Here is a 57,671-nt window from a genome sequence, read left to right on the forward strand (position 1 = left end):
GCCATGTGTTCCAGCTCGCGATGATAAATGATGTCTTTGGGCGACCGGGCGCTGTGGATAAACACCATGTCGACGTTGCCGTTGGTGTCGTAGAACCAGCGAGCCATCGACATAACGGGCGTGATGCCAACGCCACCGCTGAGGTAGAGCACTTTCGGCGCGGTGAAATCCATGGCGTTGAACAGCCCGACCGGCCCGTGTACCGCCAGTTCCTGGCCTTCATGCAGGGTGTCGTGCAACCAGTTGGACACCTTGCCACCCGGCACGCGCTTGATGGTCACCGAAAAGCTGTACGGCACCGACGGCGAGCTGGAAATGGTGTAGGAGCGCATAATCGGCACGCCGTCGATTTCCAGCTCCAGGGTGACGAACTGCCCGGGCTTGAAAAAGAACAGGATTGGCTGGTCGGCCATAAAGCAGAAGGTGCGCACATCCCAGGTTTCCTGGATGACTTTGACGCAACGGACAATATGTCGACCATTGGCCCAGGTCTGGGTGGTTACCGGGTTCAGGAAGCTGTTGGACATGCTGATCTCCACGGCCGACTGCCGGCCTTCATGTTGGCGATTCTGCGTATAGCGCAGCCCCTCCATTTACCTATCTGCGACATTCACATACTTATCGCGACCAGCCCCCAATTACCGGGGGTTGCGCGTCGGGAACAGATTGGGCCATGTCGCCCATGGATAAGGTTCTGGCGAGCGCCGGCCCCACACTCGCCCCATACCAAGACACAACCTTTACACCTTGCGTAGCAAACCTGATCAGCCACTTTCGCGGCCACGCAGATGGCCTTGAGGAAACACACGATGGACGTCACCACTACCCTGAGCCTGGGCGATCCACTGGAACCCGCACGCAAGGCCACCGCGCAGATGCTGCAAGAGCGCGAGCGCACTTTCTCGCTGCCGCAGCCGTTTTACTCTGACGAGCGGCTGTTTGATATCGACATGCAGGAAATCTTTCAGAAAGAGTGGCTGATCGCCGGCATGACCTGCGAAATCCCGACCAAGGGCAACTACCTGACCCTGCAAGTCGGCAAGAACCCGATCATCGTGATTCGTGGCGCCGACGGCGTGGTCCATGCGTTCCACAACGTATGCCGTCACCGCGGTTCGCGGCTGTGCACCAGTGAAAAAGGCAAAGTCGCCAAACTGGTCTGCCACTACCACCAGTGGACGTATGAGCTGGACGGTCGCCTGCTGTTCGCCGGCACCGAAATGGGCGCCGACTTCGACATGAAGCAGTACGGCTTGAAGCCTGTGAATGTGAAAACCGCTGGCGGTTACATCTTCATCAGCCTGTCGGAGAACCCGCCGGCCATTGATGACTTCCTGTCGACGCTGAACCATTACATGGAACCGTACGACATGGAGAACACCAAGGTGGCGATCCAGACCACCTTGTTCGAAAAGGCCAACTGGAAACTGGTGCTGGAAAACAACCGCGAGTGCTACCACTGCAACGCGTCGCACCCGGAACTGTTGAAAACCCTGCTGGAATGGGACGACGTCACCGACCCGCGTGCCGACCAGGCCTTCAAGGACCACGTCGCTGCTTCGGCCGCTGCCTGGGAAGCCGAGAAGATCCCTTACGCCCACGCCAGTTTCGGCCTGCGTAACCGTATCGTGCGCATGCCGCTGCTCAAGGGCACCGTGTCGATGACGATCGACGGCAAGCAGGGCTGCAAAAAACTCATGGGCCGGATCCAGAACCCGGACCTGGGCTCGATGCGCATCCTGCACCTGCCGCACTCGTGGAACCACTGCATGGGCGACCACATCATCGTGTTCACCGTGTGGCCGATCAGTGCTCAGGAAACCATGGTCACCACCAAGTGGATCGTCCACAAGGACGCGGTCGAAGGCGTGGACTACGACGTGGAGCGCATGCGCCAGGTCTGGGATGCGACCAACGACCAGGACCGTCGCCTGGCCGAAGAAAACCAGCGCGGGATCAACTCCACCGCGTACCAGCCAGGGCCTTACTCCAAGACCTATGAGTTTGGCGTGGTGAACTTCGTGGATTGGTACAGCGAGCGTCTGCTGAACAACCTGGGGGCCGAGCCTGCGCCGTACCTCAAAGGTGTTCCGGTTCAAGGCTAAGAGCAAAAGCATCGCGGGCAAGCCCGCTCCCACAAGGATCGGCGGCGTACACAGATTTTGTGAACACCCCCATCACTGTGGGAGCGGGCTTGCCCGCGATGAGGCCAACACGGTCACCCCGTTAACTCGAAGACCACCGCACCGACCCATCCTCCCCAATAAACGTTTCTTCGATGTTCTCCCCCACCAGCCGCACCTTCACATAACCGTTCAACACCCGATCCGGGTACGCCTCATCCCGCGCATTTTCCGTTTCCGACCACAGCACCCGCGCATGCCCGTTCAGCTCGCTGGCATTGCCGTAGGGAATCGCCCCGTGCCCGGCGCAGCGCGCATGCAACCCGCCTTGAGCGGCGTAGCAGATGCCGTTGTGCAAATGCCCCCAATACCAGTAATCCGGCTCACGGCCCAAGGCATCGCACACCGGTTGATACAGCGCCGTCTTGTTGTGCCCGGAAATGTCGAAGCCCTGGTGATGACTGAGCACCATGATCTTCTTGCGCTGAGGCAGGTCTTTCATCCAGTCGATCTGCTCCTTGTTCAGTGCACCGTCCATGTACAGGTTGATCGCATCCGAGGCGTAAGCCGTGTCGAGCCCGATCACCAGCCAGTCATCGTTGTACAACGCAAAATAACTGGTGCCCTGCTGCGCCGGGAAACGCTTGGCCAGTTCCTTGAAATAGCCATGGGCACCGCTGTACATCTCGTGATTGGAGTTGAGGGTGAACGAGCCGTGCTTGCCCATGGGCCAGCCGACCATGTCGACGTCTTCCTGGGAGCGGGTGCCGGCGTAATACACATCCCCCAGATGAATGGTGAAGTCAGCCTGGGCCAGTTGCATCTGGTTGGCCACCGACACCGCCGGAGCATGGCTGTCGAACGGCCCGGTGCCCCAGTCGCCGGCGATGGCCAGGGTCACGTCACTGTCCATGCGCATCAGCGCCGGGTTGGTGGCGAACGGCGCGTGATGCCGCAGGTTCTCGATCCATTTGAGCAACGCCTCGCTCCACAACAGATCCAGCAGCTCCCATTTGCGACAACCGAGCAGGCTGCCGTCCTTGAGCACTCGGGTTTGCAGCTCGTCTACCGATTGCGGCAAGGGGCTGGCGTTGCCGATGTGCAGGATCGACAAGCCGTGGGACAACTCCCACGGCACACTCGGCTGATCGTCTGGCATATCGCCGTGCTTGAGCACGTATTGCGCCTGATCGTGACCCCGTTGCAGCAGCGCGACGATGGCTTCGAACTCCTCCGGTTCAAGCTCGCTGACGAGCTTCTTCCAGGCCATTTCCAGGCGAGTGAACAAGCCGTGAAAGCGTAGCTTGACCTTGTCGTACTCGTGTTCCCAATGACTGACCAATGACATGTCGTTTTCCTCCATCCGTAGTGGAATTACAGGGTTTTCATGAACTCGATGAGCGCCCGCTTATCGAGTTCCGACAGCTGCGTGCCGTACAGGTGGCCGCCGTTGTGGTTGCCCTCCAGACGGGTGTCGTATTTGAAGTCCGCCGAGGCTTTCATCTGCGCGCCACTGGTGACGAAGCCGACCTTGTCCGGGTCGTACACATCGGAGCCGGTGAAGAACACCAGCGGCCTCTTTTCCGGTGGTTGCAGCAAGTCCCACAGGGTCGGTACCGAACCGTTATGCAGATACGGCGCGCGTAACCAGACGCCGTCGGTGGGCGTGTTGCTGTAGCTCTGGGTTTTGCGATAGGCGCCAAAGTCGAACGGTGATTTCTTGAAGCCATGGAAAGCCGTCACTAAACCATTGGTGAACGAGTTGAGCCGATGGGGATCGGTGCCCAGTTCCTCAATGTTGGTGGTGACCTGACCGGTGCCGGTGCGACCGAAATCGTGGCAACCGGCGCAGTTGTTTTCCCAGACCGGTTTGCCCTGTGCGACCTTGGCCTTATCCAGCGCAAACGGCCATGTTGGTGCTTTGTGGCCCAGCAACCAGTTGGTCACCCGGTTGAAACTGGCCGGCAGCACCGACTCCGGCGTTGCGCCCACGGCCATGGCCGCCGCGTAGTTGCGCTCATGGATGTCGTTGTTGTTGCCGTCCCAGTGCAGGTACAGCGACTCCCGAGGCTTCTGGTTCCAGACTTGCGGCAAGTCGACCGTGCCGATGGTCGAGTCATCCGGGAAGCCGAACACCACCATTTTTGTCGGGTTGAAAGTGTCGGTGCGCCCCGGCCCTTGCGGCGCGCGCAGGCGTTGCCAGGCATAGGCCTGCTTCTGCTTGACCAGCGCGCTCGTGGCCATCGGAATGATCACGTAGCGGTTGTACAACCGCTCGAAGAACCCGAGCTGGAACTTGCTGTTGATCGCCGTCATCACCGCGTCTGGGGTGAATTTCGGATCGCTGGCGCAATTGTAGGCGAACCACTGGAAGGCCTGCAGTTGCAGGGTATTGGCCGGCGCGGTGGCCACCGGGATGGCGACGTCGCTGGTATTGGCCCGGTAGGAACCGGTGTGACACAGGGCGCAGTTGGGCTCTACGGTCGGGTAGCCGATCTGCCGCTTGGCCATGCCGATCGGCAGGTCCTTGCCATTCTCGTAGAGGAAACCGAAGACTTCATAGCCGCCGGGTTTCGGCAGTTTATCCGGGCACATTTGCGGCAATACGGCGAACAGGTAATAGGGAATCCGCGCTTCGATGCCTAGGCCGATGGCGCCGTATTTGTAGTGATCCTCATCGGAGGCGTATTGCTCTTCCGGTACCACCCGCAGCATCTGGTACCAGGTCTCATAGCCGATAAACCCCAACGCCAGCACCACGACCAGTGTGGCAACCTTGAAGCTGTGCCGCTGCCAGCGTCGCGCCCACGCTGCGCGCCACTCATGCCAGCCGTCGCGAAGCAACGCCAAGGGCCGATTGGCCGGCGCGCTGCCCCGGTACAACAGAATCCCGAGGATCAGGAACATGCTCAGATCACCCAGTAGCATCGGCACAAATACCTGTGCCTGGTTGCTGGTGTTGATCAGGTAGATCCAGAACGCAACGGCGACCAATCGCGACAGCACGCATAGCCATGAATGCACGACGTATCTTGGTGCGTTGAAGCCAGACGGTATGTAGAACAGGCTGATCCCCACCAACAGCATGCCGGCGTTTTCCAGCCACGGATCGGAGAGCTGCGGCGGCATCCCGAGCATTGAGGTCAGCAACGCCGGCGCAAACAGCGCCGGAATCGCGAAAACCATGTTCATCACAATGCCTAGCCAGATGAAGCGTTGAAACCAGCGGATGTAACTGTCCATGGCATCCATTTCCTTTTGTCCATTTCGAGCGCGACACCACTCCCGTAGGAGCTGCCGCAGGCTGCGATCTTTTGATCTTGTTTTTTAAAGCAAAGTCAAAAGATCGCAGCCTGCGGCAGCTCCTACAGGGGTTGCGTCAACCCTGAGCGGTTTTCTCCAGGTGTTGCAGGATGATCGGGTACACATCGAGCACCGCATTCTTTCCGAACATGCAGTCGATATGCCCGTAACCCGGCACCACATGGCGGCTGTAGCGCTCCGGCCCATGGACTTTGCACACGCGCTCATAGGTCTTGAGCGTGCTTTCCGGCAGGTAGCACTGGTTGTCTTCGCCGCTGATGAAGCAGATCGGCATGGTCAGCCGGTCGAAGTGCGGCATGTAGACGTCCTGGCCCTTGAAGTCCACCAGATGACCTTTGCGCAGGATCAACGCCAAGTGCTCGAAGGTCTGCATGTTCGATTCGCCGAACAGCTCATGCAGGTTGTCATGCAGGGTCTCGTTGAGCGTGTCGTGGCGGTACAACGACGCGTACATGAAGGTGATGCGATGGCACACCGGGTTGGTGCAGTAGCCCTGAGCCTCGATGCGGGCATACCCGTTGAGAGCCTTGTCGTAGAGCTTGTTGAACCAGCTCTCCTTGTTGTCGGCATACGCGGTGAGGGATTTGATGCCGATGGCGTCAAGCATCCCCGGAAGGTGCAGACCTGCCTTGAGCCCGGTTGCCGTGGCGACCACCGTATCCGCGGCGATCTGCGAACACACCACCGAACGCACGCCCTGCAATCCGGCCAGCAGCGACATGAAGAAAGTCGTCGCGCCGTAGCAATGCACCACGCATTGCACGTCCGCGGCCTTGGTTGCTTGCTGGATCTGCGCGATGGCGGCCTTGAAGTCGTACTGCGCAATCTGGTCGCCATTCCATTCCTTCTTGCTCGCGGGCAACAGAATGCTCACTCGCAAATCCAGCAACCAGACGTCGTACTCGTGCTTGCACAGGTACTCCAGCAGGTTGGTCTGGATGGTGTCGGTGGAGAAAATATTCGAACCCACGCCCAAGCCATGCACCAGCATCACCGGCCCTTTGCTGCCACCCTGATAGCGGGTCAGGCGTAGCTGTACGTTGTCTTCAGTCTGGAAGAAATGCACGCTCGGGGTCGGCGCATCCAGCGGGCGCTTCTGCCGAGGCGGCGCATCGGGGTTGAAGTAGATGTCACCCGCGAACACCCCGCCGTAGCTCTCCCACAAGATGCCGGCGAAGAACTTGCCGAACCGCGCCAGCCCGTCGATGCGCTCGCGTTCGTTGCGGGCATTGAGCACCTTCATGGTGGTCATCTGCTTGGCGAAATCGACTGGATGGATGTGCATTACACCCGAACCAATCACTTCACCGGTCTTGTCCGATCCGCGATACAGCGTCACATAGAGGGTGCTGGTGTCGTGCCAGACGTTCAGCACGCCGTTGTCTTCGGGCACCGTTTTGAACGCACTGAAGTAATAATCGCTGCCGTCCTCGGCGGTCAGTTTCATGTCGTATTTCATGTGCCGCACGCCGACCTGTTCCTGATATTCCTCGAACAGATTGAATACGCCATTGCTGGCGGTCAGCGGTTCCGGCGACAGGCCCGGCGCATTGAGCGTGCCGACCAGCGTCGCGGCGTGTTGCGGCTCCTTGATCATGCGGTTGAGGTCGTTGGCGGTGATGGTCAGGGTGAACTCGATCGGCGAGTTCTCTGACTCGCCGCGTTTGGCCGCCGCCTCGTAGAGTTTGAGATCAGTGCCTTGAGGCTGGGTGAAGTCCTTGGAGAAATAGCCCTTCATGGTTTCGGTGAACTGCACGCCGAGGGTTGGCGGCGCCACCTGTTTGCGCGGCGCCGAGGGCAGCGTGTAGTCGATGTGCCAACCGCGATCGGCCGCCAGCAGGCCCATGTTGCGCTCGCTCACGGCGGAAATGGTCAGCAGCGGATTGACCGCCAGGGAGGTCGGAATCACCGCGCCGTCGGTCACGTACAACCCGGCATAGACATTGGTGCCACTGGTACTGCTGAACACCTGGCCCTTGTGGTTGACCACGCCTTGCTCCGCGTCCTCGCCCATGACGCAACCGCCCAACGGGTGGACGGAAACGATGCTGTGTTTGAGCAGCTCGGTCCAGATCGGATTCTCGACCCAGATCCCGCCTAATGCCTTGGTGCTCTGGTGCAGACGCTCGTTACCGAGTTTGACGTTTTCCTGCTCGCCAACACCCGGCCAATCGATGCGCAGCTGATCCTTGCTGTCGAGCACCATGCGACCCTTGCCGTCGTCGTGGCTCATGATCAGGTAGGTCTGCATGTTATGCAGGGCGCCGTGATACGGGCCGCGCAGGAAGCTTTCGGTTTCTCGCTCGGCGTACTTGAGCTTGCCGCTGAAGCTGTCATCGGTGGGCTTGCCGATCAACCCGGCGAACGCGGCCATGCTCGGCACCATGGGCCGGCCGAGCGCGCCGGGGATCGAGCCTTCTTCGATGACCATGCGGCTGCGCCAGTCGCCTTCGGTGCGCATGTCGATGATCGAGGTGATGCACGGGCCGACCGGTTTCATTTCACTGGCCGGGTGCGCGCCGAAACCGATGCCGTTGATCGCTTGGTCGCAGTTGTGGCCGAAACCGAGAATGTCACCGTTGCCGCTCATGTTCTCGCCGAGCTGATCGGACGTCGCCAGACCTTTGTCCCGAGAACGCAGGAGGATTTCGGTGGAACCCAAGGTGCCCGCCGAAACCACGACGACGTCAGCCTTGACGAATAGCGTCGGTGCCGAGAACTTCTCGCGGCCGCTGTCCAGGTATTGGAAATGCACGATCCAGCCGTCGCCGTCGCCGTCGCGCTCCAGGTGCCGCACCTCGGCCTGGCAGAAAATCTCCGCGCCGTGGTTCCAGGCGTCCGGCAGGTAATTCATCAGCGTGGTGTTCTTGGCCTTGTTGTTACAGCCCGACACGCAGTCGCCGCAGTGGTTGCACGGTAATTGCTCGACGCCGACATGGTTGAGGTTGTTCGGCAGCTTGTCGAAGGTCACGTTGATCGGCGGCTTGTAGAAATGCGCACCTTGCTTGAGGTAGTCCGCAGACTTTTTGTTGGCGTCTAGTTTGGGCAGGTTCGGTGCGGTACTCGGGTATGGATTGGGCTTGAGCATCTCCCGAGCCCGGGCGTACCCATCCTTAAGCAGCGTGTCGCGGTGTTCACGCACCGCCAGCGGCCAGCGCGGATCGTCGAACACGCCGGGCTCCGGTTCCAGAGCGACGTTAGCGTTGATCAGCGACGTGCCGCCCAAGCCGCAACCGACCACCACGTTCTGCTGGGCATTGACGTGCAGGTCGAACAACCCGGTGCGCGAACCGATATGCCCGTCCGGGTCATGGACTTGCAGTTCTTCAGTGGCCGCCAGCATCGTATTAGGGTATTCGCCGGGCTGGATTTCCCGGCCTCGCTCCAGCAGACACACCCGCTTGCCGGCCCGGGACAGGCGCGACGCCGCGATCCCGCCGCCGTAGCCGGAGCCGATGACGATCACGTCGTAATGTTCCTTGATATCACTGATGGGCGTGGCGATCCGTGTCATGGGTCATTTCCTCTCAGGCAGATGGGCAACTCTGTGGTTGCCTGCAATCGATAGACGAACAAACGCCTGGTCACCGGGCACGGTCGGGCCTCAATGGCAGCAGCGTCAGGGGATGGGGAAAGGCTTCAGGCGCTATAGACGAGCGCGCTGATTGGTGGCGCGACGATGAATCCGTTTACGCAGCAAGGTGGCGGGTGTCGGTACACAGGTCATGCAGGGGCTGGGGTGCGAATGTGGCTGCGAGCGATGTGGCTGGCTATCCATCACGCGTTCTCCCTGAACCAATGTGGATAAGTGACGGCTGTCCTTGTGCCATGAGAGTGAAGACAGACGACAGATTGAAGTCAAGGTAGTGCCTTAGAACTGTATGAAATCTGATCTATCGCGTTGTGGCCTATATGGGCCGTGGCTTGCAGGGTTTAGCGAACAAGTTATCCACATCTCCACCCACAGCTATTGGGGACAACTGTGGATGACGGGCTAAATTCATTCACAAAAAACCAAGAAAAACCGTGACTTATCCAGAAGCAGGGTTTTACGCAAGCATTGATCGTTTTTTGATCAGAAGTCTGCAGGCCACGGTTTATATGGCGTGTAGAGGATGGCGAACACCTTATCCACAGAAGCGCCAACAGACTTTGGGGGCAACTTTGCAGGTTCTGTGGAAAACCGCTGAAAGCCGCGAAAATTCAGGGTTTGCGGAAGGATCAGGGGGAGAAAAGGGTCAATTGAACATTATTTGATCAACCCACTAAAAGCCACGTTTTATATAGCCTGTAGCGGACAGCGAACATCTTATCCACAGAAGCGCCAACAGAGATTGGGGGCAAGTATCGGCTCACGAGCGAAGTTGTTCTGTGGAAAAAGCTCGAAAAAACCGTGGCTTACATTGGTTGTTTTTTGTACGGAAGGCTGGAGGACTTGATGGGCATGGGGTGTAGCGAGGGGCGAACATGTTATCCACAGAAGCACTAACAGGGATTGTGGGTAACGTGGGTGTGCACATAATCAGTGTTCGACACTGAACCCATGTGGGAGCGGCGGTGCGGCGATCCCACACGAACAGGGCTCAGCCTTAAGGCCGATACATCAAATAGGCTTCCCCCGTGACCCGAATCATTGGGTGGGGCGTGATCTGGCAGGTATCGACGATCCGGAAGCCATGGCGCTCATAAAACCGCCGGGCGCCGGTGTTCACCGCGTAGTCGATCAGGCTCAAGCCGTTGAGCTCCAACCGGTTGGCACGGTCGTAGGCGTAAGCGAGGAATTGTTTGCCCAAACCCTGATTGCGCCAGCCCTCATGCAGGGCCAGGCTCGAAATATACAGGGTGTCGGGGATTTCCATCGTGGCATACGGCGCCAGGACCGGATCGGTCACGGGAGCGGCCTGAGGGTCATGGCGCATCGCGTAGCTGTGCAGCATGCCGATGACCTTTCCCTCGGCCTGCGCGATCAGGCAGTTCTGATAGGAGAAATCAACGTCTTCACGTGCGTAACGACTGGCACCGACCTCCAGCAGGTCCTGGCCAGGCTGCGCCAGTTGGCTCCAGATGTAATCCGCCGCACCTTCTGATGAAATCTGAAACAAGCGAGCAATCTCCCGCGCATCCGCGCGCAGGGCCGAACGAAACTCAACTGCCATTTACCGGGCTCCACAGGACCGTTAGCGAACCACGCCTTCTTCAATCAGTAACTTGAGAATGGCTTCAGCGCCCGCCTGCGCGGTCACGCCCTTGAGCACCTGCCCGCCTCCGCCACTGGCCTTGGCCGTCGCGGCCTTCATGCGATCTGCACCGCTCTTGGCCTTGATCACTTTCAAGCGTTTGGGCCGTGGTTTGGCCGGTTGCAGCGTGGCCACCGCCAGCAGTTCATCGTCAATCACCTCGACTTCATCCGCCTGCAATACCCCGCGACGGGCCGGACCGTAGGCGCTCTGCCGAGGCTTGGGCGCTGCGTTATCCACAGTCGCCAGAAACGGCAGGCGCACTTTCAAGCGCCGACGCTGCCCACGAGGCAAGGCCTGCAGCACCAGCGCCGAACCACCGTCGATGGATTCGACCTGCGCCAACCCCACCACCAGCGGCCAGCCAAGACTTTCCGCCAACAGGAACGGCAACATGCCCGAGCCTTCACCGGTTTCCGCCTGACTGCCGGTCAGCACCACTTGCGCCCCGGCATCGCGCAAATACGCGGTCAATGCTGGCAGCGCGTCCGCACCTTCCGGTTGCTCCAGCACATGCAGCTGTTCCAGGCCCATGCCCAGATAAGCGCGCAGTGCCGGTTCCGCGACGTCGCCGGCATGCAGCACTTGCAGGTTATCCCCAGCCAGTTGCAAACCCAGTTCAACCGCCCGCGCATCCTGCTCGGCGCGGCGTGGCCGGCCGGAGGTCGGGTGGGCGCCGATGGACACCAGGCTGATGATTTTCGTGCTCATAACCCTTTCCTTTCCTTAAGCCGCATCGCGCTTGGCTTCATTGCGGTAAGCCTCTACCGCATCGATCAAGGCTTGAAGAATCTCGGCGCTCTCGCCGATCACCGACAGGTCGGCCCGTTTGATCATGTCGCAGCCAGGATCGAGGTTGATCGCCACCACCTTGTCGCAGGCACCGATGCCTTGCAGGTGCTGGATCGCCCCGGAAATGCCCACCGCCACGTAAACCCGTGCTGTGACCCAAGTGCCGGACGCACCGACCTGACGGTCGCGGGCCATGAAGCCGTCGTCCACCGCCACTCGTGACGCACCTTCGGTCGCGCCCAACGCCTCGGCCGTCCTGTGGAAAAGTCCCCAGTCCTTGACCCCGTTGCCGCCGGAGAAGATGAATTCGGCTTCGGCCATCGGAATCGCCGCCGGGTCCACCGCCACCGCGCCCAGATCTTCGATCCGCGACAGGCTGCGTGCGACCGCTGTGGATAACTCCACTGGCAAGGCCTCGTGACGGGTTTCGCTGACCGGTTCAGCGCATTCGGCAGCAGCCAGAATCAAGCGTGCGACTGGACGCGCCAGGTCTTGCAACCCAGCACCGGCGCGGCCGATGCACTCCTGATCCTTGACCTGCCAGACCCGCGTGGCCGGGCGCTCGCCCAGTGCGGCGGCAAAGCGTCGACCAAGTTCGCCACCACCGCTGCGGCTGTCCGGCAGCAACCAGTGACGTGGGCTGAACTGGTTATCCACAGCCCGCAGGCCCTGGACGCGTTGTTCCGGTGCATAACCGCTGAATTCGTCGCCCTCAAGCACCAGCAAGCGATCCACGCCAGCCGTGGCGAAGGCGTTTTCCTTGTGCTCACCGAAGACCACGGCCAATACCGCGCCGTCCTTGCCGGCCAACTGATGGGCCAGGCCGAGCAAGTCGCGGTCGTGGCTGCTCAAGCGGCCGCCGACCATGTCCGGCACCACGCTGATGTAGAACGCAGGTGCAGCCACTTGATGCAGCGGCAATTGCACTTCAACCCCGGCCGAGCGTTTAGTCGCCCCGCCCTGCTGAGCGCCGCTGCGGTCAATCCGTTTGATGCCGTTGGGGCCGATAAAACCGATCCCGTGAGGATTTTTGCGGATGAGGCCGTTAGGCCCCATCCAGCTGTGTTGCGCCGGTTGCATGGCCGCGTGCAGCGGGTGCAGACGGTTGCGGGCGATCCATTCGGCGCGTGGGTCGCGGCGGATAATGTCGCTCATCAATGCACCTCCGCAGGTTCACGTTTGGCCGGTGCCGATGGCTTTCCCGGCGTTGCGTCTTCGAGCAACGCATCGGCCACCAGTTCGGCAATGTCCTTGATCATTGGACGCGGTTCGACCACGCCTTCGAGCATCGCAGTGCATTGTGGACAACCCACGGCCACCAGTTCGGCGCCGGTTTCGCGGATGTCTTCCATGCGCATGTCGGGGATCCGCTGCTTGCCCGGAATGTCGGTGATTGGCGCACCGCCACCGCCGCCGCAGCAGCGAGAACGGAAACCGGAGCGTTGCATTTCCTTGATCTCGATGCCCAGGGCGCGCAGTACTTCACGCGGCGCCTCGTATTCGCCGTTGTAGCGACCGAGGTAGCACGGGTCGTGATAGGTCACGCTGCTGCCTTTGTGCTGGCCGAGGTTCAGGGCGCCTTCGCCAATGATCTCCGCCATGTAAGTGCTGTGGTGCTGTACGAGGTAGTTGCCGTCGAAGGCGCCGTACTCGTTTTTCAGCACGTGGAAACTGTGCGGGTCGCAGGTGACGATGCGGTTGAAGCTGTACTTGGCCAGGGTCTGGATGTTGCGCTTGGCCAACAGCTGGAAGGTCGCTTCGTCGCCCAAGCGTCGTGCCACGTCACCACTGTCACGCTCTTCAAGACCCAGCACTGCGAAGTCGACCTTGGCCGCTTTCAGCACTTTGACGAAGGCGCGCAGGGTGCGCTGGTTGCGCATGTCGAAAGCACCGTCGCCGACCCAGAACAGCACGTCGGTGGATTTCTTCTCGCTGAGCAGGTTCAGGTTCAAATCCGCCGCCCAGTTCATCCGCCCGCCTGGCGCGAAGCCGCCCGGGTTATCGGTGGCGATCAGGTTTTCCAGAACTTCGGCGCCCTTGTTCGGGGTCGCGCCTTTTTCCAGAGTCAGATGGCGACGCATGTCGACGATGGCGTCGACGTGCTCGATCATCATCGGGCATTCCTCGACGCAGGCACGGCAAGTGGTGCAGGACCACAGGGTTTCAGCATCCACCAGACCGTTGACGATTGGTTGATGCGGATTGCCACTGTGTTCGCCAATGGCTTTGCCCGGATACGGACTGCCAGCGAATTTGGCGTCAGTACCGCCAGCCAAACCAACGACCATGTCCTGAATCAGTTTTTTCGGGTTCAGCGGCTGGCCAGCGGCGAACGCCGGGCACGCCGCTTCGCATTTACCGCACTGCACGCAGGCGTCGAAGCCGAGCAGTTGGTTCCAGGTGAAATCCTTGGGTTTTTCCACGCCCAGTGGCGCGTTTGGATCGTTTAGGTCCAGCGGCTTCAAACCGGTGGAACGACCGCCACCAAAACGTTCGGCGCGACGGTGCCAGGCCAGGTGCAAGGCACCGGCGAAGGCGTGCTTCATCGGCCCGCCCCAGGTCATGCCGAAGAACAGTTCGCTAACGCCCCACAGCACACCGACGCCGAGGATCGCAGCCACCACCCAACCACCGAAGTTTTCCGGAAGGATGCCAGCGACCGGCAGGGTCAGCAGGAAGAACGATGCCGAGAACGCCATCAGGCTTTTCGGCAAGCGCATCCACGGGCCTTTGGACAAGCGGGCCGGTGGGTTGCGACGGCGCAGGAACATAAAGATCGCGCCGACAAACATCACCGCCGACATCAGCAGCAGTGCATAACCGAGGATGCGGTTATGCAGGCCAAAGCCATGAACCAGAATCGCCAGCACAATGGACGCCACTGCACCACCAGCCGTGGCGACGTGGGTGTTGGCAATGTATTTGTCCCGCGCGACGACGTGGTGCAAATCGACCATGTAGCGTTTGGGCATGGCGAACAGACCGCCGATCAGGTCGACTTTCGAAGCCCGGCCCTGACGCCACATAGCCACCCGCCGCAACGCGCCCAGGACAGCCAGGCCCAAGGCAGCGAACAACAGGATTGGAAGAAGGGTGTTCAACATGTGGAGCTCCCAAAGACCTCGGGGTCTTGCAGGTCGAGATGCCTTACTCGGTTCCTGTGGGAGCGGGCTTGCCCGCGATTGCATTTTGTCAGTCACATTTGCATTGACTGACCCACCGCTATCGCGGGCAAGCCCGCTCCCACAGGGTCATGTGCAAGCCGTTAGAAGTCTTTGCACAACCGCAACGCGTCATAGATCGCCGCGTGGGTGTTGCGCTGGGCCACGCAGTCGCCGATGCGGAACAGCAAGTAGCCGTCACCTGCTTGGCTCAGCGAAGGTTGAGGCTTGATCGCGAACAGGGCTTCGATGTCCATCTGGCCTTTGTTGCGCGAGCCTTCCTTCAGCGCGTAGTAGATTTCTTCGTCCGGACGCACGCCGTTCTCGACGACCACCTGGTCGACCACCCGCTCCTCTTTGGCGCCGGTGTATTCGTTTTCCAGTACCGCCACCAGCTTGTCGCCTTCGCGGTAGACCTTCTCCAGCATCATGTCGCCGGTCATGATCACTTCTTTCGGGTACATGCTGCGGTAGTACGTCGGGAACGACGTACCGCCGATGGCCACGCCCGGCTTGATGTCGTCGGTGACGATCTCGACCTGGCTGCCCTTGTCGGCGAGGAAGTCGGCCGTCGACATCCCGGTAAACTCGCAAATGGTGTCGTAGACCAGCACGTTCTTGCCCGGTGCAACCTTGCCGTCGAGGATGTCCCAGCTGCTGACCACCAGGCCTTCAGCCGCGCCCCAATGCTCGTTCTGCTCCAGGAATGGATGACCGCCGACAGCGAGCACCACCACGTCCGGACGCAGGTCGAGAATGGTCGCCGCATCCGCCGCCACGCCCAGGCGCAGGTCGACTTTCAAGCGCGCCAGTTCCAGTTGGAACCAACGAGTGATACCGGCAATCTGGTCCCGTTGTGGAGCTTTCGACGCGGTAGTGATCTGCCCGCCGATAAATTCTTTCTTCTCGAACAGGGTCACGTCGTGGCCACGTTCGGCCGACACGCGAGCCGCTTCCATCCCGGCAGGACCGGCACCGACCACCACGACTTTGCGCTTCACACCGGTCGATTTCTCGATGATGTGCGGCACGCCCATGTATTCACGGGAAGTCGCGGCGTTCTGGATGCACAAGACGTCCAGACCCTGGTACTGACGGTCGATGCAGTAGTTGGCGCCGACGCACTGTTTGATCTGGTCGACCTGGCCCATCTTGATCTTGGCGATCAAATGCGGGTCAGCGATGTGGGCGCGGGTCATGCCGACCATGTCGACGTAGCCGCCCTCCAGAATACGGGTTGCCTGGTTCGGATCCTTGATGTTCTGCGCGTGCAAAACCGGAGCCTTCACCACTTCCTTGATACCGGCGGCCAAGTGCAGGAATGGCTCCGGTGGATAACTCATGTTCGGAATAACGTTGGCCAGGGTGTTGTGGGTGTCGCAACCCGAGCCCACGACGCCGATGAAGTCGATCATGCCGGTGTCGTCGTAGTACTTGGCGATCTGCTTCATGTCCTCATGGGACAAGCCATCCGGGTGGAATTCATCACCGCACAGACGAATGCCAACGCAGAAGTCAGGACCGACTTCCTTGCGCACAGCCTTGATCACTTCCAGGCCGAAACGCATGCGGTTTTCAAAGCTGCCACCCCATTCGTCGGTACGCTTGTTGACCCGAGGGCTCCAGAACTGGTCGATCATGTGCTGGTGCACAGCGGACAGTTCGACGCCGTCCAGGCCACCGGCCTTGGCCCGCGCGGCTGCGCTTGCGTAGTTGCCGATCACCCGCCAGATTTCTTCCGGCTCGATGGTTTTGCAGGTCGCGCGGTGCACCGGTTCACGAATGCCCGACGGCGACAGCAGGGTTGGCCAATGCTCGCCGTCCCAGCGGGAACGACGGCCCATGTGGGTAATCTGGATCATGATCTTGGCGCCATGCTTGTGCATGGCGTCGGCCAGGTTCTGGAAGTGCGGAATAATCCGGTCGTCGGCCAGGTTGACCGACTTCCACCAGCCTTGCGGGCTGTCGATGGCCACGCTGGAGGAACCGCCGCAAATCGCCAGGCCGATCCCGCCCTTGGCTTTCTCTTCGTAATACTTGACGTACCGGTCGGTGGTCATGCCGCCGTCGGTGGCGTAGACCTCGGCGTGCGCGGTGCTGAGCACGCGGTTGCGGATGGTCAGTTTGCCGATCTGGATCGGCTGGAACATTGCTTCGAAAGCCATGGCGGGGTCCTCGACTTACAACGGCTTGACGGTGAACAAACCGTCGTCGTGGCCTTCTTCGGAGCCACCGTAGACTTGTTCGGCGACAGTGCGGATCTTGCTGCCGCGAGCGGCCAGGATCTGGTCCATGGCACCGGCAAACCAGCCAGTGAACATGTAGTCGACCTTGCGCCCGACCTTGCCGTACACATAGACAAATGCGGAGTGTTCGAGCTTGACGCTGGCGGTGCCTTTGTCGAGGTCGATGTCCTGAATCTTGAACAGGCCCCAGCCGCGTTGCGACAGACGCTTCATGTAGTGCTCGAACACCGCGACGCCTTCCAGGCCGTGGCATTCAGCTTCTTTTTCACACCAGTGCCAGGCGGACTTGTAGCCGGCCTTGTAGAGGATTTCGGCGTAGGCTTCGGCGCCCAGCACTTCCTCGATGCCCATGTGGTTGTTGACGAAGAAGTGACGCGGTACGTACAGCATCGGCAGGGCGTCGGAAGTCCAGATACCGGTTTCGCTGTCGACTTCGATTGGCAATTGCGGGGCGATCTTGGCCATGGAAACTTAACTCCAGAAAATTCGTTGTGTGTTTTGCGTAGCAGCTGCCGAGGTACGAGGCTGCGTTGCGTGTCCGTAGGACCGCCCTCGGGGGCCGCTTCGCAGCCCGACGCAGCCTCGTACCTCGGCAGCTGCTACAAGGGATCGTTATTCAAAGTGGGCTTATTCGCCCCAAACGTCTTTCAAGACGTTCACCCAGTTCTCGCCCATGATCTTGCGCACCACCCGCTCGGAATGGCCGCGTTTGAGCAGGGTCTCGGTCAGGTTCGGGAACTCGCCCACGGTGCGGATGCCCAGCGGGTTGATGATCTTGCCGAAGCTGGTCAGACGGCGGGCGTAGCCCTTGTCATGGGTCAGGTATTCGAAGAAGTCCTGTCCATGGCCCTGGGTGAAGTCGGTGCCGATACCGATGGCGTCTTCGCCGACGATGTTCATGGTGTATTCGATGGCTTCGGCGTAGTCGTCGATGGTCGAATCGATGCCCTTTGCCAGGAACGGCGCGAACATGGTCACACCAACGAAACCGCCGTGATCGGCGATGAACTTCAGCTCTTCGTCGGATTTGTTGCGCGGGTGAATCTTCAGACCCGACGGCAGGCAGTGGGAGTAGCAGACCGGCTTCTTGGATTCGAGGATGACTTCTTCGGACGTTTTCGAGCCGACGTGGGACAGGTCGCACATGACGCCGACGCGGTTCATCTCGGCGACGATTTCACGACCGAAACCCGACAGGCCGCCATCGCGCTCGTAGCAACCGGTACCGACCAGGTTTTGGGTGTTGTAGCACATCTGCACGATACCGACGCCGAGCTGCTTGAAGACCTCGACGTAGCCGATCTGGTCTTCAAACGCATGAGCATTCTGGAAGCCAAAGAGGATACCGGTCTTGCCCTGCTCCTTGGCCTTGCGGATATCGGCGGTGGTGCGCACCGGAATCACCAGGTCGCTGTTCTCGCGGATCAGCTTCTGGCTGGCGGCGATGTTGTTGACAGTGGCCTGGAAGCCCTCCCACACCGACACGGTGCAGTTGGCCGCGGTCAGACCGCCCTTGCGCATGTCTTCAAACAGCTCGCGGTTCCACTTGGCAATAATCAGCCCGTCGATAACGATGCTGTCGGCGTGCAATTCGGCTGGGCTCATCAGGCTGTCCCCTATTAGCGATTCATGCGCCGAATCGTGTGCCGGCGCTTTGGGGCCAGCATATGCCTGAGGGCCGGGGCAGCCGGGTGCAAAAACGACAGAGGAATTGCCGAAAGCGTCAATCCGCGACAAAGGGTCATCAACAGGCGTCATTGCCTACCTATCCAACGCCGCCCGCTTGGGCCAGAATTCGCCGCATCACTGGATGTTTTACTGAATGCATGACTGGATTAAGGGGCGGCGACGCAATGAAATCGATCTTCCTGGCTTTGGCACTGATTGCGACTGGCGTACAAGCAGCTGAAGAGGCCGACGACAACCCTTGCGATGCTGTCGAAAACGAAATCCAGACCCTGGAATGCTCGGCCTACAGCAGAACCACCGCCGAACAGCTACTGAGCGACAACTATCAGAGCCTGACCGAGCGCATGCAAACGCTTTACGGCAACAACAAGGCGCAACTGACCGACATCACCGCCAAAATCAAAACCGCGCAACAGCAATGGCTGAAAACCCGGGATGCCGATTGCGCAGTGGACGCATTTCCGGCGACCAGTGGTAGCAAAGCGTTCACCATTGCGCAAAATGATTGCGTGGCGCGCATGAGTGACGAGCGGTCGGAGTTTTTGGAGTCGATTGGGCAGGAGTGATCCTGAATCGTCCGTCGAAAGCTGGTAGCCCTCCCAGCTTTTACCTTCAATCAAGACCTTTCCCACAGGCTTCACCGAGCAAGCCTACAAGTCCCGCGGGGTAAGGGTTAAAGCAGTTTTTTCGAGCAACATCCCGATAAATTTCGTTTGTTGGCCACCTGAAAAATATAAGCAAAGATTAGCAAATCTTATAAAAGACTTATATTCTTCCATGAACAGCATTCACTGGACTCGAAAGGCCGTTAAGCAGCTCTTGAAATTGCATTCCGTTCATCAGATCCAGGTTCGTGATGCCATCACGGCGCTAGCTGGCATGCCTGATGTAGGCAACGTCAAAGCACTGGTTGGTCATGACTACGCCTATCGACTGCGAGTCGGTAGTTATCGGGTCATGTTCGACTGGGATGGCGCGATCAAAGTGGTCAGTATTCAAGAGGTCAAAAAACGCGATGAACGCACCTACTGAGATTCAAATCATCAACGACGCGGAGGGAAAACCGGCGTTCGTGGTCATTCCGTACGCGCAGTATGTGGCGCAGAAGATCGAGCCCGATCTGATCCCCCACGAAGTGGTCAGTCGCATCGTCGATGGCGCGACGCCCATTCGCGCCTGGCGCGAACACCTGAACCTTACGCAGGATGAAGTTGCCAAGCGCATGAGCATTTCCCAACCGGCTTTCGCCCAGCAGGAAACGGTCGCCAAGCCCCGCAAGGCAACCCGTGAAAAAATTGCCGCAGCTTTTGGCATCACCGCCAACCAACTAGAGTTGTAAGCTGAACGCCAGCATCAGGAAAAGGGATTGAAATGAAAATCTGCGGCATCGAAATCAAAGGCAGTGAAGCGATCATCGCCGTGGCCTCCCTCGACGGTCAGGCGCTCAGTCACGTCGCCCTCGCCACCAAGAAAATCGCCCTCGACGAGGACGACGAAGCCGCTAACGTTAAAGTCTTTGCCGCTCAGGTGGCGTCGTTTGTTCGCGAGAATTCAATCGACCGGATCGCGATCAAGAAGCGCAGCAAGAAAGGCGAATTCGCCGGTGGGCCGACTACGTTCAAGATTGAGGGGATTTTCCAGCTGCTGGAAAATTGCGAGGTGACGCTGCTGTCGCCGCAGACCATCAATGCGCAGAACAAGAAGTTCGATTTTGCACTGCCGGAGACGCTGAACAAGTATCAGCATGAGGCTTACAAGGCGGCGTGCTCGGTCTTGATGAAGAAGTAACATTTTCTCTCATCAACACAGATCATTGTGGGAGCGGGCTTGCCCGCGATGGCGGCGTGTCAGTCAACATCAACATTGAATGTGCAGGCCTCATCGCGGGCAAGCCCGCTCCCACAGGTTTCTCGGGTGTCGTCAGAATTACGCTTTAGCCGTACGTCGGTCTTCACGCGGGCACCGCTCAAACCGTGCCCGATAACTGCGGGTGAAATACGACGGCGATTCAAACCCGCACGCGATGCTCACTTCCAACACACTCATGTTCGTCTGACGCAGCAACTGCCGCGCCTTCTCCAGCCTTAACCGCAGATAGAAATTGCTCGGCGTGTCGTTCAGGTGCAGGCGAAACAGGCGTTCCAGCTGACGCCGGGTCACTTTGATCGATTCCGCCAGCTCCAGGGTACTCAGCGGCGGTTCGCTGTGCTGTTCCATCTCCCCGATCACCTGCACCAGTTTCTTGTTGCTGATGCCATACCGCGTGGCGACTTCCATGCGCTGGTGGTCTTTGCGCGGACGGATGCGCCCGAGTACGAATTGTTCGCTGACCTGGATCGCCAGTTCCGGGCCGTGGGCCTGGCCGATGAGGTCGAGCATCAGGTCGATGGAAGCCGTGCCGCCAGCAGAGGTGATACGCCGACGGTCGATCTCGAACAGCTCCTGAGTGACGCTGAGCTGTGGATAAGACTCCTTGAAGGCGTCGATCGCTTCCCAGTGCAGGGTCAGGCGGTGGCCGTCGAGCAGGCCGGCTTCGGCGAGGACGAAGCTGCCAGTATCGATGGCGCCGAGGGTCACGCCTTCGTTGTCCAAACGACGCAACCAGTGCTCCAGTGCCGGGCTGGTGAATTTCAGCGGCTCGAAACCGGCGACCACTAGCAAGGTTGCGCCTTTCTTCAGGGGTTCCAGCGCCGCATCGGCGTTGACCGACATGCCGTTACTGGCCAGCACCGCCCCGCCATCAGCGCTCAACACATGCCAGCGGTACAGCTCGCCGCGAAAGCGATTGGCGACCCGCAGCGGCTCGATCGCCGAGATAAAACCGATCGCCGAAAAACCCGGCATCAACAAGAAGTAGAAATCCTGGGACATGGAGCGCACTCGATGGCAGGTAGCGAGAGGGCGGGAAGCGTGTGGACGTTGATACGCCACTTGCCGACGGCATTCAAGTGCGCAGGTCGCTGCAGTGCAAGAGCTGGTCGCCGCAGTGCGTTTTTACGGGGGCTCAGCTGCGTAACTTGGGCATCACCGGCGCATGAAGATGCCGGAACCCACAATAACGTCTGCCGAGGAACCCGACATGAAACGACTGATCAGCAGCTGTGTTCTTGCACTCAGCGGTACCACTTTCTTGAGCGCCAGCGTCATGGCGGCAGAACCCGCGTCGTGCCAGAACGTGCGCATGGGCGTAGTGAACTGGACCGACGTGATCGCCACCAGCGCCATGACCCAAGTATTGCTTGATGGCCTCGGCTACAACACCAAACAGACCAGCGCCTCCCAGCAAATCATCTTCGCCGGCATTCGCGATCAGCGCCTGGACTTGTTCCTCGGTTACTGGAACCCGCTGATGACGCAGACCATCACGCCGTTTGTCGATGCCAAGCAGGTCGAAGTGCTTGAAGCCCCAAGCCTCAAGGATGCTCGCGCCACCCTCGCCGTGCCGACTTACCTCGCCGACAAAGGCCTGAAAACCTTCGCTGACATCGCCAAATTCGAAAAAGAACTGGGCGGCAAGATTTACGGCATCGAGCCTGGCTCGGGCGCCAACACTCAGATCAAGGCGATGATCGCCAAGAACCAGTTTGGCCTGGGCAAGTTCCAGCTGGTCGAGTCCAGCGAAGCCGGCATGCTTGCGGCGGTGGATCGCGCCGTGCGGCGCAAGGAAGCCGTAGTGTTCTTCGGCTGGGCGCCGCACCCGATGAACGTCAACGTGCAAATGACCTACCTCACCGGCAGTGAAGACGCCCTCGGCCCGAACGAAGGCATGGCCACCGTCTGGACGGTCACCGCGCCGAAATATGCCGAGCAATGCCCGAACATTGGTCGCTTGCTGAGCAACCTGACCTACACCGCCGAAGACGAGAGCCGAATGATGCAACCGCTGCTCGATCACAAGGACGCCTTCGAGTCGGCCAAGCAATGGCTCAAGGATCACCCGCAAGACAAGCAACGCTGGCTCGAAGGCGTGACCACCTTCGACGGCAAACCGGCTGCTGAAAACCTGAAACTGACCAGTAAATAAACCTGAAATGAATCACCGATTCGCAGCCCGATGTGGGCTGCGAACGGAATCGTCACGCCCTAAGCCACACCTAAGCCACACCTAAAATTCTCGCCTGCAAGGAACCCGCCTCATGAACCACGACGTCATCATCACCTGCGCACTCACCGGTGCTGGCGACACGACCGCCAGAAGCCCACACGTGCCGGTCACCCCGAAACAAATCGCCGCGGCTGCCGTGGAAGCCGCCAAGGCTGGCGCCACCGTGGTCCACTGCCATGTTCGCGACCCCGAAACCGGCAAATTCAGCCGTGATGTGGCGCTGTACCGCGAAGTGATGGAGCGCATCCGCGAGGCCGACGTCGACATCATCGTCAACCTCACTGCCGGCATGGGCGGCGACCTGGAAATCGGCGCGGGCGAGAACCCGATGGAGTTCGGCCCGAACACCGACCTGGTCGGCCCGCTGACCCGTCTGGCCCACGTCGAAGAATTGCTGCCGGAAATCTGCACCCTGGATTGCGGCACCCTGAACTTCGGCGACGGCGACACCATTTACGTGTCCACCCCGGCGCAACTTCGCGCTGGCGCCAAACGCATTCAAGAACTGGGCGTTAAGCCTGAGCTGGAAATCTTCGACACCGGTCACCTGTGGTTCGCCAAGCAGATGATCAAGGAAGGCCTGCTCGATAACCCGCTGTTTCAGCTGTGCCTGGGCATCCCGTGGGGCGCGCCGGCCGACACCACCACCATGAAAGCCATGGTCGACAACCTGCCGGCCGACGCGGTCTGGGCCGGGTTCGGCATCGGTCGCATGCAGATGCCTATGGCCGCACAGGCTGTACTGCTCGGCGGCAACGTGCGGGTTGGCCTGGAAGACAACCTGTGGCTGGACAAGGGTGTTTTGGCGACCAACGGCCAACTGGTCGAACGCGCCTCGGAAATCCTCAGCCGCCTCGGCGCCCGTGTTCTGACCCCAGCTGAAGGCCGGACAAAAATGGGTCTGACCAAGCGCGGTTAACCAAATCTGCACCTTACCTGTGGGAGCGGGCTTACCCGCGATGACGGTAGTCCAGCCGCAGAAAATGCACTGAATGTACTGACGCCATCGCAGGCAAGCCAGCTCCCACAGGTTTCTCGACCAATCTTCAGGACAGCATTCATGAGCTTTATCACTGATATCAAAACCTTCGCCGCCCTGGGCAGCGGTGTCATCGGCAGCGGCTGGGTGTCTCGCGCCCTCGCCCACGGCCTCGACGTGGTGGCCTGGGACCCGGCGCCCGGTGCCGAAGCGGCGCTGCGCAAACGTGTCGCCAATGCCTGGGGCGCACTGGAGAAACAAGGCCTGGCACCCGGCGCGTCGCAGGATCGTCTGCGCTTTGTCGCCACCATTGAAGAATGCGTTCGTGATGCGGACTTCATTCAGGAAAGTGCTCCAGAGCGACTGGACCTGAAACTGGAACTGCACAGCAAAATCAGCGCGGCGGCCAAGCCCAATGCCTTGATCGGTTCCAGTACGTCGGGGCTGTTGCCGAGCGAGTTCTACGAGAGTTCGACCCACCCGGAACGCTGCGTGGTCGGGCACCCGTTCAACCCGGTTTACCTGCTGCCCTTGGTGGAAGTGGTCGGTGGCAAAAATACCGCACCGGAAGCGGTGCAAGCGGCAATGAAAGTCTACGAATCCTTAGGGATGCGCCCGTTGCATGTGCGCAAGGAAGTGCCAGGATTTATCGCCGACCGTTTGCTCGAAGCGTTGTGGCGTGAGGCGCTGCATCTGGTTAACGACGGCGTGGCGACCACCGGTGAAATCGACGATGCAATTCGTTTTGGCGCGGGCCTGCGCTGGTCGTTTATGGGTACTTTCCTGACGTACACCCTGGCGGGTGGCGATGCGGGCATGCGGCACTTCATGGCGCAATTCGGGCCGGCGTTGCAGTTGCCGTGGACCTACCTGCCGGCACCGGAGCTGACCGACAAATTGATCGATGACGTGGTGGATGGCACCAGCGAACAGTTGGGCACGCACAGCATTTCGGCGCTGGAGCGCTATCGTGATGATTGCTTGCTGGCGGTACTGGAAGCGGTGAAGACCACCAAGGCCAAGCATGGCATGGCGTTTAGCGAATAAACCAAGTCAGGGGCCAGCAGGTCTGGCCTCATCGCGGGCAAGCCCGCTCCCACAGGGATCTACTGGGTGGCATAAATTGTATTTACACCTCAAATCACTGTGGGAGCGGGCTTGCCCGCGATAGCGACAGCCCAGACACCACCAACGTTGGATCACTCACCATGCCCACCCTCACCACCTACCAAACCAAAATCATCCCCGACTGGGTCGACTACAACGGCCACCTGCGCGATGCCTTCTATTTGCTGATTTTCAGCTACGCCACCGACGCGCTGATGGATCAACTGGGCATGGACAGCAACAACCGCGAAGCCAGCGGCAACTCGCTGTTCACCCTCGAACTGCACCTCAACTACCTGCACGAAGTGAAGCTCGATGCCGATGTCGAAGTGCACACCCAGATCATCGGCCATGACCGCAAGCGCCTGCACCTCTACCACAGCCTGCATCTGGTGGGCGGTGACAAGGAGCTGGCGGGCAATGAACAAATGCTGCTGCACGTCGACCTGGCCGGGCCGCGATCCGCACCGTTCAGCGAAGAAACCTTGAGCAAACTACAAGCCATTGTCGCCGAGCAAGCCGACCTGCCCGCCCCCGCCTTCATCGGCCGAGTGATCGCTTTACCGCCCGAAAAATAATAAGGAGCTCGTCATGAACACCGCCGCCGCTTTTGCCGATTTCCGCACCTACCCGCTGATCAGCGCGTTGACCGCCATGCACACCCTGGCGGACCGCATTCAAGTGCAGTGGGCGGACGGTCGGGTCAGCCCTTTTCATCATCAATGGCTACGGGACAACTGCCCGTGCCCGCAGTGCGTCTACACGGTGACCCGCGAGCAAGTGCTGGAAATCGTCGATGTCGCGGAAAATCTGATCCCCGACAGTGCGCGAATCGATGCCGAAGGTTGTCTGTGTGTCGATTGGCAGGATGGCCATCTAAGCCGCTTCGACCCGGGCTGGCTGCGAGCCCACGCCTATGACGACGAGTCCCGCGCCGAACGCCGGGCCGCCAAACCGAAAAGTAAGCTGTGGGACAGCCAGCTGAAGCTTCCAGTGTTCGACTATCAGGCGTTGATGAACGACAACGAAGCATTGCTGCAATGGCTCTTGGCCGTGCGCGACATCGGCCTGACCCAGGTTCGCGGCGTACCGACTGAGCCGGGCTCGCTGAAGCTGATCGCACAGCGGATCTCCTTCATCCGCGAGAGCAATTTCGGCGTGCTGTTCAACGTGCAATCCAAGGCCGACGCCGACAGCAATGCCTACACCGCCTTCAACCTGCCGCTGCACAGCGACCTGCCGACCCGAGAGTTGCAACCGGGGCTGCAATTTCTGCATTGCCTGGTCAATGACGCCGACGGTGGTGAGAGCATTTTCGTCGACGGTTTTGCCATCGCTGAAGCTTTGCGCCAGGAAGATCCCGAGGTGTTTCAGGCCTTGTGTGAAATCCCCGTGGAGTTCCGCAACAAGGACCGCCATAGCGACTATCGCTGTCTGGCGCCGATCATCGCTCTGGACTCTTTCGGGCAAGTGTCGGAAATCCGCATGGCGAACTTTCTGCGTGGACCGTTCGATGCTTCAGTCGAGCAAATGCCCAAGCTGTATCGCGCTTACCGACGCTTCATTGCGATGACCCGCGAGGCGCGCTTCCGGGTGATGACCCGGCTCAACCCCGGCGAGCTGTGGTGCTTCGACAACCGCCGCACCCTCCACGCCCGCAACGCTTTCGACCCCGCTACCGGCGCCCGGCATTTCCAGGGTTGTTATGTTGACCGGGATGAGTTGCTGTCGCGGATATTGGTATTGCAAAGATAAACCGCGTCATCGTTCATCGCGGGCAAGCCACGCTCCCACAGATTTGGCGTCGTTCGCCAAATCTGTGGTAACCCCGATCCTGTGGGAGCGTGGCTTGCCCGCGATGGCGTCCGCACAGGCAACACAAAACCCTCTGATTCACACGCAAAAAAAACCCCGATCAAGCCGTGACAGGATCGGGGCAGAGGTGGGTACTGTTGAGGAGCTGTTGCGCGAGGGTGACCAAACCTTCGTGAAGCCAGCTGAGTCCAGTGTGCCCACTCCCATCATTCGCAAGTTAGCCGAAAGCGACCTGTTCATAGGTATTGCGGCCATTGCGACAAATCGTCCTTGCCGCCATCCCCAGCCCCTACCAGAATCGAGCCACGACACCGTTCCCTGAAGAAGGATTGCGTCATGATGCACGCCGATTTGATTGACCAGGAAGACCTGTTGGGCCAGCTGAAATCGTTGGGTTTTCAAGTGCCGAATGGCTCTACAGCCGAGCAGGCTTGCGAGTGTGCGGTGCGAGGCTTGAACGATGAGCGGGCGATGACGCTGCGGACTATGGTCAAGCAGATGTACACCAGCAGCGCGACCATCCTGCCGGCCGTGCGCCAGGCGATCGACAGGCAATTGCTGCCTGCGCTGGCGGAGTATCAGCAAAGCCGTAGTGCCTGATAGAGCCAATCGCGGGCAAGCCCGCTCCCACAGTGATTTTGCGTCGTATACACAATTGATGCATCGACACAGAACCTGTGGGAGCGGGCTTGCCCGCGATGAAGGCCCCTCGGTTTAGAGCCTTACGCTAGCAAACGTCGACTCATTGCGCGCCTGGCTCAACGCCGACAGCGGCCCGGACAACGGCGACAGCACCAGTGCTTGCGGCAGCGGCATCATCGCCACTTGTTGTGTGGTGTTGGAACCCACACGCTCGTCACGTGGCGGAATGCCGAAGTATTCGCGGTAGCACTTGGAGAAGTGCGGCGTAGACACGAAACCACATACCGACGCCACTTCGATGATCGACATCGGCGTTTGCTTGAGCAGCTGCCGAGCGCGAATCAGGCGCAGTTTCAGGTAGTAACGCGACGGCGAGCAGTGCAGGTATTTCTGGAACAACCGCTCCAGCTGACGACGCGAAACAGCGACGTACACCGCCAGTTCGTCGAGGTCGATCGGCTCTTCGAGGTTGGCTTCCATCAGCGCCACGATTTCCTGCAACTTCGGCTGGTTGGTGCCGAGCATGTGCTTGAGCGGCACGCGCTGGTGATCCTGCTCGTTGCGGATGCGCTCGTAGACGAACATTTCCGAGATCGCGGCTGACAGTTCACGACCGTGATCGCGGCTGATCAGGTGCAGCATCATGTCCAGCGGCGCGGTGCCGCCGGAGCTGGTGAAACGGTTGCGATCGAGGGTGAACAGACGGGTGCTCATGGCCACCCGCGGGAAAGCTTCCTGCATCGACGCCAGGCATTCCCAGTGCACGCTGCAATCGAAACCGTCCAGCAGACCGGCGCACGCCAGGGCCCAGCTGCCGGTGCAGACCGCGCCGAGACGACGGGACTGACGCGCCTGGCTTTGCAGCCACGACACGTGCTCGCGGGTTACGGTGCGCTGAATGCCGATACCGCCGCAGACGATGATGGTGTCCATGGGAGGCGCTTTGTGCATGGAGGCGTCGGGGGTGATCTGTAGACCGTCACTGGCCCAGACCTGACCGCCATCGACGGTGAGTGTGGTCCAGCGATACAGCTCGCGGCCGGACAATTGGTTGGCCATGCGCAGAGGTTCTACTGCAGAGGCCAGAGAAATAAGCGTGAAATTGTCCAGCAGCAAAAAGCCGATGGATTGAGGCGCACGGTTCTGGGGTTGAGCCCCGGAGTTGAACGTCGTCATCGCGGTATCTCCTCACACAAAGCGGGTGATGGCCTCAGGCGGAGGCTCTTTTTATTGCCATCGTTCTCGCGTGGGAGACGGGCTTTGTAATGACAGAGCAATTGCCATGCCTAAACTTGAATGCGCGTTCAATAACTCCTGAAAACGACGTCGCGATGTGTCTAAATATGACTCGTAGAGACAGGAGGTTATAAGTGTCATCAAGGGTCGCAGCGCTCTGCCCCGTTGCGTGTGAGCAAATCGGTAGCACTTGTGGGAACAGGGCTACGACGCTCCAGGAGAGAGTGTCACCGCAAGCACGGGTGACGGACGGTCAGGCTTGAATTGGATCCCTGATCGGGGCAGGCAGGCTTATCTGTTTGCGACGCTCTAAAAGGTGGCGCGTTTTGAATCGAGTGTTCACTTAGCGCGCAGTTTTGACTGGTCTGGCGCTATCGCGGGCAAGCCCGCTCCCACAGGATTCATTGTGTGACCGAGAACGGAGGCACACAACAAATCCTTGTGGGAGCGGGCTTGCCCGCGATGGGGTCAACTCGGTCTCAGCACTCAACTGCACTGACAGCCAATCCACCGCGCGATGTCTCTTTATATTTGTCGTGCATGTCGGCACCGGTATCACGCATGGTGCGGATCACTCGGTCCAGCGAGATAAAGTGCTGACCGTCGCCCCGCAGCGCCATCTGCGCCGCGTTGATCGCTTTCACCGCGGCAATCGCGTTGCGCTCGATGCACGGCACTTGCACCAGGCCACCCACTGGGTCGCAGGTCAGGCCCAAGTTATGTTCCAGGCCAATTTCCGCCGCGTTGCACAGTTGCTCCGGGGTGGCACCGAGAATCTCCGCCAACCCGGCCGCCGCCATGGCGCAGGCCGAACCGACTTCACCCTGGCAACCGACTTCGGCACCGGAGATCGAGGCGTTCTTCTTGCACAGAATCCCTACCGCCGCGGCACTGAGGAAGTAATCGACCACGTTGGCGTCGGTCACTGCCTCGCTGAATTTCATAAAGTAGTGCAGCACCGCCGGAATGATCCCCGCCGCGCCATTGGTCGGTGCCGTAACCATGCGCCCGCCGGCAGCGTTTTCTTCGTTGACCGCCAGGGCGAACAGGTTCACCCACTCCATGGCGCTCAAGGTCGAGCCGATCACGTTGGGCTTGTTCAGTTCTTGCAGGCTGCGGTGCAGTTTGGCCGCACGACGACGCACATTCAGGCCACCGGGCAGGATGCCTTCGTGTTTAAGGCCTTGCTCCACGCAATCTTGCATCGCGCGCCAGAGCTTCATCAGGCCGGCGCGAATTTCCTCTTCGCTGCGCCAGACTTTCTCGTTGGCCATCATCAGCTCTGCAACGCGCAGGTTGTGCTGCTTGCACAGACTGAGCAGCTCGACGGCACTGGAGAAGTCGTAAGGCAGCACGGTGCGATCCAGATCCACCACGCCGCTGGAAGCTTGTGCCTCATCGACGACAAAACCGCCGCCGATGGAGTAGTAGGTGTCGCGATGCAGCTCGCCGTGATCGCCTTCGGCAACCAGGGTCATGGCGTTGGGATGGAACGGCAGGTTCTCGTCGATCAGGCGCATGTCCCGGGCCCAGATGAACGGGACCGACAAGCGACCGTCGAGCAATAGCGTGTTGGTTTCACGCAGGGTCTCGATGCGGATGCCGATTTGCGACGGATCGATCGCGTCCGGCCACTCGCCCATCAGCCCCATGATCACCGCGTTGTCGCTGCCATGACCGATGCCGGTGGCAGATAACGAACCATAAAGCTGAACTTCGACACGCCTTACTTGTTCCAAAAGACCCTGCTCACGCAAACCTTGCACGAACAGCGCCGCAGCTCGCATAGGCCCGACGGTGTGTGAACTGGAAGGGCCAATGCCGATTTTGAACAGGTCGAAAACGCTGATAGCCATTACTGCTGAACTCCTGGATGTGCCTGCTCCAGGCGCAAAAGCGCCCAGTGACGGAGCTGCTACGCTGAAGCTGCAATCCGCCGAGATGGCCGCATCATCAGGCTTTTGTCATGTCGTTCAACGTCTCACACCGACGCACTCATGCCCGCTAGCGCCGCAGGCCGCTTACGCTGTGTTTTCGCCGTTTTTTTGCGGATCAGCGAGGCAAAACGGGCTGAAAAAAGCTGTAAACGACGTTACCGACACTGGATGCGACCATCCCTGTACTGGATACGACGCACCCTGTAGGCGTCAGATTTTCACTGGTACATGATCGTATCGACTCGATTGCAAGGCGCCGTGGTAGAGCTGTCTCCAAAACGCCATCCAACCGCAACAGATAAGTGCGGTGGTCCAGTCGGAACACTGCCAAAAAAAACACCAAGGAGTCCCCCCTTATGAAAGGTTCCCCGTCGTTGTTGTTGGCCGCCATGCTGAGTCTGCCGTTTCTGGCTCAAGCCGCAGAACCGGCCCAATGCAGCACCGTAAACTTCTCCGATGTCGGCTGGACGGACATTACCGTCACCACCGCCACCACCAGCGTCGTTCTCGACGCCCTGGGCTACAAGACCAAGACCACGATGATTTCCGTGCCGGTGACCTACAAGTCCCTGGCCGACGGCAAGAACATGGACGTGTTCCTCGGCAACTGGATGCCGACCATGGAAAACGACATCAAGGCCTACCGCGATGCCGGCACCGTGGACACCCTGCGCGCTAATCTGGAAAACGCAAAATACACACTCGCCGTCCCCGAAGAGTTGTATAACAAAGGTCTGAAAGATTTCGCCGACATCGCCAAGTTCAAGAAAGAACTCGACGGCAAGATCTATGGCATCGAACCGGGTAACGACGGCAACCGCCTGATCCAGAGCATGATCGACAAGGACGCCTTCGGCTTGAAAGCAGCCGGCTTCAAGGTAGTCGAGTCCAGCGAGGCAGGCATGCTCTCGCAAGTCGATCGCGCTCAGCGCCGCAACACCGCCGTGGTGTTCCTGGGCTGGGAACCGCATCCGATGAACACTCGATTCAAGATGAAGTACCTGACCGGCGGCGACGAATACTTCGGCCCGAACTTCGGCCAGGCGACCATCTACACCAACACCCGCAAGGGTTACGCACAGGAATGCAGCAACGTCGGTCAGTTGCTGAAAAACCTGGTGTTTACCCTCGACATGGAAAGCACGCTGATGGGCAACGTCCTGGACGACAAAATGAAGCCTGACGCGGCCGCCAAGGCCTGGCTGAAAAAGAATCCACAGGTGCTCGATACCTGGCTCGCTGGCGTGACCACCATTGACGGTAAACCTGGCCTGGAAGCCGTGAAAGCCAAGCTCGCGCAGCCTTGATTTAGGAAGCATCGCTTACGCCGGGCGAGTTCGCTCGCCCGGGCTGTTTATTTCCTTGCATGCGGACGTTCACTACCATGCTGATTGATCAGAAAATACCTTTAGGCCAGTACATCGCGGGCTTCGTTGAATGGTTGACGCAAAACGGCGCCAGCACCTTCGACGCAATCGCCGTGTCACTGGAAACGATGATCCACGGTGTGACTTTTGCGCTGACCTGGTTCAACCCGCTGGCATTGATCGGCCTTATCGCGCTACTGGCACACTTCATCCAACGCAAATGGGGCCTGACCGTTTTCGTCATCGCCTCCTTTCTGCTGATCCTCAATCTGGGGTATTGGCAGGAAACCATGGAAACCCTCGCCCAGGTGTTGTTCGCCACCCTGGTGTGCGTGCTGATCGGCGTGCCGTTGGGCATCGTCGCCGCGCACAAACCGATGTTCTACACAGTGATGCGGCCGGTGCTCGATCTGATGCAGACCGTACCGACCTTCGTGTACCTCATTCCTACCCTGACCCTCTTCGGTCTGGGTGTGGTCCCGGGTCTGATCTCGACGGTAGTGTTCGCGATTGCCGCGCCTATCCGCCTGACCTACCTGGGTATTCGCGATGTTCCGCAGGAATTGATGGACGCCGGCAAAGCCTTCGGCTGCTCGCGCCGTCAACTGCTCTCACGGATTGAACTGCCCCACGCCATGCCAAGCATCGCGGCCGGTATCACCCAGTGCATCATGCTGTCGTTGTCGATGGTGGTGATTGCGGCACTGGTGGGCGCCGACGGCCTGGGCAAACCCGTGGTCAACGCACTGAACACTGCTGATATCGCACTGGGCTTCGAAGCAGGCCTGGCGATCGTACTGCTGGCGATCATGCTCGACCGTATCTGCAAACAACCCGACGCTAAAGTAGGGGGTGACGCATGAGCATTATTCGCTTCGAAGACGTGGACGTGATCTTCTCCAAAGACCCGCGCGAGGCACTCAAACTCCTCGACCAGGGCATGACCCGTGATCAGATCCTGAAAAAGACCGGGCAAATCGTCGGCGTTGAAAAAGCCACTCTGGACATCGAGAAAGGTGAAATCTGCGTACTGATGGGCCTGTCCGGCTCCGGCAAATCCAGCCTGTTGCGCTGCATCAACGGCCTCAACACCGTCAGCCGTGGCAAATTGTTCGTCGAGCATGAAGGCAAGCAGATCGACATCGCTTCCTGTACTCCGGCAGAACTGAAAATGATGCGCACCAAGCGCATCGCAATGGTGTTCCAGAAGTTCGCCCTGATGCCTTGGCTGACGGTGCGCGAGAACATCAGCTTCGGTCTGGAAATGCAGGGCCGGCCGGAGAAGGAACGGAAAAAACTGGTCGATGAAAAACTCGAACTGGTGGGCCTGACCCAGTGGCGCAACAAGAAACCCGATGAGCTTTCCGGCGGTATGCAACAACGTGTGGGCCTGGCCCGCGCACTGGCGATGGATGCCGACATTCTGCTGATGGACGAACCGTTCTCGGCCCTCGACCCGCTGATCCGCCAGGGCCTGCAAGACGAACTGCTGGAACTGCAAAGCAAGCTGAACAAAACCATCGTGTTCGTAAGCCACGACCTCGATGAAGCCCTGAAGCTCGGCAGCCGTATCGCGATCATGAAAGACGGTCGGATCGTCCAGTACAGCAAGCCAGAAGAGATCGTGTTGAACCCTGCGGATGATTACGTGCGCACCTTCGTCGCCCACACCAATCCGTTGAACGTATTGTGCGGTCGCAGCCTGATGCGCACCCTGGACAACTGCAAACGCATCAACGGTTCGGTGTGCCTGGATCCGGGCGGCGATTCGTGGCTGGACCTGGCCGAAGGCAACACCATCAAAGGCGCACGCCAGAACGGCTCGAGCCTGGACCTGCAGAACTGGATACCGGGGCAAGCGGTTGAAGGTTTGGGTCGTCGGCCAACGCTGGTGGACTCCAACATCGGCATGCGCGATGCGTTGCAGATTCGTTACCAGACCGGCAACAAACTGGTGCTGCACGACAACAACAAGGTTGTCGGGATTCTCGGCGACAGCGAGCTGTACCACGCGCTGCTCGGCAAGAACCTGGGGTAAGAAGCAGCAGACACAAAAACGCCGCGACAGGATCGCGGCGTTTTTGTTTATCGGGATATCGGGTAATCCAGCGTCAAGGCTGATAACCCCATCGCGGGCAAGCCCGCTCCCACAGGGATCGATGTCGTGATCAATATTTGTGTCACAACCCTGATCCTGTGGGAGCGGGCTTGCCCGCGATGAATGCGACACGGTGCTTCAGACAGAAACACCACCCCCTGTCGAAACTCAGCTATAAACCCGGCCAAGGAGCTGCCGATGGCTTTCAAACTGATCGAGCACGTCACGGGTGATCTGATCCTGAGTGAAGCCCATCAAATCGTAGTCCTGGCTGCCGTTGTGCAGGTACACCTCGGCGCGGTAGTAGCGTGCGCGCGGCTCGTCGGCACTTTCGGGCGACACCGTTTCACTCGCCGCCGCCAGATAACCGTCCAGGCTCACTTCGTAGACAAAAGGGTTGCCCTCTTCCATCTCGATCCGCACGCCCATGCAACGCTTGGCCTTGCCCAGCAACGTCTGCACATCCAGGCCCTGAGCACGCAATTGCACAGCTGCATCTTCCAGCGCCGGGCTGACGCGCTTGTCCATGAACCGCTGTACGATCGACTGGTTCGGCTGCAGGTCCAGCTGGGTCAGGCGCTCGCTGAAACCACGACGACCACGCGCTGCCAGTTCCGCTTGCTCCTGTTCGATTTGCACGTCCTGGCGCATGGCCTTGTGCAAGCCAAACATGAAGAACACCAGCACCACCGAGAACGGCAGCCCCGCCAGCACTACCATGGTTTGCATGGCTTCGAAGTTACCGGCGAACAGCAGACCGATGGTCACCAGGGTGATCACCGCCGACCAGAAAATCCGCAGCCAGTGCGGCGCATCTTCGTCGACATTGCCGCCCTTGCAGGAAAGGTTGGCCATCATCACCGCGCCGGAATCCGCCGGGGTCAGGAACAGCACGAAGCCGACAAAAATCGACACGCCGATCACGATCTTCGACGCCGGGTAATGCTCAAGCAACTGGTAGATCGCCATCGACGGCTGTTCCAGCGCCGTCTTCCCGAGCTCCACCGCCCCATGGTTCATCACCAAGTCCAGGGCCGAGTTACCGAAGATCGACAGCCATGCCAGGGTGAAGCCCAGCGGAATCAACAGCACGCCGGCCACCAATTCACGCACCGTGCGACCACGGGAAATACGCGCGATAAACATGCCTACGAATGGCGCCCAGGAAATCCACCAGGCCCAGTAGAACAGAGTCCACAGGCCCAACCAGCGGTCGGACTTCTCACTGTCGCCTTCATACACATAGAGGTCGAAGGTCTTCAGCACCACGCCGTTCAGGTAGTCACCGATGTTCTGCACAAAGCCGTTGAGCAGGTGCAGGGTCGGGCCGAACAACAGCACGAAAATCAGCAAGCCACTGAACAGCACAATGTTCAGGTTGGACAGGCGGCGAATGCCGTTTTCCACGCCGGACACAGCGGCGATGGTCGCCACCGTGCTCATCACGATGATCACGATCAGCAGGTTTGTGTTGCTGTGTTCCATGCCGAACAGGTTTTCCAGGCCCGACGACACTTGCAGCGAACCGATCCCCAGGTTCGTCACCAGCCCCAGCAGGGTCACGAACATGCCGAAGCCGTCCACCGCATGACCGGCGGCGCCTTTGACCCAACGCTCGCCGACCAGCGGATACAGCGCCGACCGCAACGCCAGCGGCTGGTTATGACGGTAAGCAAAGTACGCCACGGCCAGGCCGACCAGTGCGTAGATCGCCCAGCCATGCAGGCCCCAATGCAGGAATGTCAGTTGCACCGCCTGACGGGCCGCAAGGTTGCTGCCGGCCACGCCTTCCGGCGGATTGAAGTAATGATCCAGCGGCTCGGAAGCACCGAAGTACAGCAACGAGATGCCGATACCCGACGAGAACAGCATCCCCGCCCAGGCGCCGTAGCTGAAATCCGGGGTGTCGTCCTTGCTGCCCAGTTTGAGTTTGCCGTAGGACGAAAACGCCAGGCCCACCACAAAAACCAGATAAGCGGCGATCACCACCATGTAGTACCAGCCGAAGCTGCGGGACAACCAGGCCTGGGCAATGCCGAGCATTCTGCCGGCCTCTTGCGGGGCGATGATCAGAATGGCGGTCAACAGCAGGATCAGCGCGGTAGAGGTGTAGAACACCCAACCGTTGACCGTCACCTTCTCGGGTGGGGTCTTTATTAGAGAGGCAGAACTCATGGCACAGATGCTCCAGGCAGTGCGAGAGAAGAACACAAGGCAACGCGGTACCCGACCAATCGGTTAGTTGGCAGCCGACCAGTGGGTGATATAAAGACACCCCGAAAAAAGCCCGAAACCCTTGGAACGCCTGCGCGTATAGGTTTCGAGCATTTTTGGATGTCGGTTTATCGCCATTTACACGTAGGAAAAATCTGTAAGCAGCGACGATTTGTCGCAGATCTTATTCTTTGTTGATTGAACGTTCAATCAAAACAAAATAGACTGGCCCTCAACCCGGTAGCCGTTTTTCGTCTACGGGAAGGCCTAAGGAGATGTGCAAGATGCCCAAGGTCGGTATGCAACCCATCCGCCGCCAGCAATTGATCGAAGCCACGATGCAGGCCGTCGATCAGGTCGGCATGGGGGATGCCAGCATTGCGCTGATCGCCCGTTTGGCCGGTGTCTCGAATGGCATCATCAGTCACTATTTTAAGGACAAGAACGGCCTGATCGCCGCCACGGCGCAGTATCTGATGAGTGTCCTCAGCGAGAACGTCACCGCGCGCCGTCAGGCGTTGGAGGACGCCAGCCCACGGGCTCACCTTCAGGTGATTATCGAAGGCAACTTCGACGCCAGCCAGGTCAATGGCCCGGCAATGAAAACCTGGCTGGCCTTCTGGGCCACCAGCATGCACCACCCGTCTTTGCACCGGTTGCAGCGGATCAACGATCACCGTCTGTATTCCAACCTGTGCTGCCAGTTCCGCCGTGTGTTGCCGCTTGATCAAGCGCGCAGCGCCGCCCGCGGCCTGGCAGCCCTCATTGACGGTTTGTGGTTGCGCGGCGCGCTGTCGGGAGATGCTTTCGACACCGGGCAGGCGCACCAGATCGCTTACGAATACATGGATTTCCAACTGGCCAAGCAGGTGAGTTAGAGCACACATAAAAGCGCTCAGCCCCTGAACCGCTACTGATCAGCGTCGCCAACGCTACACGGCACGCCCCAGTGGCTAACGCCAACCAACTTATGCTCTTGCGAGGACTTTATGGCCCGTTTCGAACTGCAAAAACTCTACATCGATGGCGGCTACAGTGACGCCAGCAGCGACGCCACCTTCGAAGCCATCAACCCGGCTAACGGTGAAGTCCTCGCAACCGTACAGCGTGCGACCAAGGAAGACGTTGAGCGCGCTGTGGTCAGCGCCGAAAAGGGCCAGAAAATCTGGGCTGCGATGACGGCCATGGAGCGTTCGCGCATCCTGCGTCGTGCCGTCGACATCCTGCGCGAGCGCAACGATGAGCTGGCCGCCCTGGAAACCCTGGACACCGGCAAGGCGTACTCCGAAACCCGTTACGTCGACATCGTTACCGGCGCTGACGTGCTGGAGTACTACGCAGGCCTGGTACCGGCCATCGAAGGCGAGCAGATTCCGCTGCGCACCACGTCTTTCGTTTACACCCGTCGCGAGCCGCTGGGTGTCGTGGCCGGTATCGGCGCGTGGAACTACCCGATCCAGATCGCTTTGTGGAAATCCGCACCTGCCCTGGCGGCCGGTAACGCGATGATCTTCAAGCCAAGCGAAGTCACTTCCCTGACCACCCTGAAACTGGCCGAGATCTACACCGAAGCTGGCGTTCCGGCTGGCGTGTTCAACGTTCTGACCGGCAGTGGCCGTGAAGTCGGCACCTGGCTGACCGAACACCCACGCATCGAAAAAATCTCCTTCACCGGCGGCACCGACACCGGCAAGAAGGTCATGGCCAGCGCTTCCGCCTCGTCGCTGAAAGACGTGACCATGGAACTGGGCGGCAAATCTCCGCTGATCATTTTCGACGACGCCGACCTGGATCGCGCCGCCGACACCGCGATGATGGCCAACTTCTATAGCTCCGGTCAGGTCTGCACCAACGGCACTCGCGTGTTCGTACCGAGCCACCTGAAAGCCGCGTTCGAAGCCAAGATCGTTGAGCGCGTTGCACGCATTCGCGTCGGCAACCCGGAAGACGAAAACACCAACTTCGGCCCGCTGGTCAGCTTCGCCCACATGGAAAGCGTGCTGGGTTACATCGCCAAAGGTAAGGAAGAAGGCGCTCGCGTCCTGTGCGGCGGCGATCGTCTGAACGACGGCGAATTCGCCAAAGGCGCGTTCGTGGCTCCGACCGTGTTCACCGATTGCACCGACGAGATGACCATCGTTCGCGAAGAAATCTTCGGTCCGGTGATGAGCATCCTGACCTACGAAACCGAAGAAGAAGTGATCCGTCGTGCCAACGACACCGAGTTCGGTTTGGCGGCTGGCGTCGTCACCAAGGACCTGAACCGCGCTCACCGCGTGATCCATCAACTGGAAGCCGGTATCTGCTGGATCAACGCCTGGGGCGAGTCCGACGCCAAGATGCCGGTCGGCGGCTACAAGCAGTCGGGCGTGGGTCGTGAGAACGGCATCAGCTCGCTGAACAACTTCACACGCATCAAATCGGTACAGGTCGAACTGGGCGATTACGCCTCGGTGTTCTAAGGCGGTATTTGCTTCGCCTGCGAGATCGCTATCGCAGGCAAGCCAGCTCCCACAGGTTTGGCGTCGTTCGCCAAATCTGCGGTGCCCCCGATCCCTGTGGGAGCGTGGCTTGCCCGCGATCGAGTGCGAAGCACTCGCCGACCTGACCAACTTCAAAGAGGGTGCATTCAATGTCCCAAGAGTTCGATTACATCATCATCGGTGCCGGCTCGGCCGGTAACACCCTGGCGACCCGTCTGACTGAAGACGAAGGCGTCACCGTCCTGCTGCTCGAAGCGGGCGGCCCGGATTACCGTCTCGACTTCCGCACGCAAATGCCGGCCGCCCTGGCCTTCCCGCTGCAAGGTCGTCGCTACAACTGGGCGTATGAAACCGATCCAGAGCCACACATGGACGGTCGCCGGATGGAATGCGGTCGTGGCAAGGGCCTGGGTGGTTCTTCGCTGATCAACGGCATGTGCTACATCCGTGGTAACGCGATGGACTACGACAATTGGTCGAAGCTGCCCGGTCTGGAAGACTGGAGCTACCTCGACTGCCTGCCGTATTTCCGCAAGGCTGAAACCCGTGACATCGGCCCGAATGACTACCACGGTGGCGACGGTCCGGTCAGCGTGACCACGCCGAAAGCCGGCAACAACCCTCTGTTCCACGCGATGGTTGAAGCCGGCGTGCAAGCCGGTTACCCGCGTACCGAAGACCTGAACGGCTACCAGCAAGAAGGTTTCGGCCCGATGGACCGCACCGTGACGCCGAACGGCCGTCGCGCCAGCACCGCTCGCGGTTACCTGGACGTCGCCAAGAAGCGCTCGACCCTGACCATCGTCACCCATGCCCTGACCGACAAGATCCTGTTCGAAGGCAAGCGTGCGGTCGGCGTGCGTTACCTGATCGGCGCCGCTGAAGAGCGCGTTGAAGCCCGCGCCCGCAAGGAAGTGCTGCTGTGCTCCGGCGCCATTGCTTCGCCGCAGATTCTGCAACGCTCCGGTGTCGGCCCGGCCGAACTGCTGAAAAAACTCGACATTCCGGTGGTCCACGACCTGCCGGGCGTTGGCGAAAACCTGCAGGATCACCTTGAGCTGTACCTGCAATACGCCTGCACCCAACCGGTCTCGCTGTACCCGTCGCTGCTGCTGCACAACCAGCCGGCCATCGGTGCCGAGTGGCTGTTCAACGGCACCGGCATCGGCGCCAGCAACCAGTTCGAGGCCGGTGGTTTCATCCGCACTCGTCCGGAATTTGATTGGCCGAACATTCAGTACCACTTCCTGCCGGTGGCGATTAACTACAACGGCAGCAACGGTGTGAAAGAGCACGGCTTCCAGGCGCACATGGGCTCCATGCGTTCGCCAAGCCGTGGTCGCATCCAGGCCAAGTCCAAGGATCCACGCGAGTACCCGAGCATCCTGTTCAACTACATGGCCACCGAGCAGGACTGGCAGGAATTTCGCGACGGCATCCGCCTGACCCGTGAAATCATGCAACAGCCAGCACTGGACGCCTTCCGTGGCCGCGAAATCAGCCCGGGCATTGACGTTCAATCCGACGAGCAGCTGGACAAGTTCATCCGCGAGCACGCCGAAACCGCGTTCCACCCGTCCTGCTCGTGCAAGATGGGCACCGACGAGATGGCCGTGGTCGACGGCGAAGGTCGTGTGCACGGCATGCAAGCCCTGCGCGTGGTCGATGCCTCGATCATGCCGATCATCACCACCGGCAACCTGAACGCGCCAACGATCATGATGGCCGAGAAAATCGCCGACAAGATCCGCGGTCGCAAGCCATTGCCGCGTAGCAAGGCTGCTTACTACGTGGCCGGTGATGCACCGGTGCGTGGCAAGCCGTTGCGGGATGTGAGCCTGACGGCGCAGTAAGACAGTTACACCAAGGCGCACCTATCGCGGGCAAGCCCGCTCCCACAGGTTTCGGGTTGGATTGCAAATGTGTAGTCCACCCAATCCCCCTGTGGGAGCGGGCTTGCCCGCGATGGAGCCCGACCAGACAACACATCTCGACCTGACGCATCCTGGCAATCCCTCCCCACACCGCTCCGCCCTTGATCTACCCCCCGCCCAGGCCTAATCTAGCGCCACGCAAACGTTTCACCCCCTCGCAATACCGATACATCGCAACTCCATACCAAGGAGGTTCCCGAATGTTCGATTTCCACCCCCAGCTCAAGCAGCGTTTTGCTGCCTTGCGCACGGGCGCTGAATTCTTTTCGCTGCGTTATGTGCGCGAGTCCGGCCAGTACCTGTCGGTACGCAAGAACGTCGCCGAACCGCCGAGCCTGAGCCGTGACGAAGGCGCGATGCTGACCGTTCGGGTCAACGGTGTCGAAGCCTATGCCGCCACCAACGACCTGTCCCAATCCGGCCTGCAAGCCGCGCTGGAGAAAGCCGAGCAACAAGCCCGTCGACTCAAGCCTCACGCCCTGCTCGACCTGCGCGAGCAAGCGGTCTCCAGCGACCGCGCCGACTATTTCTCGCCCAACTTCGACCAGCCCTTTCCGTCCCTGAGCGATTGCTACCAATTGCTCGGCGCCGAATCCGCCGCCGTGCCCAAGGACGAGCGACTGGTGAACTGGCAGGCGAGCATCGGCATCACCAACGTCGAGCAAATCTACCTCAACAGCGCCGGTGCCGAATTGCGTCAGGCCCAGCGTTTCGTCTACCCGAGCGTGGACGTCACCGCCTACGACGGCAGCGACAGCCAGACCCGCAGCCTGGGCCGCGAGAATTTCGGCCAGCAGGGCGGCTTTGATGTGATCAGCCGTTGCGGCCTGATCGGTGCCGGCCCGAAAGTCGCCGATCAGGCACTGCAATTGCTGCTGGCGCCGAACACCCCGCAAGGCCCGCGCGATCTGTTGCTGATGCCTGACCAAATGATGCTGCAGATCCACGAGTCCATCGGTCACCCGCTGGAACTGGACCGCATCCTGGGCGATGAGCGCAATTACGCCGGCACCAGTTTCGTCAAGGCAGAAGACTTCGGCAGCCTGCAATACGGCTCCGAACTGCTCAACGTGACGTTCGACCCGGACATCCCCGAGCAACTCGCCAGCTATGGCCATGACGACGACGGCAGCGCCGCCAGCAAGCAATTTCTGATTAAAGAAGGTTTGTTGCTGCGGCCATTGGGCGGCGCACTGTCGCAATTCCGTGCCGGCATGGACGGCGTTGCCAACAGCCGCGCCTGCAGCTGGAACCGTCCACCGATCGACCGTATGGCCAACCTCAACATCGAGCCCGGCGATCAGCCACTGGAACAACTGATCGGCAATATCGAGCACGGCATTTTGATGAGCACCAACCGTTCCTGGTCCATCGACGATGCGCGCAACAAGTTCCAGTTCGGTTGCGAATGGGGCCAGTTGATTGAAAACGGTGAACTCAAGGGTGTGGTGAAGAACCCGAACTACCGGGCGATTTCCGCACAATTCTGGAAAAGCCTCAGCGCTGTCGGCGATGCCAACACCGTCAAAGTGCTAGGCACGCCGAACTGCGGCAAAGGCGAACCGAACCAGGTGATCCGCGTCGGCCATGCGTCGCCGGCCTGTGTGTTCAGCAATGTGGATGTGTTTGGAGGAGACGCCTGATGAGTACTTCCACGAGCACTTCAAATAGCCAGGCCGAGTCATTCAAGGACCTGGTCAATTGGCTGCGCGGTGCACTGCGCACGCCTGAGCAATTCACCCTCAGCTACGCCGCCGAGTCGTCGGCCTTCGTGCGCTTCAACCATGCCAAAGTCCGTCAGGCCGGGCAGGTGCAGCAGGCGAGTGTCGGGTTCAAACTGATTAACGATGGTCGTCATGCCGATCTGAATATCACGCTGTCGGGCGACCCCGAAGCCGATCTTCAGCGTCTGGCCGAAGGCTTGCAACAGTTGCGCGAAACCCTGCCACTGTTGCCTCAGGATCCATACCTGCTGCTTAACCAGAACGACTGGCAGAGCAACAACGTGCAGGAGCATCCGCTGCCGGACACCGAGCAAGTGGTTGCTGAAATCACCCAGGCTGCCGAGGGCCTGGACCTGGTCGGCTTCTACGCCGCTGGGCCGATCAGTCGCGGTTTCGCCAGTTCCTCGGGCGCGTTCGGCTGGCATCAGGCTAACAGTTTCAACTTCGATTTCAGCCTGTTTCATGAAAACGGTCAGGCAGTGAAAGCCAGTTTTGCCGGGCACGACTGGAACAGCGAAGGGTTTGCCAGGCGCTTCCAGCAGGCCCGCGAGCAATTGGCGTTTCTGGGTCGGCCATTGCGCACACTGCCGCCCGGCGAATACCGCGCCTACCTGGCGCCGGCAGCGCTGGAAGAAATCATGGGCATGTTGAGCTGGGGCGGGTTTTCGGCCCAGGCGATTGCCAGCAAACAGAGCCCATTGCAAAGGTTCTACGCCAGCGAAGCCTGCTTCAGCCCCAACGTATGGTTGAGTGAGCAGGTCAGCGGTTCCTTGAGCCCGGCGTTTTCCGACGAAGGTTATCCTCGCGATGATCTGGGGTTGATCGCCAAAGGCATGGCCAATGCCCGACTGATCAATTCCCGCAGCGCCGCCGAATACGGCCTCGCTGCCAACGGCGCCAGCAGCCATGAATACCCGACGGCGCTGGTCATGAAAGGCGGCAATCTGGAGCAGGCGGAGATCCTCAAACGCCTCGGCACCGGGCTCTACATCAGCAACCTGTGGTACCTGAACTACTCGGACCAACCGGCAGCGCGCCTGACCGGTATGACCCGGTTTGCGACCTTCTGGGTCGAGAACGGCGAGATTCAGGCACCGGTCAGCACCATGCGTTTCGATGACAGCGTCTACAGCCTGCTCGGTTCGCAGCTGGAAGCGTTGACCAAGGAATGCGAGCTGATGTTGTCGGCTAGCACCTACAGTCAGCGGGCGACTGCTTCGGCGTTATTGCCGGGTGCGCTCGTCAGCCGACTTACGTTGACGCTGTAAATACAAAACCTGTGGGAGCGGGCTTGCCCGCGAAGAGGCCATCAGCTTCAACATCAATGTTGACTGACACATCGCCTTCGCGGGCAAGCCCGCTCCCACAGGTTTACGGTTACCAGACCAACCCACAAGAGGTCCCATGCCCAACCGCCCACCTCTCGACGCCGTCACCGCCCGCTGGGTACCGTGGGTTGTGGCCATTGCTTTCTTCATGCAGTCCCTCGACGGGACGATCCTCAACACCGCCCTCCCCGCCATGGCCCGGGACTTGGCCGAAGACCCGTTGCGCATGCAGGGCGTAATCATCGCCTACATGCTCACCGTCGCTTTACTGATCCCCGCCTCCGGCTGGATCGCCGACCGCTTCGGCACCCGGAAGATTTTCTTTGGCGCGATCCTCCTGTTCAGCTTCGGCTCATTGCTCTGCGCCTTGTCCAGCACCCTGAGCATGCTCATCGGCGCCCGGGTGATTCAGGGCCTCGGTGGCGCCTTGATGCTACCGGTTGGGCGATTGGTGGTGCTGCGCGCGTATCCGCGCTCGGAGCTGGTGCGGATCATGGGGTTCATTACCATTCCCGGCCTGCTTGGCCCGCTGATCGGCCCGACCATGGGCGGCTGGATGGTGCAATACCTGACCTGGCACTGGATCTTTCTGATCAACCTGCCGGTGGGCGTCCTCGGTTGCTACGCGGTATGGAAATTCATTCCCGACCTGCGCGGCAGCGAGCGCACCCGCTTCGATAGCCTGGGTTTTTTGCTGTTCGGCGCGGCGATGGTGCTGATCACCATCGCCATGGAAGGCCTCGGCGAACTGCACCTGCCGCACTTGCGGGTGATGTTGCTGCTGTTTGGCGGCATGGCGTGTCTGGCGGCGTATTGGCTGCGGGCCGGGCACATCGACAATCCGCTGTTTGCACCATCGCTGTTCAAGACCCGGACCTTCGCCGTGGGCATCCTCGGCAACCTGTTCGCCCGGCTGGGTAGCGGCGCATTGCCGTTTCTGGTGCCGTTGCTACTGCAAGTGGCGCTGGGTTACTCGCCGTCTCAGGCCGGGATGAGCATGCTGCCCCTGGCTGCGGCCGCAATGGTCGCCAAGTCGGTGGCGCGGCCGCTGATCGAACGTTTCGGCTACCGCACCGTGCTGACCGGCAACACACTGGCGCTGGGAATCATGCTGGCGAGCATGGGACTGGTCAGCGAGCAGACGCCGTATTGGTTGCTGCTCGCTCAGTTGGCGGTTCTGGGGGCGATCAACTCCTTGCAGTTCACCGCAATGAACACCGTCACCCTGATCGACCTCGACGACGCCAGCGCCAGCAGCGGCAACAGTTTGCTGTCGGTGGTCGCGCAATTGTCCCTGAGCCTCGGTGTGGCTTGCGCCGGCGCCCTGCTCGGCGGCTTCACGGCAGAGATCGGCAATGACGGCGTGGACACGGTTCTGGGCGCGTTCCAGCTGACGTTTGTGACGGTCGGAATCATGGCGATGCTGGCTGCAACGATCTTCTCGCAGCTTTCACCCAAGGATGGCCGACGAATGGTCAGCCGCGAGCACGATATAGAGCACTGATTTGTAGCAGCTGCCGAGGCACGAGGCTGCGTTGCGTGTCCGCAGGACCGCCCTCGGGGGCTGCTTCGTAGCCCAACGCAGCCTCGTGCCTCGGCAGCTGCTACACGCTATTCGTCCAGAATTTGCAGGTGGAGAGCATGAGACTGATACACTGCGCGACATTTTGTTTTGCAGGCCAGTCCCGTGACCACCATCGCCACCGCTTTTAATACTTTGCCGCTGTCCGCCGCCATGCTGGCTAACCTCGACTCCCTCGGTTATGCCCAGATGACGCCGATCCAGGCGCAAAGCTTGCCGGTGATCCTCAAGGGGATGGACCTGATCGCCCAAGCCAAGACCGGCAGCGGCAAGACCGCCGCCTTCGGTATCGGCCTGCTGAACCCGATCAATCCGCGTTTCTTCGGTTGCCAGGCGCTGGTCATTTGCCCGACTCGCGAGTTGGCTGACCAGGTTGCCAAGGAAATCCGTCGTCTGGCCCGTGCCGAAGACAACATCAAGGTCCTGACCTTGTGTGGCGGCGTGTCCTTCGGACCGCAGATCGGCTCGCTGGAGCACGGCGCGCACATCATCGTCGGTACTCCGGGGCGCATCCAGCAGCACCTGCGCAAGGGTTCGCTGGTGCTTCACGGCCTGAACACGCTGATCCTCGACGAAGCCGACCGCATGCTCGACATGGGTTTCTACGATTCCATCGAAGAAATCATCGCCCAGACCCCGGAGCGCCGCCAGACCCTGCTGTTCTCCGCCACGTATCCGGTGGGCATCAAGCAACTGGCGTCGAAATTCATGCGCACTCCTCAGATCGTGAAGGCCGAGGCGTTCCACGACGATACGCAGATCGAGCAGCGCTTCTACGAGATCTCTCCGGAAGAGCGTATGGATGCAGTGGTCAAAGTCCTCGCGCATTTCCGTCCAGCATCCTGCGTGGCCTTCTGCTTCACCAAGCAGCAGGTTCAGGAAACCGTTGATCACCTGACCTCCAAAGGCATCTCCGCCGTCGGTCTGCAGGGTGATCTGGAACAGCGTGACCGCGATCAGGTATTGGCCATGTTCGCCAACCGCAGCACTTCGGTGCTGGTTGCCACTGATGTCGCCGCACGCGGTCTGGACATCGATATGCTGGACATGGTGATCAACGTCGAACTGGCCCGTGACTCGGAAATCCACATTCACCGTGTCGGCCGTACTGGCCGTGCCGGTGAGAAAGGCATCGCGATCAGCCTGGTCGCCCCGTCCGAAGCCCACCGCGCCCAAGCCATCGAGCAGCTGCAGAAGTCGCCGTTGAGCTGGGATCAGTTGGACAACCTCAAATCCCAAGGAGGCGCACCGCTGCTGCCGGTGATGAGCACGCTGTGCATTGGTGCGGGCCGTAAAGACAAAGTACGTCCGGGCGACATTCTCGGTGCACTGACCGGCGACGCCGGCATCCCGGGCGCCCAGGTCGGCAAGATCGCGATTTTCGACTTCCAGGCCTATGTGGCCGTGGAACGCGGGATCGCCAAGCAAGCCTTGCAGCGCCTGAACGACGGTAAAATCAAAGGCCGCTCGCTGCGCGTGCGCATCCTCTAACCTGATCGTTCCCACGCTCTGCGTGGGAATGCATCCCGTGACGCTCCGCGTCACATAACGGCGGACGCAGAGCGTCCATGGCGGCATTCCCACGCAGAGCGTGGGAACGATCATTGTGTGAGGACACCGTTTTGCGCTCTACCGAAGTCGTGATCATTGGCGCTGGCGCCGCAGGGTTGATGTGTGCGCTGACCGCCGCCGGGCGCGGGCGCAAAGTGATGTTGCTCGACCATGCGAACAAGGCCGGCAAGAAAATCCTCATGTCGGGCGGTGGGCGCTGCAACTTCACCAACATGTACACCGAACCGAGCAATTTCCTCTCGCAGAACGAGCACTTCTGCAAATCCGCGCTGGCGCGCTACACCCAGTGGGATTTCATCGGTCTGGTGGCCAAACACGGCGTGCCGTACCACGAGAAGAAACTCGGCCAGTTGTTCTGCGATAACAAATCCAGCGACATCCTCGGCCTGCTGCTCGACGAGTGCGATCAGGTCGGCGTCAGCCTGCACCTGGACACCTCGATCCAGCACATCGAAAAAATGGAAAGCGGCTACCTGCTGCAAACCACCCTCGACCAAATTACCTGTGAGTCTCTGGTGATCGCCACCGGAGGCCTGTCGATTCCGACCCTTGGCGCCACCGGTTTCGGTTATCAAGTGGCCAAGCAGTTCGGTCACGACCTGCTGCCAACCCGCGCCGGCCTCGTGCCGTTCACCATCACCGATCAGCTCAAGGAGCTTTGCACCGAGCTGTCCGGTACATCGGTGGATTGCCTGGTGAGCTGCAACGACCAGAGCTTCCGCGAGAACATCCTGTTCACTCACCGCGGCCTCAGCGGGCCGGCGATCTTGCAGATTTCGTCGTTCTGGGAATCCGGCGACACGGTGGAAATCAACCTGATGCCGGATCACGACGTGCCGAGCTGGCTACAACAGCAGCAGGCCGAACGCCCGAATAGCGAGTTGAAAACCTTGCTCGGTGAAATCTTCACCAAGAAGATGGCCAATCTGTTGGCGGACAACTGGTTCGTCTCCAAACCGATGAAGCAGTACACCCACGCCGAACTGGCGGACATCGCCGAAAAACTGGCGAGCTGGAAAGTCGTGCCGGCCGGCACTGAAGGCTACCGCACGGCCGAAGTGACCCTGGGTGGCGTCGACACGCGCGAAGTGTCGTCCAAGACCATGGAATCGCTGAAAAGCCCAGGTTTGTATTTCATCGGCGAAGTGCTCGACGTCACCGGGCATTTGGGTGGCTTCAATTTCCAGTGGGCCTGGGCCTCCGGTTACGCCGCCGCACAATTCGTCTGACTCACGCAACCTGAATGTGAAATGCGGTCAATTGTGGGAGCTGGCTTGCCTGCGATAGCGGTCTGACAGTCAACATAAGATGTTGAATGTACCGGCCTCTTCGCGGGCAAGCCCGCTCCCACAAGTTTCTCTGCCAACCACAAAATTTGTGATCGGCAACAGATCCCTCGTACTCCAAGGAACAGATTTTGCTGTCAGATGTGATCGGCGCCATTGCGTCGGCGTCATTAGTGGCTCAATTTAGCGTCATTGCCTCGGAAGGCCTTCGCACTTCATGTCATCGACCACATTTCGGCAGTCTCTGCGTCGCCTCTGGGCGCTGGATAAATTCAGCTACAGCGTGCGGGTATTCATCGCCCTGACCGGCAGCATGGCGCTGTGTTGGTATCAGGATGAAATGGGGCTGCTGATCCCGTTGTTCCTGGGGATCATCGCCAGCGCCCTGGCTGAAACCGACGACAGTTGGCAGGGCCGCCTCAACGCACTAGCAGTGACGCTAGTGTGTTTTATGGTCGCCGCCCTGTCCGTCGAACTGCTCTTCCCCTACCCCGTCCTCTTTATCATCGCCTTTGCACTGGCCAGCTTCTGTCTGACCATGCTCGGCGCGCTGGGCGAGCGTTATGGCGCGATTGCTTCGGCCACACTGATTCTGTCGGTCTACACCATGATCGGCGTGGACCAGCGCGGTGGCGCGGTCACTGATTTCTGGCACGAACCGGTGCTGCTGGTGGCCGGTGCGGCCTGGTACGGCTTGCTCTCGGTGCTGTGGCAGGCGCTGTTTTCCAACCAGCCGGTGCAGCAAAGCCTGGCGCGGCTGTTCCGTGAACTGGGTTATTACCTGAAGCTCAAATCGTCGCTGTTCGAACCGATCCGGCAGCTGGACGTGGAAGCGCAGCGGCTGGAACTGGCCCAACAGAACGGTCGGGTGGTGGCGGCCCTGAACGCCGCCAAGGAAATCATCCTGCATCGAGTCGGCGACGGTAGGCCGGGCGTGAAAGTCAGCCGTTATCTGAAGCTGTACTTCCTCGCCCAGGACATCCACGAGCGCGCCAGTTCCTCGCACTACCCCTACAACGCGCTGGCCGAAGCGTTCTTCCACAGCGACGTGCTGTTCCGCTGTCAGCGTCTGCTGCGCCAGCAAGGCAAGGCTTGCCGCGCCCTGGCCGAATCGATCCAGATGCGTCAGCCGTTTATCTATGACGCAAGCTTCGCCGAGGCCCTGAGCGACCTGCACGCCTCCCTCGAACACTTGCGCATCCAGAGCAATCCGGCCTGGCGCGGTCTGCTGCGTTCATTGCGAGCATTGGCGGCCAACCTCGGCACCCTCGACCGTTTGCTCAGCGACGCCAGCAACCCCGATGCGCTCGCAGACGCCACCGACAGCAGCCTGCTCGACCGTTCGCCACGCAGCCTCAAGGATGTCTGGATACGCTTGCGCACGCAGCTGACGCCGACGTCCTTGCTGTTCCGCCATGCCCTGCGCCTGCCCCTGGCGTTGAGCATCGGCTACGGCATGGTGCATTTGATCCACCCATCGCAAGGTTACTGGATCATCCTCACCACGCTGTTTGTCTGTCAGCCGAACTACGGCGCCACCCGCCGCAAACTCGGGCAGCGGATCATCGGCACCGCCATTGGCCTGACCGTGGCCTGGGCGCTGTTCGATCTGTTCCCGAACCCGTTGATCCAGTCGAGCTTCGCCATCCTTGCCGGGGTGGTGTTCTTTACCAACCGCACCACGCGCTACACCCTGGCGACTGCCGCGATCACGCTCATGGTGTTGTTCTGCTTCAACCAGGTGGGCGATGGTTATGGGCTGCTTCTGCCACGACTGTTCGATACGTTGCTCGGCAGTCTGATCGCCGGGCTGGCGGTATTCCTGTTCCTGCCAGACTGGCAGGGTCGACGCCTGAACAAAGTGCTGGCCAACACCCTGACCTGCAACAGCATTTACCTGCGCCAGATCATGCAGCAATACGCCGCCGGTAAAAGCGACGACCTGGCTTATCGCCTGGCCCGACGCAACGCCCACAACGCCGATGCCGCGTTGTCGACGACGCTGGCCAATATGCTGATGGAGCCGGGGCACTTCCGTAAGGAAGCGGATGTCGGGTTCCGTTTCCTGGTGCTGTCGCACACCTTGCTCAGCTATTTGTCGGGGCTGGGAGCACACCGCGAAACCCAACTACCGTCGGACGTGCGCGAGCATTTGATCGACGGCGCCGGTGTGAACCTGGCCGCCAGCCTCGACGAAATCGCCCAAGGCCTGGCGAGCAAACAGCCGATTGCGATTCAGAGCGATGAGGAAGAAGCGCTGGCCAATGGGCTTGAGCAGATGCCGGATGAGATCGATGAAGGGCAGCGGTTGGTGCAGACGCAACTGGCGTTGATTTGCCGGCAACTGGGGCCATTGCGGACGTTGGCGGCGCATCTCATCAAGGACACTAGCGAAGCCTGAGATTTGTGGTGACTGGGCCGGCCTCTTCGCGGGCAAGCCCGCTCCCACAGGGTTCGGAGCTGAACACAGATTATGTGAACGCCACAAATCACTGTGGGAGCGGGCTTGCCCGCGAAGGCGTCAGCACAGACACCGCAGGTCTTTCAGATCACATCCCATGCTGCTTGAGCAACTTCTCATAACTCCCATCAACCTTCATCGCCGCAATCTCGCGATCAAAACCGGCGACGATCTGTTCATGCAGCGGGTTCTTGAGGCTCACCAGAATATGCAGGCTGTTCTCGCTCAATGGCTTGGGCAAAAACTCCACGGAATTGCGTACCTTGAATGATTCCCGAGCCAGGTAATACCGGGCGACGAACTCGTCTTCCAGGGTCAGCTTGACCCGGTCGGCCGCGACCATACGCACGGCCATGGCGAAGTTATGCACCGGTACTTTCTGCAGCGACACATCGTCGTCGAATGCTTGCGAATAGGCATAACCGCGTACCACTGCTATCGGGTAGGTGTGAAGTTGTTGCAGGTTGCTGAATTCGATCGGCGTGTCTTTGCGCTTGAGAAAGCGCACGCGGTTGAGCAGGTACTCGCCGGAAAACTGCCCCAGCTTCGTGCGCTCGTCGGTGTACCAAGCGTTGACCAGCACGTCGTAACGCCCCTCGCCTACCCCAAACAAGGCTCGCGCCCACGGCACCTGTTCGAAATCACTGGCATAACCGGCCCGTGCCAGCGCGGTGCTGACGATGTCCGTGGCCAATCCGCCATTGACCAGCGTGGCGTCGGTAAAGGGTGGCCAGGCATCGGCTACCAGACGCAGCTTTTCCGCTGTCGCGCTCTGTGTCAGCAACAGCAATCCAATCAAAGCAAACGCTCGATGCAATCGCGGCATGCCAGAAAATCCTTAGCGGGCGGACTGCCCGACGTGTTTTCAGCCAAAACTCCAAGGCCCCTCTACCGGCGAAACCCAGGTCCTAACATTAGCTTATCGGCGACATTGCACAGCGCTTCATCGCAGATTACACAAAGAAGGCAATCTCGCGAGAAATGAATGATGGCATTTTGGCCTTTGTCACAGATTTCGCTGCCATCAAGACATCCCGCGTCAGGACGCTTAGTATCGGAGCAACGTTGTTCAAGGAATCTGAAGATGACAATCGATTGGGTCTGCAAACACCACAGCGATCTGGGTAAAGAGCAGCTGTATGCCATTTTGCAGCTGCGCGCCGAGGTGTTCGTCGTCGAGCAGAAATGCCTTTATCAGGACATCGATGGCCAGGACCTGGAAGGTGACACCTGCCATTTGATGGGCTGGGACGGAGATCGACTGGTGGCCTATCTGCGCTTGCTCGACCCGGAGTTACAGGGCGGCGACGTGGTGATTGGGCGAGTGATCATTGCTCCCGCTGCACGCGGCACCGGGCTTGGGCATGAAATGATGAGCCAGGCGTTGAAACAAGCCGCCAAACGCTGGCCTGGAATGCCGATCTATCTCTCGGCCCAGGCGCATTTGCAGGGGTACTACGGGCGGTACGGGTTTGTGGTGGTGGGTGAGGAATATCTGGAGGATGACATTCCGCATATCGGGATGCGTCGTTCCTGAGGGCCCTATCGCGAGCAGGCTCGCTCCCACATTGGACTTATGGTGTGAACTCTATCTATGTCACACAGAACCCACTGTGGGAGCGAGCCTGCTCGCGATGGCGTCAGCTGAAGCAGCGCAGGAATTCAAGGATATTCCAACACCGCTTTAATCTGACGCAGATTACGCTCGATCCACCCCCGATCAATCGCCCCCCACTCGCGAATCCGATAGCGTCCTGCATGGTTGCGCGCGCCTTCTTCCTGTTCGAATTCACAAACGATATCCAGATCCGCCAATGCCGCAATGGTGTCCTGCGCCGTGCGCCGAGGCATGCCGGTGACTTCGGTCAGCGCCGGGACGCTGCTGGCCAGCCCGCTGTCGATCAGGTACGCCACGTATAACCGGCGGTAGAAGCTGCTTTTGGTCTTGCTCACGTCCATCCATGCGCTCCTTATTAGAAGATCAAAAGATCGCAGCCTTCGGCCGCTCCTACACGCCTGTGGGCGCCGTCGAAGGCTGCGATCTTTTGATCTTGATCTTCTATTGCATCTCCCGCCAAGTCAGGTACACCCGTAAATCGAACTCTACCTGGTGATACCCCGGCAACATGTGTTCGCACAGCTTGTAGAACGCCTTGTTGTGGTCCGACTCTTTGAAGTGCGCCAACTCATGCACCACGATCATTTTCAGAAACTGCGGCGCCGCGTCCTTGAACAACGAGGCGATGCGAATTTCTTTCTTGGCCTTGAGCTTGCCGCCCTGCACCCGGGAAATCGCAGTGTGCAGGCCAAGCGCGCGATGGGTCAGGTCCAGACGGTTGTCGAATAACACCTTGTCGATGGCCGGGGCGTTACGCAGGTATTCCTGCTTGAGGTCCAGGGCATAGGTGTACAGCGCCTTGTCGCTCTGCACCCCGTGCTTTTCCGGATATCGCTGGCTCAGGTAGTCGCCCAGCCGACCTTCGGCGATCAACTGGCGCACCTGGTCCTGCAAAGCAGCGGGATAGGCCTGGAGGTATTTCAACGCGGTCATTGGGGCGGTAACACGAGTCACTAAAAGGTCGTCAGTGTAACGAATTCAACTCGTCAGCGCGCTCCAGTCGAACGGTTCGACAAAGTGACGGGTGTCCTCGGCCATCAACGGTCGCGCGACCAGAAACCCCTGCACATACTGGCAACCGTTGGCTTGCAGCCATTCATATTGCGCCACCGTCTCCACCCCTTCAGCGATGACTAACAGACCGAACTGTTTGCACAAATCGATGACACTGCGTGCCAGCGCTGCATCCCGTTCGGATCCCGGCAACCGGGCGATCAAATGCCGGTCGAGCTTGAGCGTGTCCAGCTCGAGGTCGCGCAAGTGCGCCAGCGAACAAGCCCCGGAGCCGAAATCATCCAGCGCCACCCGCACTCCCAAATTGCGCAGCAAACGCAGCTGCTTGCGGGTTTCGTCGGGGCTAAGCATCAAGGCCTCTTCCGTGACCTCGACCTCCAGCTGTCTCGGCTTCAAACCATGGCGCTCCAGCACCTGGCGCAGCTCGGTGACCAGGTTGGGCAAACCGAACTGCGTGCTGCTCAAACTGACGCCCAGCACCAAGTCTTCGGCAAACAAGGTTTCCCAGGCTTTTCGTTGCTTGGCCCCGCGATGGTAAATCCAGCTGCCCAGGCGACTGATCAACCGCGCCTCTTCCAGCAACGGCAAAAACAGCCCCGGTGGTACATCGCCGACACTCGGATGCTGCCAGCGCAGCAATGCCTCGAACCCGCGAATCTGCCCGTCGGCAATGGCCACTTGAGGCTGATACACCAAATTGAAATCGCGGTTCTCGATGGCCGTGCGCACGCTCTCTTCGAGCATCAGCCGCGAGCGCGCCCGGCCGTTCATTTCGTGATCGTAGAAGCGATATTGCTGACGCCCGGCACGCTTGGCTTCGTACATGGCGATGTCGGACGCGCGCATCAACCCGTCGAGATTAGCCCCGCAATCGGGGTAAGTGGCAATGCCGATACTGGCGCCCAAGGCGATGTCCATGCCGTCGATTTGCTGACAGATCGACACTCGCTCGATGAGCTTCTCGGCAATCTTCGCCGCTTGCTCAGGGAGTTCAAGATCCAGCAGCGCGGTGAACTCATCGCCACCCATCCGCGCCAGAATATCGAAGGGCCGCAGACACGCCTTCAGCTGCTCGGACACCCAACGCAGCACCCGGTCGCCAGCATCATGGCCGAGGGAATCATTGACCCGCTTGAAGCCGTCGAGGTCCAGGTACAACAGCACCCACGTGCTGTCAGAGCGTTCGCCGCGCAGCAGCAGGTTTTCAACGGTCTGGTAAAAACCTCGGCGATTGAGCAGCCCGGTCAGTGGATCGGTCACCGCCTGGAACTCCAGCTGCTGATGCAGATGGCGCACCACCGACATGTCCAGCACCGTCACCACCATGGCGCGTTGTTCGGTGGGCAAAGGCGCGCAGGACAACGCCACCGGCACTTGCTGACCGGGCGCGGTACGCAGCAACGCATCGTGCAGGCGCAGGGTTTCACCGCGTTTGTAGCCGGTAAACAATTCGGAGTCGGCCCAGATCGGGATGTGCGGCTTTTGCAGGAAATCCAGAAACTCTTTGCCTTGCAGTTCCTGCACCGTGGCATTGAGCAGGCGAGACATCGCCGGGTTGGCAAAACGAATCAGTCCATCCTCGCCCACCACCAGAATGCCTTCAGCGGCGTTATCCAGCACCGAGGCGTTGAAGGCACGGGCGACTTCCAGGTCATGGCTCAACTGCTGCAAGGCACGGCGATTACGCTGATGCTCGAGCAGGGCCTGGACTTTGGGTTTTAGAATTTGCGGGTCGAACGGTTTGAACAGGTAATCCACCGCACCACTGGCGTAGCCCTTGATCACAGCGTCCTGAGATTGTTCGTTGGCGGTAAGGAAAATGATCGGCGTGAGGCGGGTACGCTGGCTGCCACGCATCAAGCGCGCCACTTCGAAACCGTCCATACCTGGCATCTGCACATCCAGCAGCACCAGGTCGACGTCGTGTTCGAGCAACAGGCTGAGCGCTTCAAAGCCGGAAGCAGCAGTGATGACCTGCCAGTCCTGGCGCTGTAACAACGCGCGCATGCTGATCAGGTTTTCGGGGTAATCATCAACAATTAAAAGGATTGAGCTGCCTTCAGCTGGCGTAGGTTGTGCGCATTCCATGCTGCATCTCTTGTTCGGGACCTCAGGCCGGTCTCTTGTGAAAACCGGACACATAGTGCGACTTCACTCTAGACCCGGATACGCGAAAGCAGAAGGTGCTGGTATCCCATCACTTCAGTAAAGTTTCACATAGCCGACTAACGGTCAGTCCTACAGCCCCCGTAAACCGGGAAAGATGGCATTTCGACAGGATGTTGACGTCAACCATCTGCCAAACGGGCATTAACAAACAACCGTTCTACGCTTATAAAGACGGCCCGAAGGCGCGTGTTAGAGCTTCTGGCACGTGCGTACAGAAAAAAGTGGAAGCTAGAATATGATCGATCTCGCAACCTGGAACCTTAGCGTTCCTGTCGGCAGTCCGCCGTACACCGTTGAAACAACCAAACTGGTGGACGGCTTCAAGGATCAATACTTCCACTCCGACACCGGCACCTTGTTTTTCTGGTCCCCGGTAACCGGCACCCGCACCGAAAACGCGGTTTACCCCCGAACCGAACTCCGCGAAACCTACAGCAATGGCACGCTGAAAAACTGGTACTACCCCGACGCGGACAACTCCCTGCGTGCGACCCTTACGGTCAGCAAGGTACCGAGCACGGGCAAGATCGTCATTGGTCAGATCCATGCCTACAAAAGCCAGAAGCCCATGGTGAAGCTCGAGTATCAATACAAGGACTCCAGCGACACCGGAAACATCGTCGCCAAAGTCCGCATGCACCCCGACGACGACACCGCCCGGGTCATCACCATCGCCACTGGCGTAAAACTCGATCGGGAATTTTCCTACCTGATCCACCTCAGCCCCGGCGGTGCATTAGGCATCAGTGCGGCGGGCTACCAGTGGGACACCGACATCAGCGCGATGTGGCGTGATAAACCGCTGTACTTCAAGGCCGGTGTCTATGTTCAGGACAATACCGGGTACACCAGTGAAGGCGGGGAAGTGACATTCAGCAAGCTGGATATCGATCACGATACCTGAGGCGACTCGATCCCCTGTAGCAGCTGCCGAGCCCGCGAGGCTGCGTTCGGCCGCGAAGCGGTCGCAGTCCGGCAAATACGTTTTGCCTGAAAAAACGTGGAGTCTGATTTTGCGACTGCTGCGCAGCCGAACGCAGCCTCGCAGGCTCGACAGCTGCTACGGACATAACGATCCGGGCATCTGCAAAACTCGTAGGACTGCTCCGACTGTGGCGAGGGAGCTTGCTCCCGCTGGGCAGCGAAGCAGCCCCAAACCCTGCCACCCAATTCCCCAGACACACCGCACCGCCCGGTTCACGACGGCTACGCCGCCGAACGGGGCAAACCCTCTAGCCACAAAAAGCGGCATCCCCACCGCCCCCTGTAGGAGCTGCCGAAGGCTGCGATCTTTTGATCTCAAGCTACGCAACCGTCCTACACCCGATGTGTTTCGGATAATTGAGCAGCGTGGGTTTGACGAGAAATCGAACCGCTGAAACAAAATCAATGTCACCTATATCGGACTTTTCCGCCTAAATCCTTACAAATGTCCGTTATAGGTGACATTTGATTAGCTGAGCATAAGCTGCGCCGCATAAATCTCCGGCCACAAAAAAACCCGCCTCTCGGCGGGTTCTTTATCAACACAGTTTAACGCTCAGGCTCAGTTAACCTTGGCGTTCAACTCACCCTTCAGATAACGCTGGTACATCGCTTCCAACGAGATCGGCTTGATCTTCGAAGCGTTGCCCGCTGTACCAAACTGCTCATAACGCGCAATACACACATCACGCATCGCAGTCACGGTCGCGCCGAAGAACTTACGCGGGTCGAACTCGCTAGGGTTGGTAGCCATCAGGCGACGCATCGCGCCGGTGGATGCCAGGCGCAGGTCGGTGTCGATGTTGACCTTGCGCACGCCGTGCTTGATGCCTTCGACGATTTCTTCAACCGGTACGCCGTAGGTTTCTTTGATGTCGCCGCCGTACTGGTTGATGATCGCCAGCCACTCTTGCGGAACCGAAGACGAACCGTGCATTACCAGGTGGGTGTTCGGGATGCGTTTGTGGATTTCTTTGATGCGGTCGATGGCCAGCACGTCGCCGGTAGGTGGCTTGGTGAACTTGTAGGCGCCGTGGCTGGTGCCGATTGCGATGGCCAGGGCATCGACTTGGGTACGTTTGACGAAGTCAGCGGCTTCTTCCGGGTCGGTCAGCATTTGGCTGTGATCCAGAACGCCTTCGGCGCCGATGCCGTCTTCTTCACCGGCCATGCCGGTTTCCAGCGAACCCAGGCAGCCCAGCTCGCCTTCTACCGAAACACCGCAGGCGTGAGCCATGGCTACGGTTTGTTGGGTAACACGGACGTTGTAGTCGTAGTCAGTCGGAGTCTTGCCGTCTTCGCCGAGGGAACCGTCCATCATCACCGAGCTGAAGCCCAGTTGGATGGAGCGCTGGCAGACGTCAGGGCTGGTGCCGTGGTCCTGGTGCATGCACACCGGGATGTGCGGGAATTCTTCGATTGCCGCCAGGATCAGGTGACGCAG

Annotated in this window: 46 protein-coding genes (2 of these 46 cut by a window edge); 26 read left to right on the forward strand and 20 right to left on the reverse strand. The window is 59.7% G+C overall.

Features of this window, described 5'->3' with window-relative positions; translation table 11 throughout:
- A protein-coding gene (gbcB, locus tag KGB18_RS20075) for a glycine-betaine demethylase subunit GbcB (RefSeq protein ID WP_123719621.1) crosses the window boundary here: on the reverse strand, positions 1-527 show its 5' portion. Its footprint begins 574 nt before the window's first position; only the first 527 of its 1,101 coding nucleotides appear in the window; it begins with the start codon at positions 525-527; its stop codon lies beyond the left edge, outside the window.
- A gap of 282 nt (positions 528-809) precedes the next feature.
- On the opposite strand from gbcB, the gene gbcA reads away from it, so the two are divergent.
- The gene (gene gbcA, locus KGB18_RS20080; protein WP_030128547.1) at positions 810-2,105 is read left to right on the forward strand and encodes a glycine-betaine demethylase subunit GbcA; all 1,296 of its coding nucleotides are present in this window, start codon (positions 810-812) and stop codon (positions 2,103-2,105) included.
- A gap of 121 nt (positions 2,106-2,226) precedes the next feature.
- Here the strand turns inward: gbcA and KGB18_RS20085 are convergent, their stop codons facing one another.
- The 3 genes from KGB18_RS20085 to KGB18_RS20095 all read right to left on the reverse strand — a co-directional run bounded on the left by KGB18_RS20085 (position 2,227) and on the right by KGB18_RS20095 (position 8,961).
- Positions 2,227-3,471 carry a metallophosphoesterase family protein gene (locus KGB18_RS20085; protein ID WP_223570369.1) on the reverse strand — a complete coding sequence of 415 codons (1,245 nt, stop codon included), beginning with the start codon at positions 3,469-3,471 and terminating at the stop codon, positions 2,227-2,229.
- Positions 3,472-3,497: 26 nt separating this feature from the next.
- Positions 3,498-5,366 carry a c-type cytochrome gene (locus KGB18_RS20090; RefSeq protein WP_223570370.1) on the reverse strand — a complete coding sequence of 623 codons (1,869 nt, stop codon included), beginning with the start codon at positions 5,364-5,366 and terminating at the stop codon, positions 3,498-3,500.
- Between the two features lie 136 nt (positions 5,367-5,502).
- Positions 5,503-8,961 (reverse strand): alpha/beta fold hydrolase, encoded by a 3,459-nt coding sequence (locus KGB18_RS20095; protein WP_223570371.1) that lies wholly within the window; start codon positions 8,959-8,961, stop codon positions 5,503-5,505.
- 512 nt (positions 8,962-9,473) lie between these two features.
- Between KGB18_RS20095 and KGB18_RS20100 the strand changes: the two genes are divergently transcribed.
- Positions 9,474-9,704: a hypothetical protein gene (locus KGB18_RS20100; RefSeq protein ID WP_201061793.1), complete on the forward strand. Its 231-nt coding sequence runs from the start codon at positions 9,474-9,476 to the stop codon at positions 9,702-9,704.
- A gap of 332 nt (positions 9,705-10,036) precedes the next feature.
- On the opposite strand, the gene KGB18_RS20105 is transcribed toward KGB18_RS20100, so the two are convergent.
- The 7 genes from KGB18_RS20105 to KGB18_RS20135 all read right to left on the reverse strand — a co-directional run bounded on the left by KGB18_RS20105 (position 10,037) and on the right by KGB18_RS20135 (position 18,488).
- Positions 10,037-10,603, reverse strand: coding sequence for a GNAT family N-acetyltransferase (locus KGB18_RS20105; protein ID WP_123719624.1), 567 nt, complete (start codon positions 10,601-10,603; stop codon positions 10,037-10,039).
- A 21-nt stretch (positions 10,604-10,624) separates the two neighbouring features.
- On the reverse strand, positions 10,625-11,395 hold the full coding sequence (locus KGB18_RS20110; RefSeq protein WP_030128552.1) for an electron transfer flavoprotein subunit beta: 771 nt from the start codon (positions 11,393-11,395) through the stop codon (positions 10,625-10,627).
- Positions 11,396-11,410: 15 nt separating this feature from the next.
- Positions 11,411-12,631, reverse strand: a complete 1,221-nt coding sequence (locus tag KGB18_RS20115) for an electron transfer flavoprotein subunit alpha/FixB family protein (RefSeq protein ID WP_223570372.1) — start codon at positions 12,629-12,631, stop codon at positions 11,411-11,413.
- A complete protein-coding gene (gene dgcB, locus KGB18_RS20120; protein WP_123719625.1) occupies positions 12,631-14,580 on the reverse strand; it encodes a dimethylglycine demethylation protein DgcB in 1,950 nt (649 codons plus the stop codon). The genes KGB18_RS20115 and dgcB overlap by 1 nt, the downstream gene beginning before the upstream one ends.
- Before the next feature lie 161 nt (positions 14,581-14,741).
- Positions 14,742-16,802: a dimethylglycine demethylation protein DgcA gene (gene dgcA / locus KGB18_RS20125; RefSeq protein WP_008008115.1), complete on the reverse strand. Its 2,061-nt coding sequence runs from the start codon at positions 16,800-16,802 to the stop codon at positions 14,742-14,744.
- Between the two features lie 15 nt (positions 16,803-16,817).
- Entirely contained in the window at positions 16,818-17,348 is a 531-nt protein-coding gene (locus tag KGB18_RS20130; RefSeq protein WP_038981116.1) for a DUF5943 domain-containing protein, read from the reverse strand.
- Between the two features lie 162 nt (positions 17,349-17,510).
- A complete protein-coding gene (locus KGB18_RS20135; protein WP_008033250.1) occupies positions 17,511-18,488 on the reverse strand; it encodes a dipeptidase in 978 nt (325 codons plus the stop codon).
- Between the two features lie 248 nt (positions 18,489-18,736).
- Between KGB18_RS20135 and KGB18_RS20140 the strand changes: the two genes are divergently transcribed.
- From KGB18_RS20140 to KGB18_RS20155, 4 genes are all read left to right on the forward strand, one after another.
- Positions 18,737-19,138, forward strand: a complete 402-nt coding sequence (locus KGB18_RS20140) for a lysozyme inhibitor LprI family protein (RefSeq protein ID WP_038981114.1) — start codon at positions 18,737-18,739, stop codon at positions 19,136-19,138.
- 211 nt (positions 19,139-19,349) lie between these two features.
- Positions 19,350-19,604, forward strand: a complete 255-nt coding sequence (locus tag KGB18_RS20145) for a type II toxin-antitoxin system RelE family toxin (RefSeq protein WP_123497261.1) — start codon at positions 19,350-19,352, stop codon at positions 19,602-19,604.
- Positions 19,588-19,911 carry a helix-turn-helix domain-containing protein gene (locus KGB18_RS20150; protein WP_223570373.1) on the forward strand — a complete coding sequence of 108 codons (324 nt, stop codon included), beginning with the start codon at positions 19,588-19,590 and terminating at the stop codon, positions 19,909-19,911. Before KGB18_RS20145 ends, KGB18_RS20150 begins: the two co-directional genes overlap by 17 nt.
- A 32-nt stretch (positions 19,912-19,943) precedes the next feature.
- Positions 19,944-20,360, forward strand: a complete 417-nt coding sequence (locus KGB18_RS20155; RefSeq protein WP_007907538.1) for a DUF3010 family protein — start codon at positions 19,944-19,946, stop codon at positions 20,358-20,360.
- Between the two features lie 138 nt (positions 20,361-20,498).
- On the opposite strand, the gene KGB18_RS20160 is transcribed toward KGB18_RS20155, so the two are convergent.
- The gene (locus KGB18_RS20160; RefSeq protein WP_123719628.1) at positions 20,499-21,443 is read right to left on the reverse strand and encodes a GlxA family transcriptional regulator; all 945 of its coding nucleotides are present in this window, start codon (positions 21,441-21,443) and stop codon (positions 20,499-20,501) included.
- A gap of 208 nt (positions 21,444-21,651) precedes the next feature.
- Here KGB18_RS20160 and KGB18_RS20165 point away from each other — a divergent pair, with 208 nt between their 5' ends.
- The 6 genes from KGB18_RS20165 (at position 21,652) to KGB18_RS20190 (ending at position 27,178) form a co-directional block, all read left to right on the forward strand.
- Positions 21,652-22,596: a choline ABC transporter substrate-binding protein gene (locus tag KGB18_RS20165; RefSeq protein WP_123719629.1), complete on the forward strand. Its 945-nt coding sequence runs from the start codon at positions 21,652-21,654 to the stop codon at positions 22,594-22,596.
- A gap of 112 nt (positions 22,597-22,708) precedes the next feature.
- Positions 22,709-23,596 carry a 3-keto-5-aminohexanoate cleavage protein gene (locus KGB18_RS20170; protein WP_123719630.1) on the forward strand — a complete coding sequence of 296 codons (888 nt, stop codon included), beginning with the start codon at positions 22,709-22,711 and terminating at the stop codon, positions 23,594-23,596.
- 141 nt (positions 23,597-23,737) lie between these two features.
- Positions 23,738-24,703: an L-carnitine dehydrogenase gene (locus tag KGB18_RS20175; RefSeq protein ID WP_201061786.1), complete on the forward strand. Its 966-nt coding sequence runs from the start codon at positions 23,738-23,740 to the stop codon at positions 24,701-24,703.
- A gap of 161 nt (positions 24,704-24,864) precedes the next feature.
- Entirely contained in the window at positions 24,865-25,341 is a 477-nt protein-coding gene (locus tag KGB18_RS20180) for a thioesterase family protein (RefSeq protein WP_201061784.1), read from the forward strand.
- Positions 25,342-25,354: 13 nt separating this feature from the next.
- A complete protein-coding gene (locus KGB18_RS20185) occupies positions 25,355-26,518 on the forward strand; it encodes a gamma-butyrobetaine dioxygenase (protein WP_123719633.1) in 1,164 nt (387 codons plus the stop codon).
- 396 nt (positions 26,519-26,914) lie between these two features.
- Complete coding sequence (locus tag KGB18_RS20190) at positions 26,915-27,178, forward strand: hypothetical protein (RefSeq protein ID WP_123359165.1); 264 nt, start codon at positions 26,915-26,917, stop codon at positions 27,176-27,178.
- A 114-nt stretch (positions 27,179-27,292) separates the two neighbouring features.
- Here KGB18_RS20190 and KGB18_RS20195 read toward each other — a convergent pair whose 3' ends face one another.
- Positions 27,293-28,396: a GlxA family transcriptional regulator gene (locus KGB18_RS20195; RefSeq protein ID WP_123359166.1), complete on the reverse strand. Its 1,104-nt coding sequence runs from the start codon at positions 28,394-28,396 to the stop codon at positions 27,293-27,295.
- 539 nt (positions 28,397-28,935) lie between these two features.
- Positions 28,936-30,312, reverse strand: a complete 1,377-nt coding sequence (locus tag KGB18_RS20200) for an L-serine ammonia-lyase (protein ID WP_123359167.1) — start codon at positions 30,310-30,312, stop codon at positions 28,936-28,938.
- 437 nt (positions 30,313-30,749) lie between these two features.
- On the opposite strand from KGB18_RS20200, the gene KGB18_RS20205 reads away from it, so the two are divergent.
- From KGB18_RS20205 to choV, 3 genes are all read left to right on the forward strand, one after another.
- Positions 30,750-31,700 carry a choline ABC transporter substrate-binding protein gene (locus KGB18_RS20205; RefSeq protein WP_123719635.1) on the forward strand — a complete coding sequence of 317 codons (951 nt, stop codon included), beginning with the start codon at positions 30,750-30,752 and terminating at the stop codon, positions 31,698-31,700.
- A gap of 77 nt (positions 31,701-31,777) precedes the next feature.
- Complete coding sequence (gene choW / locus KGB18_RS20210) at positions 31,778-32,623, forward strand: choline ABC transporter permease subunit (protein WP_030128579.1); 846 nt, start codon at positions 31,778-31,780, stop codon at positions 32,621-32,623.
- A complete protein-coding gene (choV, locus tag KGB18_RS20215; protein WP_123359169.1) occupies positions 32,620-33,798 on the forward strand; it encodes a choline ABC transporter ATP-binding protein in 1,179 nt (392 codons plus the stop codon). Before choW ends, choV begins: the two co-directional genes overlap by 4 nt.
- A gap of 228 nt (positions 33,799-34,026) precedes the next feature.
- Here the strand turns inward: choV and KGB18_RS20220 are convergent, their stop codons facing one another.
- Positions 34,027-35,976 carry a BCCT family transporter gene (locus KGB18_RS20220; protein ID WP_223570410.1) on the reverse strand — a complete coding sequence of 650 codons (1,950 nt, stop codon included), beginning with the start codon at positions 35,974-35,976 and terminating at the stop codon, positions 34,027-34,029.
- Between the two features lie 380 nt (positions 35,977-36,356).
- Between KGB18_RS20220 and betI the strand changes: the two genes are divergently transcribed.
- From betI to yccS, 9 genes are all read left to right on the forward strand, one after another.
- Positions 36,357-36,950: a transcriptional regulator BetI gene (gene betI / locus KGB18_RS20225; RefSeq protein ID WP_052966694.1), complete on the forward strand. Its 594-nt coding sequence runs from the start codon at positions 36,357-36,359 to the stop codon at positions 36,948-36,950.
- Between the two features lie 111 nt (positions 36,951-37,061).
- Positions 37,062-38,534 (forward strand): betaine-aldehyde dehydrogenase, encoded by a 1,473-nt coding sequence (gene betB, locus KGB18_RS20230; RefSeq protein WP_123719637.1) that lies wholly within the window; start codon positions 37,062-37,064, stop codon positions 38,532-38,534.
- 170 nt (positions 38,535-38,704) lie between these two features.
- Positions 38,705-40,408, forward strand: coding sequence for a choline dehydrogenase (betA, locus tag KGB18_RS20235; protein WP_201061778.1), 1,704 nt, complete (start codon positions 38,705-38,707; stop codon positions 40,406-40,408).
- 281 nt (positions 40,409-40,689) lie between these two features.
- The gene (locus tag KGB18_RS20240; RefSeq protein ID WP_223570374.1) at positions 40,690-42,132 is read left to right on the forward strand and encodes a TldD/PmbA family protein; all 1,443 of its coding nucleotides are present in this window, start codon (positions 40,690-40,692) and stop codon (positions 42,130-42,132) included.
- On the forward strand, positions 42,132-43,481 hold the full coding sequence (locus KGB18_RS20245; RefSeq protein WP_223570375.1) for a TldD/PmbA family protein: 1,350 nt from the start codon (positions 42,132-42,134) through the stop codon (positions 43,479-43,481). Before KGB18_RS20240 ends, KGB18_RS20245 begins: the two co-directional genes overlap by 1 nt.
- A gap of 136 nt (positions 43,482-43,617) precedes the next feature.
- Positions 43,618-45,045 carry a multidrug transporter subunit MdtD gene (mdtD, locus tag KGB18_RS20250; protein WP_123719640.1) on the forward strand — a complete coding sequence of 476 codons (1,428 nt, stop codon included), beginning with the start codon at positions 43,618-43,620 and terminating at the stop codon, positions 45,043-45,045.
- Between the two features lie 231 nt (positions 45,046-45,276).
- Positions 45,277-46,614 (forward strand): ATP-dependent RNA helicase DbpA, encoded by a 1,338-nt coding sequence (dbpA, locus tag KGB18_RS20255; protein ID WP_229768771.1) that lies wholly within the window; start codon positions 45,277-45,279, stop codon positions 46,612-46,614.
- A 131-nt stretch (positions 46,615-46,745) separates the two neighbouring features.
- Positions 46,746-47,924, forward strand: a complete 1,179-nt coding sequence (locus KGB18_RS20260; protein ID WP_123719641.1) for an NAD(P)/FAD-dependent oxidoreductase — start codon at positions 46,746-46,748, stop codon at positions 47,922-47,924.
- A gap of 274 nt (positions 47,925-48,198) precedes the next feature.
- A complete protein-coding gene (yccS, locus tag KGB18_RS20265; RefSeq protein ID WP_201061772.1) occupies positions 48,199-50,382 on the forward strand; it encodes a YccS family putative transporter in 2,184 nt (727 codons plus the stop codon).
- Between the two features lie 148 nt (positions 50,383-50,530).
- On the opposite strand, the gene KGB18_RS20270 is transcribed toward yccS, so the two are convergent.
- Positions 50,531-51,268, reverse strand: coding sequence for a substrate-binding periplasmic protein (locus tag KGB18_RS20270; protein ID WP_123719643.1), 738 nt, complete (start codon positions 51,266-51,268; stop codon positions 50,531-50,533).
- A gap of 258 nt (positions 51,269-51,526) precedes the next feature.
- Here KGB18_RS20270 and KGB18_RS20275 point away from each other — a divergent pair, with 258 nt between their 5' ends.
- Positions 51,527-51,979, forward strand: coding sequence for a GNAT family N-acetyltransferase (locus tag KGB18_RS20275; RefSeq protein ID WP_123719644.1), 453 nt, complete (start codon positions 51,527-51,529; stop codon positions 51,977-51,979).
- 125 nt (positions 51,980-52,104) lie between these two features.
- Here KGB18_RS20275 and KGB18_RS20280 read toward each other — a convergent pair whose 3' ends face one another.
- The 3 genes from KGB18_RS20280 to KGB18_RS20290 all read right to left on the reverse strand — a co-directional run bounded on the left by KGB18_RS20280 (position 52,105) and on the right by KGB18_RS20290 (position 55,162).
- On the reverse strand, positions 52,105-52,401 hold the full coding sequence (locus KGB18_RS20280; RefSeq protein WP_007894945.1) for a helix-turn-helix domain-containing protein: 297 nt from the start codon (positions 52,399-52,401) through the stop codon (positions 52,105-52,107).
- A gap of 100 nt (positions 52,402-52,501) precedes the next feature.
- Entirely contained in the window at positions 52,502-52,993 is a 492-nt protein-coding gene (locus KGB18_RS20285; RefSeq protein ID WP_123719645.1) for a M48 family metallopeptidase, read from the reverse strand.
- 45 nt (positions 52,994-53,038) lie between these two features.
- Positions 53,039-55,162, reverse strand: a complete 2,124-nt coding sequence (locus KGB18_RS20290; RefSeq protein WP_223570376.1) for a putative bifunctional diguanylate cyclase/phosphodiesterase — start codon at positions 55,160-55,162, stop codon at positions 53,039-53,041.
- 316 nt (positions 55,163-55,478) lie between these two features.
- On the opposite strand from KGB18_RS20290, the gene KGB18_RS20295 reads away from it, so the two are divergent.
- On the forward strand, positions 55,479-56,147 hold the full coding sequence (locus tag KGB18_RS20295) for a polysaccharide lyase family 7 protein (protein WP_201061770.1): 669 nt from the start codon (positions 55,479-55,481) through the stop codon (positions 56,145-56,147).
- A gap of 642 nt (positions 56,148-56,789) precedes the next feature.
- Here KGB18_RS20295 and fba read toward each other — a convergent pair.
- A protein-coding gene (gene fba, locus KGB18_RS20300; RefSeq protein ID WP_007894938.1) for a class II fructose-bisphosphate aldolase crosses the window boundary here: on the reverse strand, positions 56,790-57,671 show its 3' portion. Its footprint extends 183 nt past the window's final position; only the last 882 of its 1,065 coding nucleotides appear in the window; the start codon falls outside the window, past its right edge — the gene reads right to left on this strand; it ends in the stop codon at positions 56,790-56,792.

The sequence above is a fragment of the Pseudomonas sp. BF-R-26 genome, from assembly GCF_019947395.1.
In the GTDB taxonomy this organism is placed as follows: Bacteria; Pseudomonadota; Gammaproteobacteria; order Pseudomonadales; family Pseudomonadaceae; genus Aquipseudomonas; species Aquipseudomonas farris.

Bases quoted from the DNA above. Each gene is read 5' to 3' on its own strand.
- dbpA (WP_229768771.1), top strand. From the start codon at position 45,277: ATGCTGGCTAACCTCGACTCCCTCGGTTATGCCCAGATGACGCCGATC.
- KGB18_RS20180 (WP_201061784.1), top strand. From the start codon at position 24,865: ATGCCCACCCTCACCACCTACCAAACCAAAATCATCCCCGACTGGGTC.
- KGB18_RS20170 (WP_123719630.1), top strand. From the start codon at position 22,709: ATGAACCACGACGTCATCATCACCTGCGCACTCACCGGTGCTGGCGAC.
- KGB18_RS20205 (WP_123719635.1), top strand. From the start codon at position 30,750: ATGAAAGGTTCCCCGTCGTTGTTGTTGGCCGCCATGCTGAGTCTGCCG.
- KGB18_RS20160 (WP_123719628.1), bottom strand. From the start codon at position 21,443: ATGTCCCAGGATTTCTACTTCTTGTTGATGCCGGGTTTTTCGGCGATC.
- KGB18_RS20140 (WP_038981114.1), top strand. From the start codon at position 18,737: ATGAAATCGATCTTCCTGGCTTTGGCACTGATTGCGACTGGCGTACAA.
- choW (WP_030128579.1), top strand. From the start codon at position 31,778: ATGCTGATTGATCAGAAAATACCTTTAGGCCAGTACATCGCGGGCTTC.
- dgcB (WP_123719625.1), bottom strand. From the start codon at position 14,580: ATGTTGAACACCCTTCTTCCAATCCTGTTGTTCGCTGCCTTGGGCCTG.
- mdtD (WP_123719640.1), top strand. From the start codon at position 43,618: ATGCCCAACCGCCCACCTCTCGACGCCGTCACCGCCCGCTGGGTACCG.
- KGB18_RS20290 (WP_223570376.1), bottom strand. From the start codon at position 55,162: ATGGAATGCGCACAACCTACGCCAGCTGAAGGCAGCTCAATCCTTTTA.
- choV (WP_123359169.1), top strand. From the start codon at position 32,620: ATGAGCATTATTCGCTTCGAAGACGTGGACGTGATCTTCTCCAAAGAC.
- KGB18_RS20095 (WP_223570371.1), bottom strand. From the start codon at position 8,961: ATGACACGGATCGCCACGCCCATCAGTGATATCAAGGAACATTACGAC.
- KGB18_RS20135 (WP_008033250.1), bottom strand. From the start codon at position 18,488: ATGAGCCCAGCCGAATTGCACGCCGACAGCATCGTTATCGACGGGCTG.
- KGB18_RS20240 (WP_223570374.1), top strand. From the start codon at position 40,690: ATGTTCGATTTCCACCCCCAGCTCAAGCAGCGTTTTGCTGCCTTGCGC.
- betI (WP_052966694.1), top strand. From the start codon at position 36,357: ATGCCCAAGGTCGGTATGCAACCCATCCGCCGCCAGCAATTGATCGAA.
- KGB18_RS20130 (WP_038981116.1), bottom strand. From the start codon at position 17,348: ATGGCCAAGATCGCCCCGCAATTGCCAATCGAAGTCGACAGCGAAACC.
- KGB18_RS20200 (WP_123359167.1), bottom strand. From the start codon at position 30,312: ATGGCTATCAGCGTTTTCGACCTGTTCAAAATCGGCATTGGCCCTTCC.
- betA (WP_201061778.1), top strand. From the start codon at position 38,705: ATGTCCCAAGAGTTCGATTACATCATCATCGGTGCCGGCTCGGCCGGT.
- KGB18_RS20295 (WP_201061770.1), top strand. From the start codon at position 55,479: ATGATCGATCTCGCAACCTGGAACCTTAGCGTTCCTGTCGGCAGTCCG.
- KGB18_RS20145 (WP_123497261.1), top strand. From the start codon at position 19,350: ATGAACAGCATTCACTGGACTCGAAAGGCCGTTAAGCAGCTCTTGAAA.
- yccS (WP_201061772.1), top strand. From the start codon at position 48,199: ATGTCATCGACCACATTTCGGCAGTCTCTGCGTCGCCTCTGGGCGCTG.
- KGB18_RS20165 (WP_123719629.1), top strand. From the start codon at position 21,652: ATGAAACGACTGATCAGCAGCTGTGTTCTTGCACTCAGCGGTACCACT.
- dgcA (WP_008008115.1), bottom strand. From the start codon at position 16,802: ATGGCTTTCGAAGCAATGTTCCAGCCGATCCAGATCGGCAAACTGACC.
- betB (WP_123719637.1), top strand. From the start codon at position 37,062: ATGGCCCGTTTCGAACTGCAAAAACTCTACATCGATGGCGGCTACAGT.
- KGB18_RS20190 (WP_123359165.1), top strand. From the start codon at position 26,915: ATGATGCACGCCGATTTGATTGACCAGGAAGACCTGTTGGGCCAGCTG.
- KGB18_RS20285 (WP_123719645.1), bottom strand. From the start codon at position 52,993: ATGACCGCGTTGAAATACCTCCAGGCCTATCCCGCTGCTTTGCAGGAC.
- KGB18_RS20270 (WP_123719643.1), bottom strand. From the start codon at position 51,268: ATGCCGCGATTGCATCGAGCGTTTGCTTTGATTGGATTGCTGTTGCTG.
- KGB18_RS20085 (WP_223570369.1), bottom strand. From the start codon at position 3,471: ATGTCATTGGTCAGTCATTGGGAACACGAGTACGACAAGGTCAAGCTA.
- KGB18_RS20110 (WP_030128552.1), bottom strand. From the start codon at position 11,395: ATGAGCACGAAAATCATCAGCCTGGTGTCCATCGGCGCCCACCCGACC.
- KGB18_RS20195 (WP_123359166.1), bottom strand. From the start codon at position 28,396: ATGACGACGTTCAACTCCGGGGCTCAACCCCAGAACCGTGCGCCTCAA.
- KGB18_RS20115 (WP_223570372.1), bottom strand. From the start codon at position 12,631: ATGAGCGACATTATCCGCCGCGACCCACGCGCCGAATGGATCGCCCGC.
- KGB18_RS20280 (WP_007894945.1), bottom strand. From the start codon at position 52,401: ATGGACGTGAGCAAGACCAAAAGCAGCTTCTACCGCCGGTTATACGTG.
- KGB18_RS20245 (WP_223570375.1), top strand. From the start codon at position 42,132: ATGAGTACTTCCACGAGCACTTCAAATAGCCAGGCCGAGTCATTCAAG.
- KGB18_RS20275 (WP_123719644.1), top strand. From the start codon at position 51,527: ATGACAATCGATTGGGTCTGCAAACACCACAGCGATCTGGGTAAAGAG.
- KGB18_RS20105 (WP_123719624.1), bottom strand. From the start codon at position 10,603: ATGGCAGTTGAGTTTCGTTCGGCCCTGCGCGCGGATGCGCGGGAGATT.
- KGB18_RS20150 (WP_223570373.1), top strand. From the start codon at position 19,588: ATGAACGCACCTACTGAGATTCAAATCATCAACGACGCGGAGGGAAAA.
- gbcA (WP_030128547.1), top strand. From the start codon at position 810: ATGGACGTCACCACTACCCTGAGCCTGGGCGATCCACTGGAACCCGCA.
- KGB18_RS20175 (WP_201061786.1), top strand. From the start codon at position 23,738: ATGAGCTTTATCACTGATATCAAAACCTTCGCCGCCCTGGGCAGCGGT.
- KGB18_RS20185 (WP_123719633.1), top strand. From the start codon at position 25,355: ATGAACACCGCCGCCGCTTTTGCCGATTTCCGCACCTACCCGCTGATC.
- KGB18_RS20155 (WP_007907538.1), top strand. From the start codon at position 19,944: ATGAAAATCTGCGGCATCGAAATCAAAGGCAGTGAAGCGATCATCGCC.
- KGB18_RS20090 (WP_223570370.1), bottom strand. From the start codon at position 5,366: ATGGACAGTTACATCCGCTGGTTTCAACGCTTCATCTGGCTAGGCATT.